Below are 57,671 nucleotides of genomic sequence, written 5' to 3' on the forward strand. Positions count from 1 at the left end.
CATGACCTCTGCAGATCTTTCCACGGTGCAGGATTACTTCCAGATGGAAGGTCGGGATCCCCAGCTGGCGGAGATCCGTGTTCTCGATACCTACTGGTCGGATCACTGCCGCCATACCACCTTTAACACCCACCTCACCTCCATCACCTCCATCACCTGGGATGGGGCATCGCCTTTGGCCAAGGAAACCTTTGAACAGTATCTAGAGCTCCGGAAGGAACTTAATCGTGAACACAAGCCCGTGACCCTCATGGATCTAGGCACCATCGGAGCCCGGTATCTCAAGAGTCAGGGACTGGCCAGGGATGTGGATGAGTCGGAGGAAATCAATGCCTGCAGCATCATCCGCACCGTACGGACCGAAGATGGGGAGAAGGAAGTCCTCGTTCAGTTTAAAAACGAAACCCATAACCATCCCACGGAGATCGAACCCTATGGCGGTGCCGCCACCTGTCTGGGTGGCGCCATCCGCGATCCCTTAAGCGGACGGGCTTACGTCTACCAGGGGATGCGCATCACCGGGTCCGGAGATCCCCGGGCAACATTAGAGGAAACCCTCCCGGGAAAACTGCCCCAGCGGGTCATCACCACAGGCGCAGCCAAGGGATTTTCCTCCTATGGCAATCAGATTGGACTGAACACCGGATTTGTGGAAGAGATCTACCATGACGGCTATCGGGCCAAGCGCATGGAAACTGGCGCGGTCATCGGCGCTGTGCTTCGCGAGGAAGTCCGCCGGGAAGTTCCCGCCCCAGGAGACATTGTCGTCCTTTTGGGCGGCCGCACCGGTCGGGATGGCATCGGCGGGGCCACCGGATCCTCCAAGGAACATCATGAGGAGTCTATTAAAGAAGCGGGAGCTGAAGTACAGAAAGGAAATGCCGTGGAAGAACGAAAGCTGCAGCGTTTCTTCCGAAACGCCCAGGCTCTTTCCATGATCAAGCGCTGCAACGACTTTGGCGCTGGCGGCGTATCCGTGGCCATTGGCGAACTGGCGGACTCCCTGGATATTCAGCTCCATCGGGTGCCCAAAAAGTACCAGGGGCTTACCCCCATGGAGATTGCCCTTTCGGAATCCCAGGAACGCATGGCCGTGGTCATTGAAGCCAAAGATCTGGAAGCCTTCCAGACCATGGCTGCGGAAGAGAACCTGGAGGCCACCCAGGTGGCCCAGGTGACAGACACCGGAAGACTTCGGATGTTCCATGGAGAAGAACAGGTCGTGGATCTGTCCCGCGAATTCCTGAACACCCATGGCGCCATGGCCCAAGCCGCCGTGACAGTTCCTGCCTCAGCAGAGGCCCTAGAAGAACGTCAGCATGAAGTTTCCCGGGACAGCCTGGCAGATGCATTGATGACGCTGGATTTTGCCGATCAGAAGGGCCTTGTGGAAAACTTCGATGCCTCAATCGGCCGAAACAACCTCATCCTGCCCTATGGCGGAACCTATCAGGACACGAAGAGTCCTGGCATGGCTTCCCTGATCCCCGTGAAGGGCACCCGTTCCCTGGATGCCTCCCTCATGACTTATGGCTTCGACCCCGAAGCCCTGGAGGAAGATCTCTTCACCGGAGCCTATAATGCCGTGGTGGAAAGCCTGGCGAAGATTGCAGCTTTGGGAGGCGATCCCCAGACCGTGCGCCTCAGTTTCCAGGAATACTTCCGAAAACTCGGCGCAGACCCCATGAACTGGGGAAGACCCTTCCTGGCTCTTTTGGGTGCCTTACGGGCCCAGCTGGATTATCAGGTTCCCGCCATCGGCGGAAAGGACTCCATGTCCGGAACCTTCCAGGAACTCCAGGTGCCCGACACCCTCATCTCCTTCGCCGTAACCACTGCACCCAAAGAACGGATCCTGACCAATGTTCTTCAAGGGACAGATTCAGTCCTCCTGATCCTCAAGACCGGGAAGACGAAGGGGCTGTATGCTGCCGAAGAATTCCAGCGCAATGCAAAGTTCCTGGGAGCCCTCCAGGAGGAAGGTCTCCTTCGTGCCGTGGATACGCTGAAGCGAGGACTCTGGAAAACCGCCGTGAACATGGCCCAGGGAAACCGCATCGGCGTGGAGATAACAGCTTCCGCAGATAACCTTCTCTCCAAGGACCCGGGAAGTTTCCTCGTGGAAGTCCCCCAGGAAAAGCTGGATCAGGTTCTTTCCCAGGCGAAGACCCAGGGATGCGTCCTCACCGCCGTGGGCCATACGGGCACAGATTCCATCCGCTTCGGTTCCCACACCTTTAGCTTTGACGAAATCAGCGCCCGACGCAGCGAACCGCTGATGCCGGTGTTCCGAAAATACAGTCAGGAAGGGGAGAAGGTCCCCACCGTCCTGGCCTCTCAGGAACCCGCCCCCCGGGCACCCCTTGGCCGAAAGCCCAGGGTGCTGATCCCCGTGTTCTGCGGCACCAATTGCGAGTTTGATCTGGAATTTGCCTTCCAGGAAGCCGGTGCCGAGGTGAAAACCTTCGTCTTCCGCAATGATGAAGCTTCCCTCAGTCAGGCCATTACGGATTTAGCCCGTCATATTGGGGAATCCGACATCCTCATGCTGGCTGGAGGATTCAGTGCGGCGGATGAACCGGACGGTTCCGGAAAATATATCGCCAATGTGCTTCGCAACCCCCAAGTCAAAGCTGCCGTCCATGGACTGATCAAAGAAAGGGACGGCCTGATCCTGGGCATCTGCAACGGCTTCCAGGGTCTGGTGAAATCGGGACTGCTCCCCTATGGCGAGATCATCGATGTCCGGGAGGATATGCCCAACCTTACCTTTAATACGGGCGGTAAGCATATTTCTTCCATGGTCCGAACGAAGATCGTTTCCCGCAACACCCCATGGATGGCGAAAAATGTCCTGGGAGAAATCTACGATGTTCCCGTATCCCACGGCGAGGGAAGGTTCGTGGCTTCTCCGGAAGTCCTGAAGACCCTCCTGGAAAACGGTCAGATCATTACCCAGTATGTGGACGCCCAAGGGGATCCCACCCTGGAAGGTCCCTTCAATCCCAACGGCTCCATGCTGGCCATTGAGGGGATCTCCTCCCCGGACGGACGGGTCTTCGGAAAAATGGGTCACACAGAGCGTTACCAGCCGGGACTTTACCAGAACTACACAGGCCGCTACGACCAAAATATGTTCCGCGCCGGCGTCGAATACTTTCTGCAAAATACAACGAACACAGAAAACGGAGGAAACTAAATGAAGGTTCTCATTCTCTTTGGAAGTCCCTCGGACAAAAGTGTCATGCACGGTGCAAAGAAAGCCCTGGATGAGTTTGGTGTCCATAATGAATCCTATGCCCTTTCCGCCCACCGTCTTCCGGAACTCCTGGAGGAAGTGCTCACAAAGAAAGAGGAGGAGGGGTTTGAGGTGATCATCGCCGGTGCCGGCCTTGCCGCTCACCTTCCCGGGGTAGTGGCCTCAAAAACTGTCCTTCCCGTCATCGGTGTCCCGCTAAAAGGGGCTCTGGAAGGTCTGGATGCCCTCTTCTCCATCGTCCAGATGCCCAAGCAGGTCCCCGTGGCCACCGTGGGCATCGGCAATGCCTACAATGCGGGCATGCTCGCCGTCCAGATCCTGGCCGTGAAGTATCCCGAACTGAAAACCGCTTTGCTCAACTACCGGAAAAATCTAAAAGAACAGCTCAGTGCTGAATATGCTCAGGAGGTAATTTACGAATGAAGGAAATGCTCTACGAAGGAAAGGCCAAGAAGATCTTCCTCACCGACAACGAAAACGAGGTCATTGTCTACTACAAGGATGACGCCACGGCATTTAACGGCGAAAAGAAGGGAACCATCGACGAAAAGGGAATCATGAACAACCAGATCACCACGATTCTGTTCGAGTACCTGGCAGCTCACGGGGTGAAAACCCACTACATCAAAACCCTTTCCGATCGGGAACAGCTGGTAAAGAAAGTCGAGATCATTCCCCTGGAAGTCATCGTCCGCAACGTGGCTGCCGGATCCTTCTCCAAGCGTCTGGGCGTTCCAGAAGGCACCGAACTGAACACCACCATTTTCGAAATCTGCTACAAGAATGATGCCCTGGGCGATCCCCTTATCAATGACAGCCATGCCGTAGCCATTGGCCTTGCCACCTTCGAGGAGCTGAAGGAGATCTATGGAATCACCGCCACCATCAATGACCTCCTGAAGGAGTTCTTCCAGAAAATCGGCCTGATTCTGGTGGACTTCAAGATTGAGTTTGGCAAGGATGCCCAGGGGAATATCCTCCTGGCGGACGAAATCAGCCCGGACACCTGCCGGCTTTGGGATGCCGTAACCCGGGAAAAGATGGACAAGGACCGATTCCGGCGCAATCTGGACAACGTCAAGGGAGCCTATGAAGAAGTCATCAATCGGATGAAGAAGGGGTAATTATGATTTTTCTCAACGATAAATTCAAAGAGGAGTGCGGGGTATTCGGTCTTTACACCAAGAGCCGCCACGCTTCCTATGACGTATTCGACGGTCTTTACTCCCTGCAGCACCGGGGACAGGAAAGCGCAGGCATTGCCTCCCTGGACAAGGGGGAAATGATCCTTCGCAAGCGCATGGGGCTGGTGTCCCAGGCGCTGGACCGCAATGATCTGAAGGAGCTTCGGGGAAACATCGCCATCGGACATGTGCGATATTCCACGAAAGGGGACTCCAGTGTGCTCAATGCGCAGCCCCTCACGGCAAAGACCAAGCTGGGCTCCATCGGCGTTGCCCATAACGGGACCCTCATTAATACGGAAGTGATCCGCAGCCTCCTGGAAGACAGCGGTGCAGTATTCCAGACGGACACGGACTCCGAGGTCATTGTGAACCTCATCGCCCGGGGCATCCACAAGGGACTGGAAAACGCTGTCCTGGATGCGGTGCGTACCGTGAAAGGCAGCTTCGCCCTGGTCATCGCCTTCGGCAATAAGCTCATCGGCATCCGGGACACCTACGGCATTCGTCCGCTGGTCCTGGGAAGAAGGGGAGAGGACCTGATTCTGGCCTCGGAAAGCTGCGCCATCGATACCATCGGCGGTACCCTGGAACGGGACATTAAGCCCGGCGAAATGGTGGTCATCGAAAATGGGGAAGTGAAGTCCTACATCTATTCGGAAAAGACGAAAGGATCCACCTGTTCCTTTGAATATATCTATTTCGCCCGACCTGATTCCATCATGGATGGCATCAGCGTCCATCAGCTTCGGGTGAAAACCGGAGAAAAGCTCTATGAGGAAGCCCCCGTGGAAGCCGATGTGGTCATCGGGGTTCCCGATTCCGGTCTGGCTGCAGCCATCGGCTACTCCCGGGCATCCGGGATTCCCTTCGACATCGGTTTTTCCAAGAACAAGTACATTGGCCGCTCCTTCATCACTCCCTCCCAGGAAGCCCGAGAGAAGGTGGTCTCGCTGAAGCTCAATGCCCAGAAAGATGTGGTGGAGGGCAAGCGTGTGGTCCTCATCGATGACTCCATCGTTCGGGGAACCACCTCCAAGTATCTGGTGGATCTTCTGTATCGGGCGGGCGCCAAGGAAGTCCATTTCCGGGTCTCCTCGCCTAAGGTCATGTTTCCCTGCTATTTCGGCATCGATACTCCGTACCGTAAGCATCTCATTGCCGCCGTCATGAGCAAGGATGAAATCAACAGCTATATCGGCAGCACCAGTTTGGAATACCTCAGCCGGGAGGGCCTGGTGGCATCCCTGGGGAAGGACTCCTTCTGCACGGGCTGCTTCAGCGGAATTTATCCCCTGGGTGCCCCCCACGAATTCATGGAGGTCGTAAAGAATGATGGACTATAAATCAGCAGGTGTGGATATCGAAGAGGGATACCGCTCCGTGGAGAAAATCAAGGCCTATGCCCAGCGTACCATGAACCCGCTGGTGCTCAACGGTCTGGGCTCCTTCGCCGGCATGATGGAGATTCCCGAGGGCTATAAGAAGCCTGTACTCATCTCCGGCACCGACGGCGTGGGAACCAAACTCAAGATTGCCTTTGAGCTGGGCATCTACGATACTGTAGGCATCGACTGTGTCGCCATGTGCGTCAACGACATCCTCTGCCATGGCGCGAAACCTTTGTTCTTCTTGGATTATCTGGCCTGCGGAAAGCTGGATGCCGACGTGTCCTCGGAACTGGTCAAAGGCGTGGCCGAAGGCTGCGTCCAGGGGAAAATGGCCCTCATTGGGGGAGAAACCGCGGAGATGCCCGGATTTTATCAGGAAGGGGAGTATGACATCGCCGGATTTGCCGTGGGTGTGGCGGAGAAAGAGGCCATCGTCACCGGCAAAACCATTAAGCCCTCTGATGTCCTCATCGGCCTTCGTTCCTCGGGTTTCCACAGCAACGGCTACAGTCTCCTGCGCAAAGTATTTTCCGACCTTTCGGAGATGTTCCAGGGTGTGTCTCTCGGCGAGTATCTGTTAACTCCCACGAGAATCTATACGGACATCGTGGAAAAGGTCATGGCGAAGTTTCCTGTGGCCGGCATGGCCCATATCACCGGCGGCGGCTTTGTGGAAAATCTTCCCCGAATCCTGACCAATCCGGCCCTTCGGATCCATGTCCGCAAGGACAGCTACCGTCTTCCGCCCATCTACGAACTGCTGGAGGAGCGGGGCGTGCCCCGGGAATCCTTCTACAAGACCTTTAACACCGGCATCGGCTTCGTCTTCTGTGTGGATCAAAACCACCAGGAGGAGCTTTTGGACTTCCTCCGGTCCCAGGGAGAAGATCCCGTGCTCCTGGGCTTCATCGACGAAGGGGAGGAAGCCATTTGTTTAGAATAGCTGTCCTCATTTCCGGGACCGGAAGCACCCTGCGGGCGATTTTGGAGGATTCCCGCAAAGATCGCGTCTATGAGGTGGGCCTGGTCATTGCCGACCGGGAAGCACCGGGTCTTCAACATGCCAAAGAATTTGGCGTTCCCTACAAGGTTTTCCCCCGGGGAAAAGACCTGTCCGGAAAAATTCTTCCGGAAGTGGAGGGATTTGACTTAGTGGTGCTGGCCGGTTTCCTGTCCATTCTGGAAGGGGAACTTCTCACCCGTCTCCAGGGGAAGATGATCAATCTGCACCCATCGCTGCTCCCTCGCTTTGGGGGAAAAGGCATGTATGGCCACAAAGTCCATGAAGCGGTGCTGGCCAGCGGTATGCCCTATTCAGGCTGCACGGTGCATTATGTCACCGAAACCGTCGATGGCGGTTCGCTGATTCTGCAGCGGATCATCGGGATTCAGGATGCCACCACGGCAGAGGACATCGCAAAGCGGGTCATGGCCGAAGAAAAAGGGGCGCTCATTGACGCCATTCGAATGATCGCAAGGGAGGAAAGTGAAACATGAGAGCACTGATCAGTGTATATGAGAAAAAAGGACTGGCGGAACTGGCCCAGTTTTTAACGGAGCAAGGGGTGGAGATCATCTCCACCGGCGGCACCTACCGGGCTTTAAAGGCCCTGGGCTTTTCGCCTTTGTCAGTAGAAGATATCACTTCTTCTCCGGAAATCCTGGATGGAAGGGTGAAGACCCTGCATCCCCTCATCCACGGCGGGATTCTTTACCGCCGACATCTGGAGGAGGACCGAGCCCAGGTGGAAGCCCTGGGCATTGAGGGCATCGACATTGTCTGTGTGAACCTCTATCCCTTCTTTGAAAAACTCAAGGAAAACCTCAGTGAAGAGGAACAGGTGGAGTTCATCGACATCGGCGGTCCCACCATGCTTCGCGCGGCGGCGAAAAACTTCCAGGATGTGTTTGTCCTCTCCGATCCCGAGGACTATCCCTCCTTCATGGTCCATTTCCCCCTGGCGGAATCGCCGGAGAAGCGGGCCTACCGCAAAAAACTGGCGGGAAAAGTCTTCAACCTCATGGGGGCCTATGACAGCGCTGTGGCCAACTATCTCCTGGCCGAAGAAGACAAGACTTATCTCAGTCTTTCCTATAAGAAGGTGGCCAATCTGCGCTATGGCGAGAACCCCCATCAGAAAGCGGCTTACTATGAAGCCCTGGATACGGAAGGCGCCCTGAAGCACATGCAGATTTTAAACGGCAAAGAGCTTTCCTACAATAATCTCAAGGATCTGGACATCGCCTGGAAGGTCGTCGGCGAGTTCGAAGAACCCGCCTGCTGCGCCCTGAAGCACAACACCCCCTGCGGTGTAGCCCTGGGCGACAATGATCTGGAAGCTTACGTGAAAGCCTATGAAGCGGATCCCGTATCCATCTTCGGCGGCATTGTGGCCCTAAACCGCACCATCACGGCCGACACGGCAAAAAAAATGACGGAGATTTTCCTGGAAGTGGTCATGGCCCCGGACTTCACGGCGGAAGCCCTGGAAATTTTGCGAAGCAAGAAGAATCTTCGGGTGATTCAGTGTACCCATAAGCCCTCCCAGTCCTTGGCCTACGTCTCCCTGGACGGCCTCCTGCTGGCCCAGGAAGAAGATCAGGCTCTTCTTGCTCAGCTCAAGACCGTAACCCAGGCGGAGCCCACAGAAAGCGATCTGGCGGAACTGGAATTTGCCTTTAAAGTCGTGAAGTACGTGAAGTCCAACGCCATCGTGGTCACGGGAAATCGTCAGACCTTCGGCATCGGCGGCGGACAGGTCAACCGCATCGACGCGGCGAAAATCGCCCTGAACCAAGCCGACGGAAAAGCCCGGATCATGGCTTCCGATGCCTTCTTCCCCTTCGGTGATGTGGCCGAAGAAGCGGCAAAACATGGCATCACGGCGATCATCCAGCCTGGCGGATCCATTCGGGACCAGGAATCCGTGGACGTTTGCGACAGCCACGGCATCGCCATGGTCTTCACTGGCATGCGTCATTTCAAGCATTAGGAGGACAAAAACATGCGTATACTGCTGATCGGAAATGGTGCCCGAGAACACGCCTTGGCCAAAAAACTCGCAGAGTCTGCCCGGGTAGAGAAGATCTATGTGGCCCCCGGCAACGGGGGTACCGCCCGGGAACCCAAGTGCGAGAACCTGGCCGTAGAAAGCCAGAAAGACCTCCTGACCTTTGCCCGGGAACAGGGGATCAGCTTCACCGTCGTGGGCCCGGAAGCTCCCCTCATGGAGGGCATCGTGGATGCATTTCAAGAGGAAGGGCTCTTTATTCTCGGCCCCCATCGGGCAGCGGCGGCCCTGGAAGGTTCCAAATCCTTCGCCAAGGACTTCATGATCCGCCACGGGATTAAAACCGCGGCCTACCAGGTGTTTCACGACGCCGCCCAAGCCAAGGCACATCTTCAGCATGTGACTTTCCCCGTGGTCATCAAAGCCGATGGTCTGGCCCAGGGAAAGGGCGTGGAAATCGTGGACAGCCGGGAAACCGGTGAAGCAGTCCTGGACAGCTTCATGGTGGAAGGACGTTTCCAGGACGCTTCCCGCACCGTGGTCATCGAAGAATACCTCACGGGCAAGGAGGCTTCCATCATCACCCTCTATGATGGGGAAGGGATTGTCGTCCTCAACTCCTCCATGGACCATAAAAAGGTCTTTGAAGGGGAGACAGGCCCCAATACCGGAGGTATGGGCAGTCTCACGCCCAATCCCTATTTCCATGGTTCTTTGGCTGAGGATTTCCAGAAGAACATCCTGGAGAAAACCCTCGCAGGACTCCAGGCCGAAGGCCTTCAGTTCAAAGGGGTCATTTTCTTCGGTCTCATGATGAATGAAAAGGGTGCTTATCTTCTGGAATACAATCTCCGCTTTGGAGACCCTGAAACCCAGGGCATTCTGGAGCTTCTGGAGGGCGATCTCTGCACCATTTTCGAGAAAACCCTAAAGGGAGAGCTGAAAGCTACGGATATTCGGGTGAAGCCCGGCAAAGCCCTGGCGGTGGTGCTGGCAGCCAAGGGTTATCCGGGAAGCTACAAAAAAGACATTGACATTACGGCTTACTTTACCCGGAAGTTCTCTCAGGTTTCCGTTCTCGCCTATGCTTCCCATGGTCAGGATGAGCGAATTCTCTCCTCCTCGGGACGGGTTCTCACCCTGGTGACCCATGGAGAAGGGGAGGCGCCCTTCACCCAGATCGAAAAAGTTCTTCATGAAGTTGTCAACCCGGATCTCTTTTCCCGCCGGGACATCGGACGGATTTAGAATGGCAATCCTTTACAAATGCCAAGTTCACAAACCGTGGGGTTCCATCATTGACAACTCTCTTAAACGTGGTACACTATAAAACAAGCAAATATTAATATTTCTTATCTAGAGAGGTGGAGGGACAGGCCCTGTGAAACCCGGCAACCAATACGGCAGTATATGGTGCCAATTCCTACAGCGCAAGCTGAGAGATGAGAATAAACTTTTAGATTTCATTCGTCTAAGTTTATTCTTAGGCGATTTTTTTATTCTGTTCGATGGAGGATCCGCCATCGGACGACGTGAGGAGAGCGAAGACGTTGATTCAAATTAATCATCTTGAAAAAACCTATGCCCAGCAGGAGGTCATCCGGGATGTCTCCTTTGAAATTCATCGCGGAGAAATCTTTGGGATTGTGGGCCGAAGCGGTGTGGGAAAATCCACCCTGCTGCGCTGCATCAATGCCCTGGAGCCCATCACCGCCGGAGACATCAACATCGACGGCATTTCCCTGGTTTCGCTGAACGAAGAGGGGATCCGACAGCTGCGCAAAAAAATCAGCATGATTTTTCAAAACTTCAATCTTCTGACCCAAAAAACCGCCTTAGAAAATGTAACCCTGCCCATGGAAATCTGGGGAGTCGATCCGGAAACCCGGCAGCGCCGGGCCAAGGAACTCCTGGATCTTGTGGGTCTATCCCAAAAATACGACAGCAAACCCAAAGCGCTGTCCGGCGGGGAAAAACAGCGTGTGGCCATTGCCCGGGCCCTGGCCCTGGATCCGGAGATTCTTCTCTGTGACGAAGCCACCTCTGCTCTGGACCCCAATACCACGAAGGAGATTCTTTCCCTGCTGAAAAAGATCAACACCGAGCTGGGCCTGACCATCGTGGTGGTCACCCACCAGATGGAAGTCATCAAGGACATCTGCCAGCGGGTGGCGGTTATGGAAAAGGGGAAAGTCAGTGCCCTGGGCGATGTGGAAGATCTCTTCCTCAACCCCGGAAAGAGCCTGAAAAAACTCATCGGTGAGGACGAAATGGAAGTGCTTCCCAAGGGGACCAATATCCGAATCTTCTTTACCAAAGAGTTCAGCAATCAGAGTATCATCACCGCCATGGCTCGGGACCTCAATGTGGATTTCTCCATCGTCTGGGGCAAGCTGGAAAACTTCAGCGGCGATGTACTGGGATCTTTGGTCATCAGCATTGATGATGGGGATCGTGACCGGATTCTCGGTTATCTCACGACAAAAGGCCTGAACACGGAGGTGATTGTCAATGAACTTTAATGGATACCTGAAAGCGCTGATGCAATCCCTTCTGATGATCAGTGTCTCCGGCGTGCTGGCCATCCTTTTGGGATTCCTGGTGGCCATCGTCCTCATCTACACCAAGGAAAACGGATTGAAGCCAAAACCGGTGATTTACAATGTCCTGGACTTCATCATTAATTTATTCCGCAGCTTTCCGTTCATTATCCTCATGATCATGCTCTTTCCCCTTGCCCGCTTTGTGGTGGGCACAGCTATTGGAACCACCGCCGCCATCGTGCCGCTGACCATCGCAGCGATTCCCTTTGCTGCACGCATCATCGAAGGTTCCCTGAACACGGTGGATGCAGGAATCATTGAAGCGGCCAAGTCCTTCGGGGCAAAAAACTCCCAGATCATATTCCGGGTCATGCTGGTGGAGGCTCTGCCGAATCTGGTTCAGGGCATTACGAATATCTTCATTAATATCGTCGGGTATTCCGCCATGGCGGGAACCATCGGCGGAGAAGGGCTGGGGCAGGTGGCCATCAACTACGGCTACTACCGCTGGAATGATGAAATCCTCGCCGTGACCGTAGTCATTATCTTCCTGGTGGTCCAGGTGATTCAGACTTTGGGCAACCGAATCTACCGCCAGCTCATCCGATAAATTTAATTGTTCAATTTTAGTACAGATTAAGCACACAATGCACTTACAGAAAGGATTGATTTTATTATGAAAAAGACAGTTTCACTCTTCCTTGGAGCACTTCTCAGCCTGGGTCTTCTGGCCGGATGCGGACAGAAAGACGACAAGACCATCGTGGTGGGCGCTTCGGCTGTCCCCCATGCAGAAATCCTGGAAAATGCCCGGGAGGATCTGAAGGCCCTGGGATACAACCTGGAAATCAAGGTTTTCAACGACTATGTTCTGCCCAACAAGGCCCTTTCCGAAGGCGAACTGGATGCCAACTTCTTCCAGCACATTCCTTATCTGGAAGAAATGAATAAGGCCGAGAACCTGGGTCTCACCTGGACCGTAAAGGTGCATATCGAGCCCATGGGACTCTATTCCGAAAAGATCACCGACGTGGCAGATCTCAAGGATGGAGCCACCATCGCCATCCCCAATGACGCCACCAATGGATCCCGTGCCCTGAAGCTTCTGGCAGCCAATGACCTCATCGAGCTGAAGGACACCGAGATTGCCTCCGTCCTGGACATCACGGCCAACCCCAAGAACCTGAAGTTCACCGAACTGGATGCTCCTGCACTTCCCCGTACCCTGGTGGATGTGGATGCTGCCGTGATCAACATGAACTATGCTCTGGAAGGCGGACTCAATCCGTTGGCTGACGCACTGCTCATCGAAGGATCCGAATCCCCCTATGCCAATGTCCTGGCCGTTCGCGAAGCAGACAAGGATTCCGACAAGATCAAGGCGCTGAACAAGGTTCTGAACAATGAGAACACCAAGAAGTTCATCGAAGAAAAGTATGAAGGATCCATTTTCCCTGCATTCTAAACAAGGGGAAAAACAGTATCGAGTCCATATTTAACTGTACCAAATCTTATGATATCGTTCTCGATGAAAAAATAAAGATTTGATCGAAAGAAAACCGTTGATTTCCAACGGTTTTCTTTTATTCACCATTTGTTAATATATTGTCATTTATTGTGGTGTCCAGTCAACAATGCTATACTATATCTTGTATTTGTTATACTTCATACAAATTTAGGGGGATGGATATGAAACTGTTTTCTGTATCAAAAGCAGTGCATGTGCCCAAGTTCAAACCCGCCGAACATTTCAGCAATATTGTTGAAGTCGATGCGCCAAAGAACATGGTTTACTCACTGTCGCAACAACATAATCTGAAGTGTGTTCCCACCGTGAAGCGGGGTGACCGCGTACTGGTGAACCAGATCCTGGGAGAAGGGGAGAACAACAGTGTGGTTCCCGTTTATTCCAGTGTTTCCGGTACCGTAAAGCAGATCACCACCAAAGTGGATCTTCTGGGCAACAAAGTGGACGTGGTGCTGGTGGAGAATGACGAGCTCTATGAGAAGATGCCTAGAGACACCTTCAACTATGAGACCATGGATTTCAAAGCGCTGCAGGACGCCATCAAGCAGCTGGGACTTATCGAAACCCAGAACTTGTCCAACCGCAAGCGGGGCATGCAGCTCTCTTTTAAAGAAAAAGCCAAGAACGTCCTGCTCAATGCGCAGGAAAGCGGACTCTACGGCCAGGTGGACGGCTACCTCTACGAGACCGAGAAAGAAGACTTCCTCCGGGGAATCGATCTTCTCAAGCATCTCTATCCCGAGGCCAACATCACCTTGCTTTCCACTGCCGATGCGGATTCCGTCATCGGATTTACTGATCTTCTGAAGAACACCGGTGTGCGTCTCATTTCAAAACTGCCCACCCAGTTCTATCATGACATGAATCTGGCTTCCCGCGATGTCTTTGGGGACTTCGCCATGAAGGACACCGTCGTCATCGACGCCTTCCTTCTGCCGGCTGTAGCCCGGGGACTCATGGACAACCGCCTGACTCATTATCAGCTCATGCTGGTCAACGGCGAGGCTGTGGCCACGCCGGGAATCTACAAAGTCCTTTCCGGCACCACCCTGGATGTGGTCATGGAAAAAGCAGGCGTCACGGATCCCTTCAGAATCGTCGCCGGCAACATCCTCTCCGGAGATGCCGTTTTCTCCACGGATGCCCCCATTAACCGGGGAATCCGCGAAATCCTCTTCCTCAAGGAGAACGAAGTATCCAAGGAAGAAGAAGTCAACTGCATCAAGTGCGGACGCTGCGCCGATGTCTGCCCCATGGGACTTCATCCCTATGAGCTCAATGCCCTGGTCATCATGAGAGACTTTGAGAGCTTTTATGAAAACCGCGGCGGGATGTGCGTAGAATGCGGACGCTGCTCCTATGTCTGCCCATCCAAGCGACATCTGCTGCAGTCCTTTAAAACCGCCAAAAAGGTTAAACGATAGGAGGTTATGAAAATGGAGAATAAAAAAATTACCGTTGCTTCATCACCTCATATTAAGTCCAATTTGAGAGTGAACAGGATCATGCTCGATGTGCTCATCGGACTGGTGCCTGTGGCAGCTGCCGGCATCTACTTCAACGGACTAAACGGACTTCTTGTCCTTCTCACCACCGTGGCCGCCTCCATGGCTGCGGAAGTCATCTTCAAGAAGCTTCTGCACAAGAACCATACCTTGAATGATCTTTCCGCCGTGGTCACCGGTTCCATACTGGCGCTGATTCTTCCCGTGGACGTGCCCCTGTGGATTGCCGCCGTATCTTCCTTCTTCGCCATTATCCTAGTGAAGGAAGTCTATGGCGGACTGGGACAGAACTTCATGAATCCCGCCGGAGCCGCCAAAGTATTTGCCGTGGTCTCCTACGGAGCACTGCTGAAGTACAAACCCTTTGGGGATTTAAGCCTGGCGGAACGCCTCATCGGCGAAGCCGGAGGAAACCTGGGTGAAGCTTCCATCATCGCCATTGTGGTCGGTGGGCTTTATCTGATCTTCCGCGGCATCATCCGCGCTCGCGTGCCGTTCACCATTCTTCTGGTGAGCATCCTCTTCTCCCAGTTCGTTCTGGGCGATGTGGCCATCCTGGGCATGAACAGCAGTATCTATCTGGTGGCGTTCTTCCTGGCCAATGATTATGCCAGCTCGTCCATCACCAATGGCGGAAAATGGGTTTATGCAGCACTTCTGGGCGTTTTCGCCGCTCTGTTCATCGGCGTGGGCAAGAATGTGGAAGGGGCTTACTATGCACTTCTCATCGCCAATGTCTTCGCCCCATTCATTGACACTTTCTTTAAAGGAAAGGTCAGCACCAAGAAGGAGGCGACGGCATAATGAAAAAAAAGACCGATAACCTGCTTCTCGAACTGGTGAAGCTGGGTGCAATATTGACCATTATCTGTGTGGTGGTGGCGGGTATAGTCGCCTATGTCTATGAATCCACCAAGGAACAGATTGCCCTCAATAATGCCATTAATAAAGATGATCTAGCCGTGGTTATGCCCGAAGCAGACTCCATCGAAGACGTCACCGCTGATTTCGAAGCCGACGAAACCATTGTGGAAATCTACAAGGCCCTGAAGGGTACCGATGTGGTCGGCTATGTCTACAAGACCAAGGTTTCTGGATATAAGCCAGACCTTACCACTGTCGTGGGTATGGATATGGACGGCCAGGTTATTGCTGCCCGTGTTACCCAGCTTTCTGAAACACCGGGTCTTGGTGCTCGTGTTCAGGAAGAGGAGTTCATCAGCCAGTTCAGCAGCAAGACTCCCGAAGGAGAATTCAAAGTGGTGAAGACGGCTCCCGCTGCGGACAATGAAATTGCCGCCGTTTCCGGCGCTACCATTTCTTCCACTGCGGTGACCGGTGCGGTGAATACCGTGGTGAAATTCCACAAAGCCAACATTCTGGGCGAAGAAGTGACGGAAGAACCCAAGGCAGAGCCTACCATCGAAAACATGCTCCTCACGGGCGATGAAATGGTGGAAATCGAAGGGGAGTACAAGACCTTCGAAGTGAAGACTGCCGGTACCGTTACCGGATACATCGTCTACGCCGCTAGCCCCGGTTATTATGAAGACAAGCCCATCACCGTGGCCGTGGCCTTTGACAACGCCACCAAGAAGATCACCAATATCATGGTGGTGGAACAGAATGAAACCCAGGGTGTCGGCAACGTCATCCAGGAAGAGGGAATGGCCAAACTGTTCCAGGGCAAGGATGCCGTGGAGCAGGAGAGAGTCGTTTACTCCGGAGCTTCCGAAAGCTCCAAGGGTGTCTTCAAAGCCGTCAATAAAGCCATCCTGTATTACAATGATGTCCTGATGCAAGGGGGGAACTAACGATGAAGCTACTTTTAGAAAGACTGAAAAACGGCTTGTTCAGTGAAAATCCGATTTTCGTTCAGGTTCTGGCCATGTGTCCCACCCTGGCCACATCCACGTCCATGTCCAATGCTCTTGGCATGGGACTTTCCACCACGGCCGTTCTCATCTGCTCCAACGCCCTGATCTCCATGCTGCGTAAGTTCATTCCCAATAAGATTCGAATTCCCGGCTACATCGTCATCATCGCCGGCTTCGTATCCGCCGTGGATATGTTCCTCAACGCCTATGCCATGGACCTCTATAAATCCTTGGGCCTCTTCATTCCCCTCATCGTCGTTAACTGCGTCATCCTGGGAAGAGCAGAAGCCTACGCCAACAAGAACGGAATCCTCGCTTCCATTTGGGATGCCGTCGGCATGGGCCTGGGCTTTACCCTGGCACTGACCGTCCTGGGATTCTTCCGTGAACTTCTCGGTGCCGGAACCCTCTTCGGAACCCGCATCATGCCGGCAGCGTATACTCCAGCCAACATCATGATCCTGGCTCCCGGCGCATTCCTGACTCTGGGACTGATCATGGCCTTCCTCAATAACCGCAACCTGAAGCAGGGCAAATCTTCCCTGAAGATTCATGACTGTGAAAGTTGCGGCATGGGCTGCGATATTCCCAAGGAAAACAAAATGGAAATCATCCTGAATCCTGATCTGAAGAAAGTGGAGGAGGCGAAATAATGAATATCCTGTTGATTTTTATCAATGCCATGCTGGTCAATAACTTCGTCTTGTCCCGCTTCCTCGGAATCTGCTCCTTCCTGGGCGTGTCCAAAAAGCGCGATGCTTCCATCGGTATGGGCTTTGCCGTGCTCTTTGTCATGGCCATCGCTTCCTTTGGTTCCTGGGCAGTCTACACGTTCCTTCTGGAGCCTTTTGGTCTTGACTACCTGAAGACCGTGGCCTTTATCCTGGTTATCGCGGCTCTCGTTCAGTTCGTGGAAATGTTCATCAAGAAGGCCAGCCCTGCGCTCTATGACGCTCTGGGCATTTACCTTCCCCTGATCACCACCAACTGTGCTGTGCTCGGTGTGGCCATCCTCAACGTGCAGGAAAAGCTTAGCCTCATGGGAAGCCTGACCAATGCCGTGGGTGCTGCTTTAGGTTACTTCCTGGCCATCGTCCTCATGGCGAGCATCCGGGAAAAGCTGGATAAAGTGACGAGCATTCCGAAGTCCTTCCAGGGTCTTCCCATTGCCCTCATCACCGCCAGCCTCATGGCGATTTCGTTCCTTGGCTTCCAAGGACTCATTTAGGGAGGGGGAGAGAATATGACACAAATCTTGATACCCGTTGGCATTCTCGCCGGCATCGGCCTTCTCTTGGCCGTCATGTTGGGCGTAGCTGCTGACCTCTTCAAAGTTGAACAAAATCCAAAGGTGGAAGAACTGATCCTGGTGCTACCCGGGGTCAACTGCGGCGGATGCGGATTCGCCGGTTGTGAAGCCTATGCCCGCGGCATCGCCGAAGGCGGCGCAGAGCTCAATCTCTGCAGCGTGGGCGGCGAAGCTGTGGCCAACAAAATCGGCGATGTCATGGGCGTAAAAGTCAATGCTGCCGAGGTCATGGTGGCCTATGTCAAGTGTAACGGAGACTGCAACAAGTCCAAGGACAAGTACGAGTACCATGGCATCATGGACTGCGTCAGCGCTTCCGCCCTCCCGGGCGGCGGAGCCAAATCCTGTTCCTACGGCTGTCTTGGCCTGGGCACCTGCGTTAAAGTCTGCGACTTTGATGCCATCATCATCAAGGACGGCATCGCCATCATCGACGAGAACAAGTGCACCAACTGCGGCGCCTGTGTGAAGGCCTGTCCAAAGAACCTCATTGAATCGGTGCCGATCAATTCCCGCATCCGTGTGGCCTGCAACTCCTACGACGCAGCGCGGGATGCCATGCAGAACTGCGAAGTGGGCTGTATCGCCTGCAAGAAGTGCGAGAAGACCTGCCCCTATGATGCCATCCATGTGAACAACAACCTGGCCAAGATCGACTACAGCAAGTGCACCCAGTGCAACGCCTGTGTGGAGGTCTGCCCCAAGGTGACCATCGAAAACATCCTCATGATCAACAAGGCGACCAAGAGCGCTTAATGAAAAGAAGCTCCCGCAGGATTTTGCGGGAGCTTTTCTATGGATCAATTTCGCAAAAAAGAAAGGCGCTGCCCCAAAGGAGCAGCACCAAACAAGGAGAAGGAAACTAACGCTTGACGACAACGGATGTGCCCATGCCTCCGCCGATGCAGAGGGTGGCCAGTCCATAGACGGAATCGCGCTTCGCCATTTCATGGAGAAGGGTCACCAGGATTCGGGCACCAGAGGCGCCGATGGGGTGGCCCAGGGAGATGGCTCCGCCGTTGACGTTGACCTTCTCAGCATTCCACTGAAGTTCCTTGCCCACGGCCAGGGCCTGGGCCGCAAAGGCTTCATTGGCTTCAATGAGGTCCATGTCATCGATGGTGAGGCCAGCTTTCTGGAGGGCATTCTTGGTGGCCGGCACGGGGCCTACGCCCATGATGCTGGGATCCACACCGCCATTGCCGTAGGAAACCACCGTCGCCAGGGGTTTTAATCCTAACGCATCGGCCTTTTCCCGGCTCATGATGACTAAAGCTGCAGCGCCGTCATTGATTCCTGAGGCATTGGCTGCGGTGACGGTGCCGTCTTTCTTAAAGGCCGGTCGCAGTTTGGCCAGTCCAGCTGCGGTGACGCCGGCTTTGGGATATTCATCCGTATCCACAATGATGGGATCGCCTTTTCGCTGAGGAATGGATACCGGAACGATTTCGTCCTTGAATCGGCCAGCAGCCATGGCAGCCTCCGTCTTGTTCTGACTGAGGGCCGCAAAGGCGTCCTGTTCTTCCCGGGTGATTCCGTATTTCTCGGCAACATTCTCGGCGGTGATGCCCATATGGTAATGATTGAAAGCATCGGTGAGCCCATCATGGATCATGGTGTCCACGACGGATGTGTTGCCCATGCGAGCGCCAAAACGGGCGGTGCTCATGGTGTAGGGAGCCTGGGTCATGCTTTCCGTTCCGCCAACCACAACCACATCATTGTCTCCAGCGATAATGGTTTGAGCGGCCAGGGATACGGTGCGCAGACCGGATCCGCAGAGCATATTCAGGGTGGTGGCAGGGACAGAGCTGGGGATTCCTGCGCCTATGGATACCTGACGGGCAACATTCTGGCCAAGACCCGCCTGCAGAACGCAACCCAGATAAACCTCATTAACGTCCTCCGGAGCAATTCCTGCCCGTCGAAGGGCCTCTTTTACGGCAGTGACGCCCAGATCCACGGCGGAAACATCTTTGAACACCCCGCCAAAACTTCCAATGGGTGTGCGGACCGCGCTGACAATAACAACTTCTCTCATGCTATAACCTCCAAATTCAATCTGCTCTTTTGGGAGTTGAAGGGACCAGTCGCAGCTGTCCAAGGTGGCCAGTAGGGGTGCTGGGGCTGTCTTTTCGCTTCCCGGCATGGTTATCATAGCATAGATTCCGCAGTTTTTGTAATCCGTTTCACCTTTGCAATCACGAGGATTGCGGTCTTTTCCGCAGGGGTAAGGGACGGGAATCCTTGAAACATGAGGGTTGTATCATGTTTAGCAGCGAAATGCAGAATTTTGCCCTTTTTAAAATTAACATTTTATTCACATTTGAGTTTTTTCTTCTTTTTCAACAATTTTTAGAAATTTTTCAAGAATATATACTTTGCATTGTGTTATCATGACTAAGAAGGGGTGCTTGTTCCTGATTTAGCAAATCCGCAGAATTTGATAAAAGCAGTAATAATTACTGTATTACACTTTATTTAATACCACTTATGTGCTATACTCAGAGTCAAAGGGAGGAGGAAATATATGAACTGGATTTGGTTATTACTCATCATTATCGTTGTGGTTCTGGACATCGCGACCAGCAATGTTCTGTTCTCCTGGCTGGGCATCGGATTCTTAGTGGCCTGGATCGTCAGTCCCTTCGTGGTCTTTGGCGACCAAGTCATCATCGCCTTTACGCTGGGGATCATCCTGCTGCTTGTGGGGAATCGGATCTCTCGGAAGTATATCCGAAAAAATATCCAAACCACCCCGATTCTCGTGGACAAGATTGTCGGAAAAGTATTCGAAGCTGAGTATGAAATCACCAAGGAAACAAAGCACAAGATCAACGGGATCTACTGGACACTGGTCAACGACGGGCCGCCCATTGCGGCTGGAGAACACTTTAAAGTCCTGGAAATCGCCAACAACAAGCTGATAGTAAAAAAGGAGGAAAACTAACATGGAATGGATCATTGTCTTCGCCGTACTCGCAATTCTGATTCTGATCATTATCTTAACCTCAATCAAGGTGGTCAACACCGGTATGGTGTACATCCTGGAGCGTTTCGGTCAGTTCTACAAAGTACTGGAGCCAGGCTGGCACGTGATGCTTCCCTTTGTGGACTACGTCCGGGCCAGAATTTCCATGAAACAGCAGATTCTCGATATTCAGCCCCAAACGGTCATCACCAAGGATAACGTCAACATCAGCGTGGACAACGTTATTTTCTATCAGGTGCTGAATCCTAAGGATGCCGTGTACAACATTGAGAACTATGTTTCCGGTATTATGTATTCCACCATTACCAACATGCGTAACATCATTGGTGACATGACCCTGGACGAAGTCCTGGCCGGCCGTGACAAAATCAACATGAAGCTGCTCAATATCGTCGATGCCATCACCGACGCCTACGGGATCAAGATCCTCTCCGTGGAAATCAAAAACATTCTGCCCCCGGCAGAAATCCAGAACGCCATGGAAAAGCAGATGAAAGCCGAGCGTGAAAAGCGCGCCGCCATCCTCATTGCTGAAGGTGACCGTGAATCGAGCATTGCCCGTGCAGAAGGTGAAAAGCGCAGCAATATTCTTCGGGCAGAAGCGGAAAAGGAATCCAACATCCGCATCGCCGAAGGTCTGAAGGAATCCCAGCTCCTGGAAGCTGAAGGTAAGGCCAAGGCCATTGAAGCCATTTCCAACGCGGAAGCGGAAGCCATCCGCAAGGTCAATGCCTCCATCATCGAGTCCGGTACTGACGCCCGCGTCATTGCCCTGAAGCAGGTGGAAGCCATGAAGGAAATGGCCAACAACCCCGCCAACAAGCTGATTCTTCCCATGGAAACCCTGAACTCCCTGGGCAGCATCGCCGCCGTAGCCGACATCCTGGGCGAGAAGCGCAAATAACGAAAAGGGGAGGAAAAGTCATGGCTGTATTCTTTCTCTTGGCCTACGGACTGTTCTTGATCCCCACGCTGGAAATCCTGAAGGAAATTCTTGCTCATCCCAAATCCCGGCTCCTCTATGCTGAAACGACCAGTGAAGTCTCCCAAAGTCCCTGGAACAACAGGAGATTTTCCCCTGAACCGATCGTCTTTATCTTGGTTCTGGGCGGATTGAGCGCCACTTATTTCTATATGGTCTGGAACATCTGGTGAAGAAAACCCTGGAATCGTCATGGATTCCAGGGTTTTTCCATGGGACAGGGAAAGTCCGGTCTGTTATAATGAGGGAAAGAATGAACGAGGGGAGATTATGATGAAAAACGCCTTGATCACCGGAGCCACAGGAGGCATCGGAGAAGCCATCGCCCGGAAACTGGGAGAAATGGGTTACTCCCTGGCTTTGTTTTACGGAAGAAACCATGAGAAAGCCCAGGCCCTGGCCGCAGAGCTTTCGGAAATCACGGAAGTGAAAACCTACGCCATGGACTTTCGTCATCCGGATAAGGCCCACGTGGCCATGGGACAGGCGCTGGACGATTTTGGAAGCTTCCAGCTTCTCGTCCATGGAGCTGGGATCTCCGTCCGGGGATTTTTCCATGAGCTGGAGGATCCGGATTTTGAGGAGCTTCTGGATATCAACCTAAGGCCCCTCTACTACCTCACCCGAAAGGTCATTCCGGATATGATTGACCGCCAGGAAGGACAGATCATCAGCATCTCCTCCATCTGGGGTTCCCGAGCTGCCGCCATGGAGGTGGGGTATGCCATGACCAAGGGCGCTCTGGAGCAGTTTACCCGGGGTCTGGCCGCAGAGCTCTCCCACATGGGCATCCGCGTCAATGCCATCGCACCGGGGGGCGTGGATACGGATATTCTCGCCAATCTGTCGGAGGAAGAAAAGCAACAATTTCTGGAGGACATTCCTTTCCGAAGACTCTGCCGACCTGAGGAAATTGCGGATCTGGTGGAGTTTCTCCTGACCAAAGGCACCTATATCACCGGGCAGATCATCACCATCGATGGAGGGTACACGCTATAGCTCAACACAAGGCCATGGCCTGAACGATGGTTTTCATGATGAGAAAAATCACGGCAAAGGAACCGCCTGGGGAGAGATCAACTCTCCCCAGGCGGTTCCTCCTATCCTCTGCGATAATTTTGAAAGACGATGGTGAAGGCGACGCCGTCCCCGTCGTTTTCCAGGGTATACGCCCAGTGGTGCTTTTCCAGGACATTTCGAATGATGGAAAGCCCTAGACCGGTGCTTCCTTCCTGGCGGTGCCGACTTTTATCCTTCTTGTAGAAGGGGATCCAGATGTTCTGCAGATCCTCTTCCTCGATATGGGCTGGGGCGTTGCGAAGGATGAGCTTTAGGCCTTCTGCCTCCTCAAAGAGGCGTATGGCCACGGCCTTCTTCTGCCCCTGAAGGGGATCACAGTAGGAGATCCCGTTCTTGATGATGTTTCGGAGAGCCGTCCCAACTTTCAGGACATCCCCCTGGATGAGGACTCCCGGAAGAATGTCCAGGGTGAAATCCACATCCTTGCCCTGATACTCCTGGAAAGGCGCCAGAGCTTCCTTCAGTACCTGGTCGAGAGAAAACTCCGTGATCTTTAAGCTGAAAGCTTCGGATTCCGCATAGGACACCTCAATCATGTCCTTCACCAGCTTTTCCATATTTTTGGCTTCGTCCAGAATGATCTCCAGATATTCCTGCTGGCTGTTTTCGCCAATCCCGTCCAAAAGTCCTTCCGCATACCCTTCGATGAGGGTAATGGGGGTTTTCAGTTCGTGGGAGATGTCTCGGATAAACTCCTTTCGCAGGGTTTCCAGTTTCTGACTCTTCTCGATGTCCTGCTCCAGCAGCACATTTTTCTCCTGGAGTTCCTGCAGAGCACTCTTGAGGTTCTGGGCCAGGGTGGAGAGACTGGTGGACAGCTCTCCGATCTCATCCTGGGTCCATGCCTCAATTCCCACATCGAAGTTCAGCTGCGCCAGTTCCTTGGAGGATGCCGTGAGCTTACGCAGGGGACGGGTGATCGTCCGGGAGATGAAGAAGGCCAGGGTGAGGACCACGGCAAATCCGCCGAAGAAGACATAGACGAAGAAGTTCCGAATGGTTCTCGCCGCTTCATTGATGGGATAGAGAGAGCTGATGGAGAGGGCGATGGACGTCTCGCTGCCCATGGGCATGGCACCAACGGTGAGGAAATACCGGATGCTGCCGTCCTGACGGGAATACTCCCGGGAGATCACCTTCCCTTGGTCCAGCATACTCTGGGCCAGATCCTGATCGCTGACCAGATCTGAAAAGAACCGGTTGATGATTTCGATGTAATCGCCGTCGATGCGGGTCCCGCCATAGGCCATATACTGCAGCACGCCATTTTGGCCGAAGATGAAGAGGCGGGTGCCGTTGGCCGTTTCAAAGGTATTGATGGCCTCGATGAACCCCTCCGCTGAAGAGGGGGTTTGCTTTTTGAAGGTTTCCAGATTTTCCGCTAAAGCTGCCTTCTTCGTTCGGGTATAGTAAGTTTCAAAGGAATACGCCATGAAGAGCATGGATGCCAGGAGAAGCAGAGACATGAGGAGCACCATGATAAAGGTCAGTTTGTTGGTAATGGATCGCTTAATCATGATCTTTCACCTTGAACCGGTATCCGAACCCCCGAACGGTTTCAATGTACTCCGCCGCTGGACCCAGTTTTTCCCGGAGGCGCTTAATGCTGGTGTCGATGGTGCGCAGATCGCCCTCATAGTCATAACCCCAGACCTTTTCAATAATCGTCTCCCGGGAAAGGACGATATCCTCGTGGGTGGCCAAAAGCTCCAGAAGTTCAAACTCCTTCTTCGATAGCGAGAGCTCCTCCTCCCCGAGAAAAACCCGCTGGGAAAGGGAACTGAGGGAAATCTGCCCAAAGGTTTGGACCTGAGGATCCCTGGCGTGTTGCTCCAGGCGCTGAAAGAGAGCTCTCAGTTTCAGCACGAGGATCTTGGGCGAGAAGGGTTTGGTGATGTAGTCATCAGCGCCAATAGCATAGGCCGTGAGGAAATCCTCATCCATGGTTTTGGCTGTAAGAAAGAATACCCGGGTATCCTTTTCCTTCCTTAGCCGCTTCAGCACTTCAAAGCCATCCATGAAGGGCATCATGACATCCAAAAGAATGAGGTCGTACTCCTTGGCCAGGGCCATGGCGAGACCTTCTTCCCCGTGGGCGGCAAGATCGACGGTATACTCCTCCTTCACCAGGTAATCCCGAAGGAGTTTTCGGAGCCGTTCTTCATCTTCGACAATCAGGATCTGTTTTTTCATGCTTTGTCGCTCCTTGATCTATTCCTAAAGATAGATTTTATTTTTGTCGTCTTTTTCTCCCCGCATGAGATGGACTTCCCGAACCAGTTCCCGGATGGAGGCGTTGACCTTATCCGGTTCCACCCGGGTGAGACTCACCCGCAGAACCTTGTCTTCAGACCGGGTGAACCCGGTGAAGTCGCGGAACCGATGTCCCTTAGCCTGAAGATTTTCCAGCAGCGCCTCCAGCTTGAAATCAGCGGGGAAATGGAGGCTGGCAAAGAACCCCAGCTCCGGTACATGGAGGTCAAAGGGGAAATCCGCCACTGCATTGCGGAAGATCATGATATTCTGCTTCACCTTTTCCTTCAGCCGGGCCATATCCCGGGGATACATTTCCGATTTCAGGTATTTCAGGAGCACCGCCTGATGAAGGAGGGAAGCGCTGAGATTGAGATAGGTGACTCGGTAACCGATGGACTTGATCCAGGCCGGAGGCATGATGACATGGGCCAGCTTCAGCGCCGGGCTGATGGTCTTGCTGTAGCTGCGGACATAAATCGTCCGGTCCGGAGCCATACTGAAGAACGTTGGGCCCTTGGAAAGCTCAGCCAGGTAATCATCTTCCAGGATATAGAAACCGTACGTCCGGGAAAGGTCCACCACCCGAGCCATGGTCTCCGGGGAAAGATCCGTCCCCAGGGGATTGTGATTTCGACTCATGGTGTAGAAGAGCCGGTACTTTTCGGTTTTCAGCTTCTCTTCCATGGCCTCCAGATCCAGGCCTTCCCGGGTTCTGCGCACCATATCATAGGGAATTTCCTGCAGCTCCAGCATGGAAAGGGCAATGTTGTAGGTGGGATCCTCCACCAGAACCTTTCCCCAGCTTTTCTCCGTCTCAAAGAAGAGGGACAACGCGCTTTGGGCGCCGCTGGTGATGAGCACCGAATCCAGCGCCAAATCCGGCTGATGGAGCTCCAGGAGCAGATGTTCCCGGAGAAGATTGTATCCCATGGGATAGCTGTAATTGAGAAGGGAAGAATTCTTCTCCTCCATGGTCAGGGTCGTTGCCCGGGCTAGAGAATCCAGCGGCAGATTCCGGCTGCTGGGAACACCCGAATAAAAGTCTGCGGTTTCTGTATGTTCCCGGGGATTCCGGTGGATGTAGTATCCGCTTTTGGGGGCGGAGAAGACCAGTCCCAGGGACTCCAGCTCACTGTACGCTTTGATCACTGTGGAATTGGAACAGCCAAATTTGATGGCCAGTCCGCGGATGGAGGGCAGTTTTCCTGAGCCTGAGTCTTTTTCGATTTCCCCCCGCAGATAGTCGACAATTTCTGTATATTTATAATTCATGCAATCACCCCTTTTGTACCAGTCCAGTTTCCTCCATTATAGCATCGAAACCCCGTTCCGTGCCAAGGGTGTGTGCAAATGGATACCCAAGGCGGGTTCATTTATGGTATATTAGGGTATAATCTAGGTTACATCCCCATTGTGTCACCTCGGTGACAGGGAGCAGAGATCAGGACTTCTAAAAAGGGAAAAGGAGCGGCGATGCCATGAAATTTTATGAAATGCTGGTCAAGTCTTATGATACGATCTTTCCGTTTCAGCCGGACACTTTTCGGTTTATCCGTGAAGGTCTTCACGCCGGCGATAAAGTGTTGGATGCCGCCTGCGGTACAGGCACCTACACGCTTCCCCTGCAGGAGGAAGGAATCCTCGCCTGTGGCGTGGACCTGGAAGAGGCCATGATCGAGGAAGCGGAAAAGAAGAGACAGCGCCTGGGCATCGATGGCGACTTTGTGGTCTCCAACATGCTGGACATCGATCTCGTCAGCGAAGGGGACCTTCGCCGGATTTTCATCATCGGCAACTCCCTGGTGCATCTGCACTCCCTGGATGAAGTCCGCAACTTTCTCGCCAGTGCCTATGATCTTCTGGCCAAGGAAGGCGATCTTCTTCTCCAGATTATTAACTATGACCGGATCCTGGATCAGAAGATCACAAAGCTTCCCGATATCCGGGTGCCGGAGGCAGAGCTCCTGTTCCTTCGCCGCTACCAGTATGATCCGGCAATCCACAAGGTGGAATTTTCCACCACCCTGACCCTGGGCACGGAATCCCGAACCTCGACGGTGGACCTGCTTCCCCTTCGCCGGGCGGAGCTGGAAGAAGCCCTAAACGAGTGCGGCTTCACAGAAATCAACGTTTATGGCGACTTCAAGAAGTCCCCTTGGACCCCCAATTCCATGATGCTGGTCATGGCGGCACGAAAACTCAAATGAAGCAAGAAATGGAGTAAAAACTATGCATTATCACCAAGTCACCCTGAAAAACGGGTTGACCTTGATCACTGTACAGAAACCGGGAAAGCTGTTTTCCCTGAACCTGGGCCTCCAGGTGGGCTCCCTCATGGAAGGGGATCAGGAGAAGGGGATCTGTCATTTCATCGAGCACATGCTCTTTAAAGGCACGGTGTACGAGGACAATGAAACCCTCAACCGGCGCATTGAAATGATGGGCGGGGATTTTAACGCCTATACGGACTACATCTCCACGGTGTATTCCGTTTCCGCCCTTCGGGAGGAACTGCTGGAATCCCTGAACATTCTCCACGAGATGATTGCCCATCCGGCCTTTTCGGCGGAGGAGATGGAAAAAGAGCGGGGAGTCATCCTCTCCGAGATGCGTTCTGCCCTGGACGATCCCGAGGACATCACCCACCGGAATCTCTATGAGAAAGCCTATGCCACGAGCCCCCTGCGCTATGATGTCATCGGTACGGAAGAAAGTATCGGAAGACTCACCGCCGAGGATCTTCAGCGTTTCCACCACACCCACTACGTCCCTGGCCGCGCCATCTTGATCCTGGTCAGCAGCTACAGTCATGAAGAAGCGGGTATCCTGGTGGAGAAGACGCTGGGACAGTGGCAGGGGAGCAAGACCCCGCCGATTCCCTGGGTCTTCGAAAAAAACCAGCCGGGGATCCATACCGATTATAAGGACATGGAGCAGTCCACCCTGGCCATCCTGTATTCCTTCCCCCTTAAGGAGGAGGAAAAGCTTCCCCTGAGAGTGCTCAACTATAAACTGGGCCAAAGCGGAAACTCCATACTCTTCCGGGAGCTTCGGGAGAAACGGGGATTGGCCTACGATGTCTATTCCGATCTGGATCTCACGGAGAATATTCAGAACCTGGTGATCTACACCCAGGTCTCCGATGAAAGCCTGGAAAACACCCTAGAGGTGATCCAGGAAATCCTGGAAGACATCAAGACCGGTGCCTATTTCCACCAGGATGACTTGAATATGATGAAAAAAGTCATGAAAACCAGCATCTATGGCACCTTGGACAGCATCCACGACCTGTCGGCCTTCCTCCTGGATGAGGTGCTGAACCACCAGGATCCCCGGGAGTTTGAGAAGGATATGGCGAAGCTGGAGAAAGTAACCCTGAAGGATCTGGTGGCCGTGAGCCAAAAGGTGTTCAGCGAGCCCACAATATTCATGTTGAGGGGGAATCCCGATGACGAAGATCACACAGATTACGGAGAATAAAAAAAACAAGGAACGGGTAAGCCTCTTTTCCGACGGGGAGTTTCTCCTGTCCTGCCACAAGGAACTGGTGGTGAAAAAACGCCTGGTCCCTGGCATGGAGGTGGATGTGGAGCTTCTCCGGGAAATGGCCCGGGAGGATGAATACCTGAAAGCCAAGGATACGGCCCTTCGGGCTCTCGAACTCAGCTACAAGACGGAAAAGGAGATCGAGGACAAACTCCGCGTCAAGGAATACGATGAACGGGTCATCCAGCGGGTTATGACCTTCCTGGCGGAATACCGCCTGGTGGATGATCAGCGTTATGTGGAGCTCTTTGCCAAGGAAAAGCTCCGAAGCCGGGGCATCCGAAAGGTCCAGTACGAACTCCAGGCCAAGGGCATCGACAAGGAGACCTTCCATGAAGTGCTGGAAAATCTCGACACCCAGTCCCTGGAGGAGGAGACCTGCAAAAAACTGGCGGAGAAAAAATACGCCCAGCTGCAGAAACGAGAACCCGATGCCTACAAACTGAAAACCAAGCTCTTTGCCTTTCTCAGTGGCAAGGGGTATGAATACGACATGATCCAGCGCATCGTCCGGCAAGTGACGGGGGCGGATCTGGAAACCTAAAGACGGACAGGGGTTACCTGTCCTTTTTTTGTCTGTTTTTCCTTCGTAGAGCAACAGATATTTGTAGAATTCAGACAAAAATTGTGAATCCCTACACGAATCTTGAAGATTCCCACGAAATTATTAACATTTATCGTCTTTCAGAATTTTTTGCCGGTGTTATAATAAAGGGTATATTCCCACACTACTTGAACGGACAACCCGGAACAGGAGAAATATTATGCGCGATAAAATCTATTTGGGACTCGATGTGGGTTCCACCACTGTGAAAGCTGTGGTTCTGGACAAGAACCGTCATACGCTCCACCATACCTATGAGCGGCATTATTCCGATATTCGCAGCACCGTGGTCAAGGTCATGACCGACATCCATGAGACCTTTGGCGACCGGGAAGTGCATGTAGCTGTCACCGGTTCCGGAGGACTGTCTGTGGCGTCCTGGCTGGGCATTGATTTTATCCAGGAGGTCATTGCCTCCACAAAGGCTGTGGAATCCCTGATCCCCGAGACAGAAGTTGTCATCGAGCTGGGGGGCGAAGACGCCAAGATCACCTACTTTGACGGATCCATCGAACAGCGGATGAACGGCACCTGCGCCGGCGGTACCGGCGCCTTCATCGACCAGATGGCCGCGCTCTTAAAAACCGATGCCCAGGGCCTCAACACCTTAGCCCAGGGCGCCAGTTACATTTATCCCATTGCCGCCCGCTGCGGTGTTTTTGCCAAGACCGATGTGCAGCCTCTTCTCAACGAAGGGGCCCGCAAAGAAGACATTGCCGCTTCGATTTTCCAGGCCGTGGTGAACCAGACCATTGCAGGCCTGGCTTGCGGTAGGCCCATCAAGGGAAAGATCGCCTTCCTAGGGGGCCCCTTGCATTTTCTTCCGGAACTGCGAAAGCGCTTCATCGAAACGCTGGAACTGAAAGAAGGCGAGGCGCTCGTGCCCAAGGAGGCGCAGCTCTACGTGGCCCTGGGGGCAGCCATCTCCTCCTTTGAGGGGTATGCCCATGAACTGGAAACCCTGATGAACCGAGCCAATCGCTTAAAGGACGTCTTTAAAAAAGAGGTCAACCGCCTGGATCCGCTCTTTCCGGAAACTGCGGACCGGGAGGCTTTTCAGGCAAGGCACGCCCTGGCTGTGGCCAAGCGGAAAGAGCTCTCCACCCATGGGGGTCCGGTGTTTCTCGGTATCGATTCCGGTTCCACCACCTCCAAGGTAGTCCTGGTGGATGAGGAGCTGAACCTTCTCTATTCCTATTATGGCAGCAATAAAGGGGAGCCCCTGAAGCTCATCGCCAAGGTGGTGGAGGAGATCTACGAAAAACTTCCTCCGGGAGTCACCATCGCCCAAAGTGCCGCCACAGGCTATGGCGAGGGGCTGATTCAGGCTGCCCTGGGAGTGGATATCGGCGAAATCGAAACCATCGCCCACTATGAAGCCGCCAACCATTTCCTTCCCGGGGTGGACTTCATCCTGGACATCGGCGGGCAGGATATGAAGTGCCTCCGAATCAAGGATGGTGCCATCGATTCCATTATGCTCAACGAAGCCTGCTCCTCCGGATGCGGCTCCTTCATCGAGAGCTTTGCGGAGTCCCTGGGCTATCCGGTCCAGGCGTTTGCCAAGGAAGCCGTAGAGGCCAAAGATCCCGTGGATCTGGGTTCCCGCTGCACAGTCTTCATGAACTCCCGGGTAAAGCAGGCCCAAAAGGAAGGGGCTTCCCTGGGCGACATCAGTTCGGGACTGTCCTATTCCGTCATCAAGAATGCCCTCTTCAAGGTCATTAAGATCCGTGATCCCAAGGCCATGGGGGAGAAGATCATCGTCCAGGGCGGCACCTTTTATAACGACAGCGTCCTCCGGGCCTTTGAACTCATCTCCGGCCGGGAAGCGGTACGTCCGGACATCGCCGGGCTCATGGGCGCCTTCGGCGCCGCCAAGATCGCCCGAGACCGCTGGACGAAGGGCCAGGTGTCTACCTTGCTGCCGCTGGAAGAAATCCAGGCCCTTCATCCGGAAACCACCATGCGCCGCTGCGATCTGTGTCTGAACAAATGCCCCCTCACCATCAATATTTTCAAAGACGGCGGGGGAGAATACATCACAGGCAATCGCTGCGAACGGCCCCTGAAGCTGGAGAAGAAGGAAACTCTTCCCAATCTCTTTGAGTACAAGGAGCAGCGCACCTTTGCCTACAAGAGCACCGTGGCTCCGGAAAAATCCCGGGGTACCGTGGGGATTCCCCGGGTGCTGAACCTCTATGAGAACTATCCCTTCTGGTTCACCCTGTTTGATACCTTGGGCTTTAAGGTGCTGCTGTCGCCCAAATCCTCCAAGAAGCTCTATGAGCGGGGAATGGACAGCATTCCATCGGAGTCTGTCTGCTATCCGGGCAAACTGGTCCATGGGCATATCGACTATCTGGCGAAAAAAGGGGTGGACCTCATCTTCTATCCCTGCCTTCCCTATGAGAACAAGGAAGATCCCCAGGCCAACAACCACTACAACTGTCCTGTGGTCACCTCCTATCCCGAGGTCATCCGCAACAACATGGACATTCTCGCCCTGCAGAAGGTGCGTTTCGTCAGTCCGTTCCTGAACTTCTATGACCGGGCCCACCTGTACCAGAAAATGCACGAAGTGCTTTCCAAGTACTATGACATCTCCTTGAGCGAGGTAAAAAATGCCGTGGCCAAAGCCTATGGAGAAGTGGACCGGTACAAGGCCGATATCCGGGAAAAAGGGGAGGAGACCTTAGCTTATCTGGAAAAGACCGGCAAGAAGGGCATCGTCCTGGCGGGAAGGCCCTACCATGTGGATCCGGAGATTCACCATGGCATCCCCAATCTCATCACCGAATACGGCATGGCGGTTCTCACGGAAGATTCTGTGGCCCATCTGGGCACCGCACCCCGACCCCTCCGGGTGGTGGACCAGTGGACCTACCATAACCGGCTTTACCGGGCTGCGGCCTTTGTCGGCACCCAGGAAAACCTGGAGCTCATCCAGCTCAACAGCTTCGGCTGCGGACTGGATGCGGTGACCTCGGATCAGGTGGAGGATATCCTCCGCTCCAAGAACAAAGTCTTCACCCTGCTGAAAATCGATGAAGGCAACAACCTGGGGGCGGCGCGAATCCGCGTGCGATCCCTGAAAGCCACCATGGAGGCCCGCAGAAGAAATGCCATCGGCATCAAGGACACCCCGGTGATCTATGAGCGGCCCATATTTACAGCAGAAATGAAGAAGAATCACACCATCCTGAGTCCCCAGATGTCGCCCATCCACTTCCGCTTTGTGGAAGCGGCGCTGCGCTATTCCGGATTCAACGTGGTAGTGCTCCCGGACACGGATTTCAAAGCCGTGGATGAGGGGCTGAAATATGTCAACAACGACGCCTGTTACCCCTCCATACTTGTGGTGGGACAGATCATCGAGGCATTGAAAAGCGGCCAGTATGATCCCCAGAATACCTCCTGCCTCATCACCCAGACCGGCGGCGGCTGCCGAGCCACCAACTATGTGGGCTTCCTAAGGAAAGCCCTGAAGGACGCCGGATTTGCACAGGTTCCCGTGATTCCGCTCTCCGTGCAGCAGTTTGAAAAGCATCCGGGCATGCGCCTGGACCTCAAAACCTTAAGCAGCGCCATGCAGGCCCTGGTTTACGGCGATCTCCTCATGCGGGTTCTCTATCGGGTACGCCCCTATGAAGCCATCAAAGGCTCCGCCAATGCCCTCTATGAGAGCCTTACCCAGAAGATCCTGAAGGACATGGCCGATCCCACCATCAAATCCTTCCAGGAAAATATTCGGCTCATCGTGAAGCAGTTTGACGAGCTGGAAATCCGGGATGTGGTGAAGCCTAAGGTGGGCCTTGTGGGAGAAATTCTGGTGAAGTTCCATCCCACGGCCAACAATTCCGTGGTTCAGGTCATCGAGGACAATGGCTGCGAAGCCGTCATGCCCGACCTGGTGGACTTCTTTCTCTACTGCTCCTACAACAACGTGGCAAAGCGCAAGTACTTAAACGGGAGCCTCTCCAAGTATCTGGGAAGCAAAGCGGCCATCGCCGTCATGGAAACCTACCGAAAAACCATGCGGGAGGAACTGGAAAAATCCCAGCGCTTCACCGCTCCCTCACGCATCGAGCATCTGGCGAAGCTCACGGAAGGCATTGTCCACATCGGAAACCAGACGGGAGAAGGGTGGTTCCTCACGGGAGAAATGATGGAGCTCATTGAAGAAGGGGTGGAGAACATCATCTGCATGCAGCCCTTTGCCTGCCTGCCCAACCATATCACGGGGAAAGGCGTCATCAAGAAGCTTCGGGAAGAGAACAAGAACATCAACATCACGGCCATTGACTACGATCCCGGCGCCAGTGAGGTGAATCAGCTGAACCGAATCAAACTGATGATTTCCATTGCCTTCAAGAACCTGGAGAAAAACCAGGATCTGGATGCCAAGGAAAACCCCTTGACAATCCTAAACAGGCAGATATAATGAAACTATATTTGAATAAAGGCGATGAAAAAGAGGAGTACGCATGAAGAAGCGTCAGAGAGGAAAATCCCAGGCTGGAAGATTTTCCCGGGGAGGCATGCGGAAGGTAGCTTTTGAGCTTCCAGTCTGAACTTACAGTAAGACTGGACGGTATATCCGTACCGTTATTGATTGAGAGCCCATGCATGTGGGAATAAAGGTGGTACCGCGAGTCTTCGTCCTTTGGATGAAGACTCTTTTTTCATTTTCCGATATTCTATCCCTCGGGCGCATCTGCCCCGACAAATCAAGGAGGATTCCATGGAAAACAAAACGCTGACGACAACATACAGCCCCAAGGATTTTGAACGCCGCATCTACAGCAGCTGGCAGGAAAAAGGCTATTTCACCGCCCGGGTCAATCCGGACAAAAAGCCCTACACCATCGTCATGCCGCCCCCGAACATCACGGGAAAGCTCCATATGGGCCACGCCCTGGATCTGACGCTCCAGGATATGCTCATTCGCTTTAAGCGCATGCAGGGTTATGAAGTACTGTGGCTCCCCGGGGAAGACCATGCCTCCATCGCCACCGAGGTTCGCGTGGAGAATGAACTGCTGAAGGAAGGTCTGGTCAAAAAAGATATGGGCCGGGAAGCCTTCCTGGAGAAAGTCTACGAATGGTCCGAGGAATATCGGGAGAAGATCCGCCAGCAGATCATGAAGCTGGGATCCTCCTGCGATTTCACCCGGGAAGCCTTCACCATGGATGAGAATCTCAGCCGCGCCGTGCGGGAAGTCTTTGTTCGTCTCTACCAGGACGGACTGATCTACCGGGGAAACCGCATCACCAACTGGTGTCCCAAGTGTGAAACCGCCCTGTCCGATGCGGAAATCGAATATGTGGAGCAAAATGGATTCTTCTGGCATTTCCGTTATCCGCTCACGGACGGTTCCGGCTATCTCACCATCGCCACCACCCGACCGGAAACCATGCTGGGCGACACTGCCCTGGCCGTGAATCCCAAGGATGAGCGGTTCACCCACCTGGTGGGAAAAACCGTCACCCTGCCCCTCATGAACCGGGAAATCCCCATTGTGGCCGATGACTACGTGGATCAGGAGTTCGGCACCGGCGTGGTGAAGATCACCCCCGCCCACGACCCCAACGATTTCCATGTGGGCGAACGCCATCATCTGGAAGCCATTCGGGTCATGGATGACCGGGGAACCATCAACGCCTTGGGCGGAAAGTTCGAAGGCATGGACCGCTATGAGGCCCGCAAGGCCATCATCGCCGAAATGGATGCCCTGGGCCTTCTGGAGAAGATTGAGCCCCACACCCACAATGTCAATACCCATGACCGCTGCGGCACCGTCATCGAACCCATCATCTCCCGGCAGTGGTATGTTTCCATGAAGCCTTTAGCCGGTCCCGCCATTGAAGCGGTGAGGGATGGCCGAACAAAGTTTGTCCCGGAACGTTTTGACAAGATCTACTTCCACTGGCTGGAGAACATCCAGGACTGGTGTATTTCCCGTCAGCTCTGGTGGGGACACCGCATTCCCGTGTGGTACTGCCAGGACTGTGGCGAGATCACCGTGACCGTGGATACGCCCACCGCCTGTGCCCACTGCGGCTGCACTACCCTCAAGGAAGAAGAGGACGTCCTGGACACCTGGTTCAGCTCTGCCCTTTGGCCTTTCTCCACCTTGGGCTGGCCCAATGAGACGGAGGACCTGAAGTACTTCTATCCCACCTCCACTTTAGTCACCGGCTATGACATCATCCCCTTCTGGGTCATGCGCATGATGTTCTCCGGACTCTACAACATGAATGAAGTGCCCTTTGACACCGTGTTTATCCACGGCATCGTTCGCGATTCTGAAGGCCGCAAGATGAGCAAATCCCTGGGCAACGGCGTCGATCCCCTGGAGACCATCGACCTCTACGGCGCAGATGCCCTCAGGTTCATGCTGATCACCGGCAATGCCCCGGGAAGCGATATCCGATTCTATCCGGAGCGGGTGGAAGCGGCCCGAAACTTTGCCAACAAGCTCTGGAACGCCTCCCGATTTGCCCTGATGAACATCGATGAGACCCTCATGGAGACCTACAAGGACAGCACCAACTACTCCCTGGCTGACCGCTGGATCCTGTCCAAGGTGAACAACCTCATCGCCGAGGTCACCCAGAACTTTGAAAAGTTTGAACTGGGTGTGGCCCTGTCCAAGGTGTATGACTTCCTCTGGAACGAGTTCTGCGACTGGTACATCGAGCTTCTGAAGCCCGTGTTCCAGAACGGTACCGATGAAGAGAAGGGCGTTAGCTTTAGAGTAATCCGCCAGGTGCTGATCAAGGCCCTGAAGCTCCTGCATCCCACCATGCCCTTCATCACCGAAGAAATCTACAGCCAGCTGAAGGATGAGGAAACCATCATGACGGCGACCTGGCCCGTATGCGAACCGGAGTTCATCGATCTCAAGATCGAAGAGAGCTTAAATGGCGTCATCGAAGCCATCAAGAGCATCCGAAATCTTCGTCAGGAGATGGGGGTGCCCAGCAAGCGTAAATCCACCCTCTATATTCTCCCCAATGCCGGCATGGAAGACGCCTTCCTGTCCTCCCGGGAGTACCTGCTGAAGCTGGCTTACGCCGAAGATGTGGTCCTCCTCACCGAAGACCTGAAGGATGACAACAATGTGGCCCTGGTGACCTCCACGGCAAGACTCTATATTCCGCTTCTGGATCTGGTGGACCGCGAGAAGGAACTGGCCCGCCTTAGCAAGGAAAAGGAAAAGCTGGAAGACGAAATCGACCGCGTGGCGAAAAAGCTCAACAATGAACGATTCCTGGCCAAGGCCAAGGAGGAAGTCATTGCCGAAGAGCGAGCCAAGGGCGAGAAGTACCAGGCGATGCTGAACGCTGTCCTTGAACGCATGGACACCTTGAAGTAAGCGAACATCAAAAAGGCGGGAGGTTCCTCGTGGAGGAGCCTCCCGCTGATTTTGAAAAAATGTTCACCTTGCCGGCCAAGACTCGTATAATGAAGTTATGCATTGCGGCAAAAAGGAGAGAGACCATTGAATTACGAGGAAACCCTGGAAGAACTGCACCACATCCCCCGTGTGCCCAAGGAAGAAAACCTGGAGACCATGGAGGCCCTCATGGCCAGCCTCAGCCATCCGGAGAAAAACCTACGCCTTATCCATGTGACGGGCACCAATGGCAAAGGATCCACCTGCAAAATGCTGTCCCAGGTGCTCGTTGGCGCTGGGTACCGCACCGGGCTCTTCACGTCGCCCTATATCTATGATTTTCGGGAACGGATCCAGGTGAACCATGAACTGATCAGCCAGGAGGATGTGGTGCGCCTTTATGCCCGGGTGGTCGAAGCGTCCCGAAGTTTGGAAGAACGGGGCTATCGAAGACCTTCGGAGTTTGAAACGGTCACCGCCATGAGCCTTCTTTATTTCCAGGAAAAGAGGGTGGAGGTGGCCATCATGGAGGTGGGGATCGGGGGGCGCTATGATGCCACCAATGTCATCGATCCGATCCTCTCCATCCTCACGTCCATTACCTTTGATCATATGAAGATCCTGGGGGATACTTTGGAAAAGATTGCGTGGCATAAGGCAGGCATCATGAAGGGAAAACCCGCCGTATCCGCTTCTCAGCATCCCGAGGTTCGCCGGGTACTCCAGGAGGAGGCGAGGGTGACCGGAACGCCTCTCGTCTTTGCCAAAAGCCAGCAGGTAGAGTACCAGGGCGGTGACAGCTTCACCCCCCGGGTAAAGTATACCTTTGACCAAAGAGGCCCTCTGGAGATGGAGCTGGGCCTTTTAGGGGTACACCAGATGCTCAATGCCGGCGTGGTCCTCCTGGCTCTGGAGGAGCTGAAAATCCAAGGCTTTATGGCCATCACCGACACGGTGGTGAAAGAAGCCCTTCGCACGGTCACTTGGCCCGGCCGCATGGAAGTAGTCTCCCGGGATCCCCTGGTCATCATTGACGGCGCCCACAATCTCGATGGGGCGGTGAATCTTCGGGAGAGCCTGGATTTTCATTTCCCCCAACGTCCCATCCTCCTCATTCTCGGGATGCTGAAGGACAAAGATGTGGCCTCCACGGCTAAAATTCTCGCTCGAAATACGAAAATGGTGCTCCTCATCACCCCCCAGGATATACGGGGAATGGATGCGGCCATGCTGAAGGGCTACCTGGAACCCTCCGGGGAAACCCTGATCTGCAGCTCGGCAGAGCACGCGGTGAAAGAAGCCCTGAACCGAGTGGAGGAAGGGGATCTGATCCTCTGCGCAGGCTCCCTCTACACCATCCAGGAGCTCCACCCCCGATTCCTTTCCGCCTTAACTGCCCATACCCCGTCCTAACAGAAAAGCACGCAGTGCCCGACATCAAGGGCACAACGTGCTTTCTAAATTTTCTTGATCAGTTCTTTATAAAGCAGTTCATAGATTCGGGTGGAATGATCTTTCCAGTTGCTGATGGCCTGATCGGCTGTTTCCTTTGTGGGAAAGTTCATTTCCAGCTTCAGGATCTCATCCTTGTTCTCCATGGCCCGCAGGGTCACCTGGAAGGTGCTGTGGGGGCCTTCGCTGAGTTCGTGGGTGATGGTGGTTTCTTTGATCAGATGATTGATGTTTTCTTTCAGGTAACGATCAATATCCTTCCGTTTCCGCTCTTTGATCCGGTCCCCGAACATCTCCAGTACGGCGATCCCTTGCTCGGTGATGCCCAGCTGTTCCTTGCCATTCACCTGCTCCAGGGTGATCAGGGCGGTCTTGGCCAGCTCTTCGATATACTGCTGGAGTTCAAAGTAGTTGAGGTAAACACTCTCCAGAATCAGATTGGAGAACTGGTCCTTGGTCAGGTTGAGTTTCGTATGATAAAGCGTATAGAGTATCAACAGTTTATTTTCCGCCAGTGCATTGCTCAAGCTCATCCCTCCTCATGCCTTTCTAATCATACAAAACTTCATCCCGTTTGACAACCGGTTTCCTTCGTCATGGAGACAAGCTTTCTAAATATATCTCTATACTATATTGACTCTTCAGGGTTGTAATCGACTTCAAGTCTGTTATAATATTAATGGACTGAAGAAAAGTTTACATGATAGGTCAAAATGGGGGGTACAACCTTGGAAGCAACAAATGATAACACCGTCATCCTGGAAGGATTTTTTCTGGAACATCCTTCGTTCAGCCATGAAGTATTCGGAGAATCCTTCTATACGGCGAGATTCAGTGTGGATCGGCTCAGCAGCCAGAAAGATATTTTAAACATCACCATTTCCTCCCGCATTCTCGGCAGTGGGGAACTGGATATCGCTGCCTATGCCCGGATCACCGGACAGCTGCGAAGCTACAATAAAATGGAAAACGGAAAGAACAAGCTCATGCTCACCGTGTTCGCCAGAAGTCTGGAGTTCCCCGAAGAGCGGGCCCTGGAGCCCAACCTCATCGAGCTCACCGGCTTTATCTGCAAGGAGCCCATTTACCGGACCACACCCTTTGGGCGGGAAATCACGGATCTGCTTTTAGCCGTGAACCGGCATTTTAATAAAACCGATTATATCCCGGTCCTCACCTGGGGTAAGAACGCGAAGTTTGCCCAGACCATGGAGATCGGCGATAAAGTCCGGGTGGAGGGTCGGCTGCAGTCGCGCACCTACACCAAGGTCCTGGCTGATGGCACCACCGATGAGCGGGTGGCCTTTGAAGTGTCCTCCTCCTTGGTGGTTCTTCTCGACTCCCCGGAGGAAGAAAGCGAACCGGAGGACTATCCTAGCTGCAGCAGCGCTCATCTGGCTTAAACAGGGGCTTGACAAGGATTTTTGGCGCGCTATAATATGTCTATCTTCAAAGAGGCAGGGATAGATATGAACAAGGGATTAGTGGTTTACCAGGTCCTGGTGATTCTGATCGCCGTTGTCGCCGCCGGATTTTTCTTCATCAATCACGGCTACGTTCAGACGATCGTTTATCTGGTTTTGGTGGCGTTGCTCCTCAGCTATGTGCTGAACGAACGCAGCAAGAAGGCTTAATACATTGAAGGTTGCCCGGAAAGGGCAGCCTTTTTTGTTCTGTGACACGGTTACTGAAAGTATGATAAAATGAGTCTATTAAGAAAATGAGGTGTTCACTGATGGAAAGTTACCGCGGTTTTTCCAGCCTGTATGATGAGCTCATCCATGAGGATATTGATTACGAAAAGATGGCTTCCTATATTCTTCAGCATTCGGCAGGACGAAAATCCTATTTGGATTTAGGCTGTGGCACGGGCAACCTTTCACTGCTCCTGGGCAGACACTTTCAGGAAACCCACCTGGTGGACCTGTCTCCCGAAATGCTGACCCTGGCAGAGGACAAGTTCACGGAGGCCAAGGTGCCTCACCAGGCCTTTGCGTTATCCATGACGGAGATTGCCTTTGGTCAAACCTATGACCTCATCACATCCTCCCTGGATGCCCTGAACTATGTCCTGGACTTGGACGAGGTGGGGGAGATCTTCCGACGGGTTTATGACCATTTGAAGGACAACGGCGTCTTTATCTTTGATCTCAACTCTCCCTACAAGCTGCGGGAAATCCTGGGCTTTCAGGACTATGTCTACACCCGGGAGGACCTGGTGTACACCTGGGAAAACTATCTCGAAGGGGACATCGTGGAAATGACCCTGAACTTCTTCATCCCCCGGGGGAAGCTCTATGAGCGGGTGGAGGAGTTTCATGAAGAGCGAATTTATGAACCCCACATCATCGAAACCCTGCTCCGGCAGGCGGGCTTTACTCAGGTTCGCATGACGGAGGACTATACCGAGGCTCCTTTGACGGAGACCTCCGAGCGCATCACATTCATCGTAAGAAAGAGGTAAAATAATGGATAATTTAATTCACGCCACAGCCCATGACGGATTTGTGCGGATCATCGCCGCAGAAACCACGGATCTCGTCAATGAGGCCGTTCAGCAGCACAACACCATGCCCACGGCATCGGCGGCCTTTGGCCGCATGCTCACCGCCGGTTCCCTCATGGGTTCCATGATGAAGAACCCCCAGGACACCATCACGGTGCAGATCAATGGGGGAGGAATCAGCGGCGGCGTCCTCGTCACAGGAAAATCCGACGGACGGGTGAAGGGCTATATTGAGAACCCCGATGCGGATCTTCCGCAAAATGACGCCGGCAAGCTCAATGTCTCGGGAATCATCGGTCTCGACGGCAAACTCACCGTCATCATGGACCTGGGGATGAAAGAGCCCTATGTGAGCTCCGTGCCCATCTACACCGGGGAAATCGCGGAAGATCTGGCTTATTACTACACGGTTTCAGAACAGACCCCCTCTGCCGTAGCCCTGGGCGTTCTCATCGAAACCGACGGTTCCGTGAAAAAGTCCGGAGGCTTCATCATCCAGATGCTTCCCGGCGCCCATGAAATGATCGCCGATATCCTCATGTTCCGTCTCCAGGAAATCCCAAACCTCACCACCATGCTCTGTGATGGCAACACCATCAAGGAAGTGCTGGAGTTCATCTTTGAGGATATGGGCCTGAAGATCCTGGAGGAAAAGGTCCCCAAGCTTTACTGCGACTGTTCCCAGGAAAGGGTGGCAAAGGCCCTCTTAACCATCGGAGAAAAGGACCTGCAGGAACTCTACGACGACAACAAGACCGAAGAACTGGTCTGTCATTTCTGCAATACGAAATACCATTTTGAACACGAGGATCTGGGGGCACTGTTGGACGAAATCCGAAAGAACGCCTAGGAAAGGGAGGCCGGCAGGTCTCTTTTTTCTTGAACTGGAGGATTTCTCGGGTCCTCCGCTCCAGATTTCCCAGGAAACGATTCGCCCTGTTTCGTTTACAAGACTGCCGACGGTGAAAAATCATCGTCAAGACTTGATTTATAAGGCGAATTCTGTTTTAATAATCTTTGTGTTCAGAAATAAGGAGGACTAATTATGAATAAAGCACAGTTAGTGTCAAAGATTGCAGAAAAGACCAATTTTACAAAGAAAGATTCTGAAAAGGTATTGAAGGCCACCATCGAGAGCATCGTGGAAGCCCTGACCACCGGTGACAAGGTTCAGCTTTCCGGCTTCGGAACCTTCGAAGTCAAGAACAGAAAGGCCCGCGTTGGACGTAACCCCAAGACCAACGAGGAGATCCACATTCCTGAGTTCAGACAGCCCGCATTCCGTGCAGGAAAAGACCTCAAGGAAATCATCAACGAGTAATCCCATCAGGAACCCTGATGGTTCGGATAAAAAGAGAACAGCCTTGCGGCTGTTCTCTTTTTTCTATTTCTTCCGTTCAAAGTAGCTGGTGTGCAGGAGTTTGTGGGAGAGTTCTCCTCCGGGTTCTCCGAGGAACTTGGCATAGAGCTCCTGAATGGCCGGGTTCTCATGGGACTTGCGGATGGTGAAGTTCTCGTCAATGGCGTAGATGCCGGCGGCCCGCTGACGGAGAATTTCCAGGTTACCATGATGGTAGGGCTGTCCGCCACCGCCGATGCAGCCTCCAGGACAGGCCATGATTTCGATGGCATGGTATTTGCTTTCCCCGCGACGGATGCTCTCCAGAAGGGTCCGGGCATTGCCCAGGCCATGGGCTACCGCGATGTTCAAGGTGAGATCGCCCACCTGAACCTGAGCTTCCCTCAGTCCGGCAAGACCGCGGACGGCATGGAAGTCAACACTTTCCAGTTCATTTCCCGTGATCATTTCAGCAGCGGTGCGAAGGGCGGCTTCGATGACGCCACCAGTGGTGCCGAAGATAACCGCGGCTCCCGTGGATTCGCCTAAGGGATTGTCGTACTCTTCATCATCCAGCATGTTGAAGTTGATGCCGGCTTCTTTGATCATTCGGCCCAGTTCACGGGTGGTGATGACGATATCCACGTCCTTAACGCCGCCGAACTCCAGCTCCGGCCGTTCAGCTTCATACTTCTTGGCTACGCAGGGCATGACGGAAACCACGATCATGTCTTTTTCCGGAATCCCCATCTTCTGGGCGAAGTAGTGCTTGGTCACGGCCCCGAACATTTCGTGGGGGGACTTACAGGTGGAGGGGATATCCAGAAGATCCGGGAACTGGTGCTCAAAGAACTTGACCCAGGCCGGACAGCAGCTGGTGAGAATCGGAAGGTTCTTGTTTTCCTTAATGCGCTCAATCATCTCGTGGGCCTCTTCCATAATGGTGAGGTCCGCCGCGAAATCCGTGTCGAAGACATAGTCAAAGCCCAGGTTCTTCAGGGCGGATACCAGTTTTCCCGTTACCACGGTGCCCGGCTCCATACCAAAGAGCTCACCGATGGCTACGCGGACGGCGGGGGCCACCTGGACCACCACGGTCTTTCCTTTTTCTTCCAGGGCACGCCAGACCTTGGGCACATTGTCCACTTCCACCAGTGCTCCCGTGGGGCAAACGGCCACGCACTGACCGCAGAAGGTGCAGACGGTCTCATTGAGGGGGGCGTGGAACGCCGGACCCACCACCGTGCCAAATCCTCGGTCAAGGCCGGAAAGGGCATGGACGGTTTGGACATCATTGCACATGGTTTCGCAGCGTCGGCAGAGGATGCATTTGCTGGAATCCCGGTAGATGGCCTTGGAGGTCATATCCACGGGATACGTGGACATTTCGCCTTCGAAACGGATCTGCTTGACGCCCAGGTCATGGGAGATGGACTGCAGTTCGCATTCGCCGTTCTTTAGGCACACCAGACAGTCCTTGGGATGATCCGAGATCAGAAGCTCCACCATGGTGCGGCGAGCCCGGATGGCTCGGAGGGAGTCCGTCTTGATCTTCATGCCTTCAAAGACGGGGGTGGAGCAGGAGGGAGCCAGATTGCGCCGGCCTTCCACTTCCACTACGCAGGCGCGGCAGGAAGCCACTTTATTCACCATTTTGATGTTATGCAGATCCAGATGGCATAGGGTGGGGATCTTGATGTTCAGCGTTTCCGCTGCTTGGAGGATCGTATAGTCCTCAGGCACCTGGATGGTTTTATTGTTGATTGTGACGTTTACCATTTCACTCTTCCTCCTATACAATCTGTACAGCCTTCACGGGCTTCACAGGACAAGCAGTGTAGCAGGAACCGCACTTGATGCACTTTTCCTGGTCGATGACATGCTTCTCCCGGACCTTGCCGGAAATGGCATCCACAGGACAGGCACGGGCACACTTGGTGCATCCGATGCAGGCGTCAGAGATGACATAGGACAGGAGGTCTTTGCAGACGCCTGACGGGCAGCGTTTGTCCAGGATATGGGCTTTGTATTCCTCTTCGAAGAACTTCATGGTGCTGAGCACCGGATTGGGGGCTGTCTGGCCCAGACCGCAGAGGGAAGTGTCCTTGATGGTTTCGGACAGGGTCTTCAGTTTGTCCAGATCCTCTGGTTCGCCTTTTCCCTGGGTGATGCGGGTGATGATCTCCAGAAGACGCTTGTTGCCTACACGGCAGGCGGTACACTTTCCGCAGGATTCTTCCACGGTGAAGTCCAGATAGAACTTGGCGATATCCACCATACAGTTCTGCTCATCCATGACGATCATACCGCCGGAGCCCATCATGGACCCGATGCGGCTAAGGGACTCATAGTCGATGGGGGTGTCCAGATCCTGCTCCGTGATGCATCCACCGGAAGGTCCGCCGGTCTGCACGGCTTTGAAGGCATGGCCGCCTTTAATTCCGCCGCCGATTTCATAGATGATTTCCCGAAGGGTGATGCCCATGGGCACTTCCACGAGGCCTACATTGTTGATTTTTCCGGCCAGGGCAAAGACCTTGGTTCCCTTGGAATGTTCGGTGCCGATGGAGGCGTACCACTGGGGTCCTTTCTGGAAGATCACCGGTACATTGGCCAGGGTCTCCACGTTGTTCACGCAGGTGGGTTTGCCGAAAAGACCGGATTCTGACGGATAGGGGGGCTTGGAAACCGGCTCGCCGCGGGAACCTTCAATACTCTGAATGAGTGCGGTTTCTTCGCCGCAGACAAAGGCGCCGGCACCGTATTTGATCTCCAGATCAAAGTCAAATCCGGAGTTCAGGATGTTCTTGCCCAGGAGGTTGTACTTCTTCGCCTGTTCCATGGCGGTGCGCAGTCTGCGGATGGCCAAGGGATACTCTGCCCGGATGTACACCACGCCGTGGCGGGCTCCGATGGCGTAACCGCCGATGGCCATGGCTTCAATGACGCTGTGGGGATCGCCTTCCAAAATGGAGCGGTCCATGAATGCACCTGGGTCTCCTTCGTCGGCGTTGCAGATCATGTACTTTTTATCGCTGACGCTGCGAAGGGCCATACCCCACTTGGAACCCGTGGGGAAGCCGCCGCCTCCGCGTCCGCGGAGCCCGGATTCCTTCATCACGTTGACCACATCAATGGGTTTCATGGTGGTGATGATGTTGGCCAGGGCCAGATACCCGTCGTTGGCGATGTATTCCTCGATCTTTTCGGGATCGATGAGTCCGCAGTTTCGAAGGGCAATTCGGTTCTGCTTGCGGTAGAAATCCATGTCGTGCTGGGTTTCCACCCGGGTATTGGTCTTCGGATCCTCAAAGAGGAGTCGCTCGACTTTTTCTCCGCCGATGATGTGCTTGGCGATGATCTCATCCACATCACTGACTTTGACTTCCGTATAAAACACATCATCGGGATAAACCTTCACAATGGGACCTTTCTCACAGAAGCCGAAGCATCCGGTGATATGGCAGGAGGCCATGCCCGCGAGATTCTGCTTGCGCAGCTCCTCATTGAAGGTGGCGACGATTTCTCGGCTCATGGCACTTTGACAGCCCGTTCCGCCGCAGACGAGGATTTCTTTTCGGGCGCTGCCTGCGCTCTGGTTCTTGCGGAGGAAGAGGAGGCTCTGGCCTTTAGCCTGGATTTTCTTGAGATCTTCAATATTATTTAGCATGTCACACCTCACACTCATTGATAATCTTGGCCACATCCTGGGTCTCCACCCGGCCGTAGACCTTGTCGTTGACCATGACCACTGGGGCCAGGCCGCAGGCGCCTACACAGCGAAGGGAATCGATGGTGTAGATTCCGTCGATGGTGGTTTCACCGGCTTTGATCCGCAGCTGCGATTCAAACTCTCGGAGGATCTTTTCGGACCCTCGGACGAAACAGGCAGTGCCCATGCAGACATTGATCACGTTCTTTCCGCGGGGTTCGGTGGTGAAATAAGAGTAGAAGCTCACCACACCGTATACTTTCGATTTTGGAACACCAAGCCGCTCACTGATGTGGGAGAGAACTTCTTCGGAGATATAGCCGAAAAGGTTCTGCGCGCGATGAAGCACGGCGATGAGGTCCGTTTCCTTGGCTTGAATCTCATCGATGAAAAGATCCAATTCCATGAAGACTGGATTTTGTGACAGATTACACATGATTTGTCCCCCTTGTTAAATAATTGCCAAACAATTCTATTATAATGTGCCGCGATGGGGAAGACAAGTAATCTTTTACACCTGTCAAAACCCTTGCGCAGCGCGCAAATCAGCTATGGACAAAGAGAAATGAGGCTCCCGCGGTCTTTCAAGGGACCCGTACCAACACAAGCGGCTTCGATGCGGTGAAGGGCGAAAAACTCCAGCAGTTCGCGACCGTAGGCATACTGGTGAACATCGCCGGTGATCAGGATGAGATCCCGGTCAGCCGTAGGGATTCGGGAAAGGGCACCCCCAAGAAAACCGTGCTCGAAACCCTCGAGAACCACGTTGGATGGAGGCCGGTAAAACACGGTGTAATGGAGCTTCGTCAGAACTTTGGCAATCCCGGCATCCTCCGTGACAAAGGCGCGGTCGCTGACCTGGGCACAGGAACAGCGGGTATAGCCCTGCTTCACCGGGATGACTTCTCTTCGGCGAGCTTTTACTGCCTCCAAAAGCCGGGGATCCGTAGCAACTAAACGGTGCAGAAAATGGGCTCCCGTATCCAGGGCATTAAACGCCACATGCCGAGGATAGGGAAGGCTCAGGGAACGCTCACCCTTTCTCACGGGCAGCCACAGGGAGAGCTCCTTCTCCAGGGAAGGGGAGATCTTCGGATGAACGAACAGGTCGTCCTCCAGCCGAAACACCTGCAAATCCGGATGGCCGTCCACCGCCGGGTAGAGGGTCGTCACTTTGTCCGTGGGAAATACCCGAAATCCCAGCGCTTCCAGATCCCGAAGCTCCCGGTCGGAAGTCCGGTAATCCGCCAGAAGGGCCAGCTTTGCCGAACTCATTCGAAATAGGACTCGCAGTCGGCATTAACGATAAAGATGGAGACCTCGTCGACTTTCGTCCCGGAAAAGACGTTCACTTCATCCTTGAGGATCTCGGCCAGGGCTTTTTTCTCCTCCAGCTCCAGGGGCGGACAGCAGGTGGCTTCAATATGCACAAAATCTCCCAGATTCGAAGCCAGGTCCGACCGGAATTCCGATTCGTAAAAAATCACCCGCACTGCAGGGTCCGGAAGCTTGAACTTTCCGCCCACCCGGTACACGATACTGGAAATCAGGCGGTTTTTTCGTTCATGGCCGCTGCATCGGGGAAAATGAAGCTGAATGGTGATCATGTGACATCCCTCCGTCGTAATCTTAAGAATATTATATCTTATTGTCCGGGCTCCTCCTAGTCTTTGGAGGAATTCACCAAATGTTCAAATCCGAAGGGAGATTTTGCACAGAATCGCAACATTACAAGAGAAAATTCAAGGGTTCGGAGCCGTTGACTCCACTGCGGGAATTCGCTATAATGAATTAAATTCATACATCGAGACACGACGAACAGGACGAGTAGCGGCAGGCATCTCCAAAGAGAGGGTGGGGCAGGTGAAACCACTCGGGATAATGGCCGTGAAGACCCCCTGGGAGTGCAATACGAAGACGAAAGTATAAGTATCTACGTTTACCGCGTTAAGGTGTTGAGAGAAGATGGAGATGATTCATCTTTAATTAGGGTGGAACCACGACGACTCGTCCCTTTCCGGGACGGGTCTATTTTTATTTTGGAGGAGATCAGCATGATTAATGTTCAACTGAAAGACGGAAGCATTCTGCAGGTGGAAAATGGTTCAACGGTGTCCGATGTGGCTTTTGCTATTTCTGGCGGACTGGGCCGCGCAGCCCTCGCAGGGACGGTCAACGGCAAAATGGTCGATATCCGCTATCCCTTGACGGAAGACTGCCAGCTGGAGATCAAAACCTTTGACGATGAAGAAGGAAAGCATGCTTTCCGTCATACGTCATCCCACATTCTGGCCCTGGCGGTGAAACGGCGTTTTCCTGGAGTGAAGCTGGCCATTGGCCCAGCCATTGAAGACGGCTACTACTATGACTTTGACAAGGACGGAAGCTTCTCCGCCGAGGATCTTCTTCTTCTGGAAGACGAGATGAAAAACATCGTCAAGGAAGACCTCAAGCTGGAGCGATTCACCCTTTCCCGGGAAGAGGCCCTGAAACTCATGGAGGAGATGAACGAGCCCTATAAGGTGGAGCTCATTCACGACCTTCCCGAGGATGCTGTGCTCTCTTTCTACAAAATGGGCGAATTTGTCGACCTCTGCGCCGGCCCCCATGTGGCGTCTACGAAACTGGTGAAAGCCTTCAAGCTCACCCAGGTGGCCGGAGCCTACTGGAGAGGTTCCGAGAAGAACAAGATGCTCACCCGTATTTACGGCACCTCCTTCCCCAAGAAGAACGAGCTGGATGAGTATCTGGCTGCCGTGGAGGAAGCCAAGAAACGTGACCACAACAAATTGGGAAGAGAGCTGGATCTCTTCACTTCTTCCGAAGTCATCGGGCAGGGACTGCCGCTCTTCAAACCCAAGGGAACGAAGATCCTGCAGCTCATGAAGCGCTTTGTGGAAGATGAGGAAGAAAGCCGGGGCTATGAGTTCACCCAGACCCCCCTCATGTCCAAGTCGGATCTTTTCAAAATTTCCGGCCACTGGGACCACTATAAGGACGGCATGTTCATCATGTGCCAGGATCCCCACGGCCACGGCGATCTCTTTGATGTGAATGAAGACGGCGAAGTCATGGCCCTGCGTCCCATGACCTGTCCTTTCCAGTTCGCCATCTACAACTCCGATCAGCACAGCTACCGGGATCTGCCCGTACGCATGGGCGAGACCTCCACGCTGTTTAGAAATGAGTCATCCGGAGAAATGCACGGACTGACCCGCGTGCGCCAGTTCACCATTTCCGAAGGCCACCTCATCGTCCGTCCCGATCAGCTGGAAGACGAGTTCCGCGGTGTCCTGGATCTGACCAACTACATCATGGAAACCCTGGGCATCAAAGAGGATATTACCTACCGCTTCTCCAAGTGGGATCCCAAGGATACCCATAAATACATCAATAAGCCCGAAGCCTGGGAAGAAACCCAGAACATCATGCGCGGCATTCTCGATCATGTGGGCCTGAACTATGTGGAAGCCGAGGGCGAAGCCGCCTTCTACGGCCCCAAGCTGGATCTCCAGATGAAGAATGTCCACGGCAAGGAAGACACCATTATCACCGTGCAGATCGACTTTGCCCTGCCGGAGCGATTTAACATGACCTATGTGGACCGGGACGGCCAGAAGAAGCTTCCCTATGTCATCCACAGAACCTCCATCGGCTGCTACGAACGTACCTTGGCTTCCCTCATTGAGAAGTATGCCGGTGCATTCCCCCTGTGGCTGGCCCCTGTACAGGTCAAACTGCTGCCCATTTCCGAAAAGTACCATGACTATGTGGAAACCGTCCTCCAGAAGATGAAGAACAAGGGGATCCGCGCAGAAATGGACGACCGCAACGAGAAGATCGGCTACAAGATCCGGGAAGCCCGTAATGAGCGCATTCCATACTTTGTGGTCATCGGCGAGCAGGAGCAGGAAAGCGGAGAGCTCTCCGTCACCAGCCGGGAAAAGGGTGATGAGGGAAAGATCAGCCTGGATGCCTTCATCGAGCGTATCCTGGACGAAAATGCCCGCAAGTACAACTACCATACGGCATTGAAGAAAGACGAGAACAAGTAACAGGAGGGATCCTTTGAGCAGCTGTGTCCTGTGCGGAAGGCCGGGAGAAACCCACCACATTATCCACCGGGATGAGGGGGGGCTGGACTTTCCCTTAAACCTGATCACCCTTTGTCACGTTCATCACCGGGGTGCCCGGGGTCCCCATCGGAATGCCGAGCGCGACCTGGCCTTTAAACGAGATCTGCAGCATACCCTGAAAGAGCTCCTCCCCAAGGAGTATTACCGAGCAGAAGAGCTGGGTAAGCTCCTGCAGCTGCAAAGCAGTCTTCTCCGGTCCTTGAAAAAGGCCCTCAAACCGCATAAAGAAGGGTATCGAAGCGTGGATGTGCTGGATTTTCTTCTCGGTGGCAATCACATTCCCGAAGAAGGGGATGTGGCGGAAATCGAAGAGTAATCCCCACGAGAAAGTGAAGCTTGGAATCTGCTCCTCCCAACGATCTCAATAGAGGATCCCTGGGAGGAGCTTTCTTCTTGATTTCTTCTCGGAGAATTCAGCCTAGCCCGTGGGATCTCCTTGTACAGCCTCCTCAAAAGACAGTATACTGAAGGTAACTCAATCGTTGTAACGAAGACAGTACCCCAGGGAAAAGACCTCACCGACGATGAAAAGGGAATGCTGGCGGTCTTTGACCATGCCGTGGACTTCACCCGGCAGTCTCCGCTCCGTCCGCTGATCCTGGAACTCGATCCCCAAAATCCGCATTTCACGGAGTCCACCCCATCCTAAAATAAACCGCAAAGGGGAAACCCGCGAGGAGGAACATGAAAGACTACATCATCATCGCCATCATTGGTTATTTATTTGGTAATTTTCAAACATCCTATATCATGGGCAAGTGGCTGAAAAAAGTCGATATCCGCAGCCTGGGCCACGGCAACGCCGGAGCCTCCAATGCCGTGGAATCTCTGGGGTGGAAGTTTGGTGCCCTCGTGGCCATACTGGACGTTCTGAAAGGAATCCTGGCCGTGGTCCTGGTCAAGAGGCTATACCACGTGTCCTTTGATCCCCAGGGGGCCTTTGCCATCTATCTGGTGGGCTATTTTGCCATGCTGGGTCACATCTATCCCTTCATCATGAATTTCAAGGGAGGAAAGGGAACAGCCACCATGATCGGTCTTCTCCTCGGCGCATCTCCGCTTTATGGCATCATGGGAATTCTGCTCCTCATTCTGGTGACGGTCCTCACCGACTACATCGCCATTGGCACCCTCGCCCTGACGCTTTATATGCTCTTTCTCACCATTTTCAAGGATCTGGGCACAGGGGCCATTGTCCTGGCCTTCCTGGGCGGAGCCCTGAGTCTCAAGCTCCACCTGCCCAACTACAAGCGTATGCAGGCGGGAACGGAAGGAAGACTGTCCAAAGTGCTGAAAAAAAAGGATAAAAAATAGGAAGCGCCATGCGCTTCCTTCTTTTATCCCCGAGGGAACCAGAGATCCATTTCCCTCTGTGCATTTTCGGGGGAATCCGAGGCATGCACGGAGTTATGGGAGGTGTCCAAAGCAAAACGGGCCCGGATGGTTCCCGGAGCAGCTTCCTTGGGGTTGGTTTTTCCATTGAGGGTCCGTACGGTGCCGATGGCGTTTCCGCCCTCCAGGATGAGGGCCACCAGGGGTCCCCGGGTGATTTCTGCCAGGAGCCCGTCGAAGTAGGGACGTCCCTCATGCTCGGCATAATGTTTTCGGGCCAGGTCTAGATCCGCCTGGAGCATCCGAAGGGCCGTGATCTGCAGCCCAGCTTCCTCATACACCGTGAGGATTTTTCCGATGAGGTTCCGTTCCACGGCATCGGGTTTGATAAGGACCAATGTCTTTTCCATAGGTTGCACCTGCCTGTAAGCGTTTTAATCCATTATAATCAGGTTCTCGCCATTTTTCAATGAATACAACAAGGAGGAGCCGCTATGGCCGAGATCATAAAGCATCCCTTCTTCCCCGTGGCAGACTCGGACTCCCGGGTGCTCATCCTGGGAACCTTTCCCTCCGTCACCTCCCGGGAGGTCCAGTTCTATTACGGACATCCCCAAAATCGGTTCTGGCGTCTTCTGGCTGCGATTTTTGAGGAACCGGTGCCCGCCACCCTGGAGGAAAAAATCGCCTTTTTGCATCGCCACCATGTGGCCCTTTGGGATGTGGTGGCTTCCTGTAAAATTCAGCAGTCCCAGGATGCCTCCATCCGTCACGCAGAGCCCCAGGACATTCCCTCCCTGGTGGAAAAAACAAAGATCCGCTGCATTCTCTGCAACGGATCTGCGGCATTTCGCCTCTATCAGACGCATTTCGGAAACACCCTGGATCTTCCAGTCCTGGGCCTGCCCTCCACCAGTCCTGCCAATGCCGCCTGGTCCCTGGAAAGGCTCCTTCCCCTGTGGCGTGAGGCCCTGCTGAATGCAAATGATGGGGGGAGCAAAAAGGATCCAACCAGCCCCGGAGAATTTTAATGCCCTAACCCGCCTGACGGGTGAGCAGCTTCGGATAGAGATAGTCCATCCCCATGGCTCCTCCGGGCGCGGTGATGAGGATGGCCAGCACCGCCACCGTGAGGATCGTACTTCCCGCAGCCACTCCTGCAGCCAGGGGAAGGGAGCCGATGGCCGCCTGAACCGTGGCCTTGGGGAGATAGGCTACAGCGCAGAAGAGCCTTTCTTTGGCCGTCAGCGGCGTTTTAAGCAGGGACACATAGACGCCCAAGGTGCGGAAGAGAAGAGCGCCTAGAATGAGAAGGAGCGGAGCAATGCCCACCTCCGCCAGAGCGGAAATTTCCACCGCCGCCCCCACCAGAACAAAGAGAAAGACCTCGGCACCCACCCAGATTTTCGAGAATTTCCCCACCAGGCGTTTCGCGAGGATTTCATAGCGCTTCAGCACCGTGGCCCCCATGGCCATGACCGCCAGAAGACCGGAGAGAGGAACCTGCGGAGCCAGGGCATCTTCCAGGGAAAGGAAGAGAAACGCGGTGCTGAGGAGGATCAGGACTTTCACTGTATCCCGGATATGGAGACGCTGGAAAATACGAACCATGATTACCCCGACGACAATTCCCAGGACAACTCCTAAGATGACCGAAACCGGAACCGACAAAAGGCGAGAGGCCTGGAAGCCTCCTCCGCCGTACATGCTGAGAAATGCAGTGAAGAGGACAATAACATAGATATCATCCACGGAGGCTCCCGCCATGATGAGCTGGGGGATCCGTTTTTTGCGTCCATACCCAGACTCCATGAGGGATAGCATCCGGGGCACCACCACGGCGGGGGAGACAGCGCTGAGCACTGCCCCCAGGATGGCGGCTTCTCCCCGGGTGATGTGGAGAAGTGCAGGGGCCAAGAGGATGACCGCAGCCATTTCAAAGGTGGCGGGAACAAAACTCATGAGAAGGGCGGGACGGCCCACTTTTTTCAGATCCCGAAGATCCAGGGACAGGCCCGCCCGGATGAGGATCACCACCAAGGCGATTTCCCGAAGATCGGTGGAAATTGCCAGGATCTTCGGCGAGATCAGGTTCAGCATCTGGGGCCCCAGAAGAATTCCGGTGAAGATGAGGCCCACCAGCCCCGGGATTTTCAGCTTTCCCAAAATCCCGTTGAGAGCAAATCCCACCATTAAAATCAGCGATATACTTAGCAGCATTTGATTTCCTCCATTTCATAAAAAAAGCCGACAACTCTGCAGATTTTTCTGCAGAAGTCATCAGCCATTACGCGGTTTAGGCCAGAGGCCAGGGGAGACATTCATTCCCAACTTTGCCAGTCTACCACAGATTTCTCCTCGGGTAAATCCAAAACGCAAAAAATTTAGGCGGCATTTTTCCATGCCGCCTCGGGAGGTTGTTCTAGAGGGAAAGTTATCTTCTTCCGGAACCGAATCCGTTCATCATGCCGCGTCCACGGCCATTCATCATGCCCTGGCCAAATCCGCCGCCGTTACCTTGTCCAAATCCGCTGCCATTTCCCTGGCCGAATCCGAATCCGCCCATGCCCAGACCAGTTCCGTCACAAAGCGCCTGGTTCTCGGTGATGCGTACCAAAATGGCATCGGCATCCGCCTGCGTCAGGGAACCCTCGGCTACGCGCTCAGCCAGGATCTCTTTCTTCTGTTCCAGAATCTCGGCCTGGAACTCGTCCAGCTTTCCGGCTTCGTCCAAAATCTGGCCCAGGGTCTTTCCGGACTCCTGTCGCTGCTCCAAAAGTTCGTCCGTGGTTTTTCCCGTGAGTCCTGCAGCAGCTTCCAGCGGGGAGTCATACTGTGCAGCGGCAAAGACGGTGAAGGTGGTGGCACCAAGGGCCAGGGTCAGGGCGAGGGCAGCAATGAGATTACGTTTGGTTTTCATGTTCTTTTCCTCCTAGGGGTATTTTGTTTGCACCCTTAATGTACCAAGACCCTGTGGCGAAAATGTGTTTTTCGTCGGCAACTTTTGTGACGAAGGAAAAAGCTGAACCCTGCAGCCTTCACCTTGGGTTTTTCCGCCAAAAGCACAAAAAAAACATGAATTCTTGGTATACTTAAGGAAGAATCCCAAGAAAGGAGCTCGCGCCATGACAAAACTCTTGATCGCCGACGATAATCTGCAAATCACGGAAATCCTGTCCGAATATGCCCGCAGCCAGGGGTATGAGGTGACGCTGGCCCACGATGGGGAAGAAGCCCTGGAGACTTTCCATCAAACGGCCTTCGATGCCATTCTTCTGGATGTCATGATGCCAAAGAAAGATGGTTTCGAGGTCTGCCGGGAAATTCGAAAAACCTCCAACGTGCCCATTATCATGGTTACCGCTCGAGGGGAGGATTTCGAACGGATCATGGGGCTGGATATCGGGGCGGATGACTATATTGTCAAACCCTTTTCGCCGGGGGAGGTCATGGCTCGGGTGCGGGCGGTGCTTCGACGCATGGAGAAGTCTGCTGATGCCAAGGCTAACCTTCTCCAGCTGGGCAATCTTTCCATCAACCTGGATGACTTTCAGGTTACCCTGGAGGGAAAGCTGCTGAACCTGACCAAGAAAGAAACGGAACTGCTCTGGACCATGGCCAAAAGCAAAAATAAGCTTTTTACCCGGGAAAACCTCCTGAACAGCCTTTGGGGCTATGATTACTTTGGCGATGCCCGTACGGTGGATTCCCACATCAAGCGGCTGCGGGCCAAGCTCGATGCTTTTCCCCATCCGGAGTGGGAGCTGAAGACCGTTTGGGGCATGGGCTACAAATTAGAGGTGCATGATGATGTATAAAATCACCCGTAAACTGATCTTCTTCATCACCAGCCTTCTTCTGGTGTTTTCCCTGATCATGGCCTTCCTCTTCAGCCTTCTCTTCACTCGACACACCATGGACTTCCATAAAAACGACATGGAGCGAAGAGTGGTCGCCATCGCGGAAAACTTTTCCCAGTTTATGGAGTCCGGCACCGTGACTCCCAGTATGGGCATGGGTATGGGGATGAAGGGAAGAATGGGGGGCTTTATGCCTTACCTCAATGTCATTGATGACATCGCCATGAGCGATGTCTGGATTGTCGATGAAAATGAGCAGCTGGTAATCCGAGGCCAGGGCATGAGCTTCAACTATAAAGATCTGCCGGATACCGCGGAAGAAGTGCTGCAAAAGGTCTTTCAGGGAGAGATCGCCTTCAGCGAGAGCTTCAGTGGTGTCCTGGGTGCCAGCACCCTCACTGTAGGGGCGCCGGTAAAGGACAGCACCGGAAAAATCATCGCTGCAGTGCTCCTCCATGCCCCCATCGAAGGGATGGAATCGGTCACCGCCAACGGACTGAACATTCTGGCCCTCAGTACGATCATTGCCCTGATCCTGGCCTTTGGTCTGGCGATCCTCTTCTCCCTGAAGTTTGTAAAGCCCCTCCAGAAAATGAACCAGACCGCCTCGGAGCTCATTGAAGGAAACTATCTGGCGAAAACCGGAGTGCAGCAAAAGGATGAGATCGGGGACCTGGCCACCACCTTGGATGTGCTGTCCCAGCGGCTTCAGGAAGCCTCCCTGGAGAGCGAAAAACTGGAGCAGTCCCGCCGGGACTTCATCTCCAACATCTCCCATGAACTTCGAACGCCGGTGACCGTTCTTCGCGGCTCCCTGGAAGCCCTAAACGACAAGGTCGTGTCCGATCCTGAGAAAGTAGCGGTATATCATCAGCAGATGCTGGCGGAAAGCATTTTCCTGCAGCGTTTGGTGGATGATCTTCTTAGCCTCACAAAGCTGCAAAACCCGGATTTTAAGATGGATATGCAGAAACTCAACTTTACGGAAGTCCTGCAGGACGTCACCCGAAGCATGCGAACTGTGGCGGAGAAAAAGCAGGTCCGGATTCAGCTGGAGAATCCTTTCGACACCTTGCCCATGACAGGCGACTATGGAAGACTTCGTCAAATGGTCATGATCGTGGTGGACAATGCGGTGAAGTTCTCGCCGGAGTCCGGAGAGGTCAAGCTTTTGGTGAACTGCACAAAAGGAACTTGTCAGCTGGATGTGACCGATGAAGGGAAGGGGATTGCGCCTGAACAAATGGCTCATCTCTTCGAGCGCTTCAACCGAAACTCCGATGAGTCCAACCGCTCCGGTACGGGACTTGGTTTGGCCATTGCCAATGAAATCGCGCATCGCCACGGGCTGTCTCTTTCGGCAAATAGTGAGCCTGGAAAAGCCACCACTTTCACTTTCCGGTTCAAGCTGGAGAAGTCCGGAATCTCCTTCTAGGGACTCCTCGTTTGGAAGGGACTTACCCTCCTGCACCAGGTGCAGGAGGAGCCCTTGTATTATCGCGGCTTTTCAGGTATGATGAACGGGTAGAAGCATACCTCGAAAAAAAGACGTTGACAGGTCTTCCCATTGTGGTATACTAATACAGTGCAAAAGCAGAAACGACCGTTTCTCACCTTACGACTCACGTTGTATGGTCACGATTCATGAGTTAGTGAATTGAGGACGGTTTACACCGTCCTTTTTTAGCGTCATCCGTGAAGCTGGAAAAGGCAACATTTTTACGGAGGTGAAAATTATCAAGCAAAACAATCCGATCAACTATGAAATAAGAGAAAAGGAAATCCGACTTATTTCAAGTGAAGGCGAACAGCTCGGCATTTTTTCGTCAAAGGACGCCCTGAAGATGGCTGAAGATCAGAATCTTGACCTGGTCATGATTTCTCCCACAGCTAAGCCCCCCGTGTGCCGAATTATGGATTACCATAAGTTCACATACGAGCAGTCCAAGAAAGAGAAGGAAGCCAAGAAGAACCAGAAAGTGATCACCCTGAAGGAGATCCGGTTCAGCCCGAACACAGAGGATCACGACATTTCCATCAAGGCCAACAAGGGAAGAGAATTCCTGGGCGATGGGGACAAGGTCAAAGTCACTGTGCGTTTCAGAGGCCGTGAGGCCGCCTATGCGCAGAACGGCTACAAGATTCTGGAAAAATTCGCAGCATTATTAGAGGATGTCGGCGTAATCGAGAAGCCCGCTAAAATGGAAGGCCGAAACATGATTATGATCCTGACTCCAAAGAAGTAACAACTTTAGGAGGAATTAACGATGCCAAAAATGAAGACCCACAAAGGCGCAGCAAAGAGATTCAGAAAGACCGGAAGCGGCAAGCTCAAGAGAGGCAAGGCCTACAGAAGCCATATCCTTACAAAGAAGTCTTCCAAGAGAAAGAGAAATCTGAGGAAGAATGGGTATGTTCATACAACTCAGGAAAAGGCAATGAGAAAACTGCTACCATACCTATAATATAAGGATACAGGAGGATATATAATGGCAAGAGTAAAAAGAGCCTTAAACGCTCGTAAGAATCATAAAAAAGTACTGAAGCTGGCAAAAGGATACTATGGTGGAAAGAGCAAGCTGTTCAAGACCGCTAATGAAACCGTCATCCGCGCTCAGAGAAATTCCTACATCGGAAGAAAGCTGAAGAAGAGAGACTTCAGAAGACTCTGGATCGCCAGAATCAACGCTGCTGCAAGACTGAATGGTCTCAGCTACTCCAAGTTCATGAACGGCCTGAAGCTGGCTGGTGTGGACATCAACCGCAAGATGCTTTCCGAGATCGCCATCCACGATCCCAAGGCTTTCACCGTTCTGGTGGAAACTGCCAAGGCAAAGCTCGCCTAATAAGCACAGATCCACCCCA

Annotated in this window: 55 protein-coding genes, 2 riboswitches and 2 other annotated features (1 of these 59 only partly in view); of the genes, 42 read left to right on the top strand and 13 right to left on the bottom strand. The window is 53.5% G+C overall.

From position 1 onward, the window contains the following. The 17 genes from KCG48_RS00525 to KCG48_RS00605 all read left to right on the top strand — a co-directional run. Nucleotides 1–3,199, top strand: the 3' portion of a protein-coding gene (locus tag KCG48_RS00525; protein WP_211799332.1) for a phosphoribosylformylglycinamidine synthase. 551 nt of this gene lie to the left of the window's left edge; 3,199 of the gene's 3,750 nt are visible here — the last part of the coding sequence; its start codon lies off the left edge, out of view; the stop codon is at nt 3,197–3,199. Next, the gene (gene purE / locus KCG48_RS00530; protein ID WP_211799333.1) at nt 3,200–3,682 is read left to right on the top strand and encodes a 5-(carboxyamino)imidazole ribonucleotide mutase; all 483 of its coding nucleotides are present in this window, start codon (nt 3,200–3,202) and stop codon (nt 3,680–3,682) included. Next, the gene (gene purC, locus KCG48_RS00535; protein ID WP_211799334.1) at nt 3,679–4,383 is read left to right on the top strand and encodes a phosphoribosylaminoimidazolesuccinocarboxamide synthase; all 705 of its coding nucleotides are present in this window, start codon (nt 3,679–3,681) and stop codon (nt 4,381–4,383) included. The genes purE and purC overlap by 4 nt, the downstream gene beginning before the upstream one ends. A 2-nt stretch (nt 4,384–4,385) precedes the next feature. Then, entirely contained in the window at nt 4,386–5,789 is a 1,404-nt protein-coding gene (gene purF / locus KCG48_RS00540) for an amidophosphoribosyltransferase (protein WP_211799335.1), read from the top strand. Beyond that, nucleotides 5,776–6,777 (top strand): phosphoribosylformylglycinamidine cyclo-ligase, encoded by a 1,002-nt coding sequence (gene purM / locus KCG48_RS00545; protein WP_211799336.1) that lies wholly within the window; start codon nt 5,776–5,778, stop codon nt 6,775–6,777. The genes purF and purM overlap by 14 nt, the downstream gene beginning before the upstream one ends. Continuing rightward, on the top strand, nt 6,765–7,331 hold the full coding sequence (gene purN, locus KCG48_RS00550) for a phosphoribosylglycinamide formyltransferase (RefSeq protein ID WP_211799337.1): 567 nt from the start codon (nt 6,765–6,767) through the stop codon (nt 7,329–7,331). Before purM ends, purN begins: the two co-directional genes overlap by 13 nt. Further along, complete coding sequence (purH, locus tag KCG48_RS00555) at nt 7,328–8,827, top strand: bifunctional phosphoribosylaminoimidazolecarboxamide formyltransferase/IMP cyclohydrolase (RefSeq protein ID WP_211799338.1); 1,500 nt, start codon at nt 7,328–7,330, stop codon at nt 8,825–8,827. Before purN ends, purH begins: the two co-directional genes overlap by 4 nt. A 12-nt stretch (nt 8,828–8,839) precedes the next feature. Beyond that, the gene (purD, locus tag KCG48_RS00560) at nt 8,840–10,093 is read left to right on the top strand and encodes a phosphoribosylamine--glycine ligase (RefSeq protein WP_211799339.1); all 1,254 of its coding nucleotides are present in this window, start codon (nt 8,840–8,842) and stop codon (nt 10,091–10,093) included. A gap of 101 nt (nt 10,094–10,194) precedes the next feature. Further along, nucleotides 10,195–10,294, top strand: a riboswitch (SAM riboswitch). Between the two features lie 101 nt (nt 10,295–10,395). Then, nucleotides 10,396–11,367, top strand: a complete 972-nt coding sequence (locus tag KCG48_RS00565) for a methionine ABC transporter ATP-binding protein (protein ID WP_211799340.1) — start codon at nt 10,396–10,398, stop codon at nt 11,365–11,367. After that, a complete protein-coding gene (locus KCG48_RS00570; RefSeq protein ID WP_211799341.1) occupies nt 11,357–11,998 on the top strand; it encodes a methionine ABC transporter permease in 642 nt (213 codons plus the stop codon). Before KCG48_RS00565 ends, KCG48_RS00570 begins: the two co-directional genes overlap by 11 nt. Nucleotides 11,999–12,061: 63 nt before the next feature. Further along, a complete protein-coding gene (locus KCG48_RS00575) occupies nt 12,062–12,853 on the top strand; it encodes a MetQ/NlpA family ABC transporter substrate-binding protein (RefSeq protein ID WP_211799543.1) in 792 nt (263 codons plus the stop codon). Between the two features lie 224 nt (nt 12,854–13,077). Continuing rightward, complete coding sequence (locus KCG48_RS00580; protein ID WP_211799342.1) at nt 13,078–14,340, top strand: 4Fe-4S dicluster domain-containing protein; 1,263 nt, start codon at nt 13,078–13,080, stop codon at nt 14,338–14,340. 12 nt (nt 14,341–14,352) lie between these two features. After that, nucleotides 14,353–15,225 carry an RnfABCDGE type electron transport complex subunit D gene (locus KCG48_RS00585; RefSeq protein ID WP_211799343.1) on the top strand — a complete coding sequence of 291 codons (873 nt, stop codon included), beginning with the start codon at nt 14,353–14,355 and terminating at the stop codon, nt 15,223–15,225. After that, nucleotides 15,225–16,235: an FMN-binding protein gene (locus tag KCG48_RS00590; protein WP_211799344.1), complete on the top strand. Its 1,011-nt coding sequence runs from the start codon at nt 15,225–15,227 to the stop codon at nt 16,233–16,235. Before KCG48_RS00585 ends, KCG48_RS00590 begins: the two co-directional genes overlap by 1 nt. 2 nt (nt 16,236–16,237) lie before the next feature. Next, complete coding sequence (gene rsxE, locus KCG48_RS00595; protein ID WP_211799345.1) at nt 16,238–16,951, top strand: electron transport complex subunit RsxE; 714 nt, start codon at nt 16,238–16,240, stop codon at nt 16,949–16,951. After that, nucleotides 16,951–17,526: an electron transport complex protein RnfA gene (locus KCG48_RS00600; protein ID WP_211799346.1), complete on the top strand. Its 576-nt coding sequence runs from the start codon at nt 16,951–16,953 to the stop codon at nt 17,524–17,526. The genes rsxE and KCG48_RS00600 overlap by 1 nt, the downstream gene beginning before the upstream one ends. Nucleotides 17,527–17,541: 15 nt before the next feature. Next, nucleotides 17,542–18,363, top strand: a complete 822-nt coding sequence (locus KCG48_RS00605; protein WP_211799347.1) for an RnfABCDGE type electron transport complex subunit B — start codon at nt 17,542–17,544, stop codon at nt 18,361–18,363. 106 nt (nt 18,364–18,469) lie between these two features. On the opposite strand, the gene KCG48_RS00610 is transcribed toward KCG48_RS00605, so the two are convergent. After that, nucleotides 18,470–19,648, bottom strand: coding sequence for an acetyl-CoA C-acetyltransferase (locus KCG48_RS00610; protein ID WP_211799348.1), 1,179 nt, complete (start codon nt 19,646–19,648; stop codon nt 18,470–18,472). A gap of 489 nt (nt 19,649–20,137) precedes the next feature. On the opposite strand from KCG48_RS00610, the gene KCG48_RS00615 reads away from it, so the two are divergent. From KCG48_RS00615 to ymfI, 4 genes are all read left to right on the top strand, one after another. Continuing rightward, nucleotides 20,138–20,557 carry an NfeD family protein gene (locus tag KCG48_RS00615; RefSeq protein WP_211799349.1) on the top strand — a complete coding sequence of 140 codons (420 nt, stop codon included), beginning with the start codon at nt 20,138–20,140 and terminating at the stop codon, nt 20,555–20,557. A 1-nt stretch (nt 20,558) separates the two neighbouring features. After that, nucleotides 20,559–21,503, top strand: coding sequence for an SPFH domain-containing protein (locus KCG48_RS00620; RefSeq protein ID WP_211799350.1), 945 nt, complete (start codon nt 20,559–20,561; stop codon nt 21,501–21,503). A gap of 20 nt (nt 21,504–21,523) precedes the next feature. Then, complete coding sequence (locus KCG48_RS00625; protein WP_211799351.1) at nt 21,524–21,754, top strand: hypothetical protein; 231 nt, start codon at nt 21,524–21,526, stop codon at nt 21,752–21,754. 97 nt (nt 21,755–21,851) lie between these two features. Continuing rightward, nucleotides 21,852–22,580: an elongation factor P 5-aminopentanone reductase gene (gene ymfI / locus KCG48_RS00630; RefSeq protein WP_211799352.1), complete on the top strand. Its 729-nt coding sequence runs from the start codon at nt 21,852–21,854 to the stop codon at nt 22,578–22,580. Between the two features lie 101 nt (nt 22,581–22,681). Here the strand turns inward: ymfI and KCG48_RS00635 are convergent, their stop codons facing one another. The 3 genes from KCG48_RS00635 to KCG48_RS00645 are packed head-to-tail and all read right to left on the bottom strand — an operon-like array spanning nt 22,682 to nt 26,189. Then, nucleotides 22,682–24,178, bottom strand: coding sequence for a sensor histidine kinase (locus tag KCG48_RS00635; RefSeq protein ID WP_211799353.1), 1,497 nt, complete (start codon nt 24,176–24,178; stop codon nt 22,682–22,684). Next, nucleotides 24,171–24,854, bottom strand: a complete 684-nt coding sequence (locus KCG48_RS00640) for a response regulator transcription factor (protein ID WP_211799354.1) — start codon at nt 24,852–24,854, stop codon at nt 24,171–24,173. Before KCG48_RS00640 ends, KCG48_RS00635 begins: the two co-directional genes overlap by 8 nt. A gap of 24 nt (nt 24,855–24,878) precedes the next feature. Continuing rightward, a complete protein-coding gene (locus KCG48_RS00645) occupies nt 24,879–26,189 on the bottom strand; it encodes an aminotransferase-like domain-containing protein (RefSeq protein ID WP_211799355.1) in 1,311 nt (436 codons plus the stop codon). 206 nt (nt 26,190–26,395) lie between these two features. On the opposite strand from KCG48_RS00645, the gene KCG48_RS00650 reads away from it, so the two are divergent. The 6 genes from KCG48_RS00650 (at nt 26,396) to KCG48_RS00675 (ending at nt 37,882) form a co-directional block, all read left to right on the top strand. Further along, nucleotides 26,396–27,124, top strand: a complete 729-nt coding sequence (locus tag KCG48_RS00650; protein ID WP_211799356.1) for a class I SAM-dependent methyltransferase — start codon at nt 26,396–26,398, stop codon at nt 27,122–27,124. A 22-nt stretch (nt 27,125–27,146) separates the two neighbouring features. Beyond that, on the top strand, nt 27,147–28,397 hold the full coding sequence (locus KCG48_RS00655; protein WP_211799357.1) for a M16 family metallopeptidase: 1,251 nt from the start codon (nt 27,147–27,149) through the stop codon (nt 28,395–28,397). Next, on the top strand, nt 28,366–29,007 hold the full coding sequence (gene recX, locus KCG48_RS00660; protein ID WP_211799358.1) for a recombination regulator RecX: 642 nt from the start codon (nt 28,366–28,368) through the stop codon (nt 29,005–29,007). Before KCG48_RS00655 ends, recX begins: the two co-directional genes overlap by 32 nt. Before the next feature lie 220 nt (nt 29,008–29,227). Beyond that, nucleotides 29,228–33,511, top strand: a complete 4,284-nt coding sequence (locus KCG48_RS00665) for a 2-hydroxyacyl-CoA dehydratase (RefSeq protein ID WP_211799359.1) — start codon at nt 29,228–29,230, stop codon at nt 33,509–33,511. Nucleotides 33,512–33,526: 15 nt separating this feature from the next. Further along, nucleotides 33,527–33,737: a binding site (T-box leader), on the top strand. Between the two features lie 74 nt (nt 33,738–33,811). Then, a complete protein-coding gene (locus KCG48_RS00670) occupies nt 33,812–36,448 on the top strand; it encodes a valine--tRNA ligase (RefSeq protein ID WP_211799360.1) in 2,637 nt (878 codons plus the stop codon). Between the two features lie 126 nt (nt 36,449–36,574). Next, nucleotides 36,575–37,882, top strand: a complete 1,308-nt coding sequence (locus tag KCG48_RS00675; RefSeq protein ID WP_211799361.1) for a bifunctional folylpolyglutamate synthase/dihydrofolate synthase — start codon at nt 36,575–36,577, stop codon at nt 37,880–37,882. A gap of 44 nt (nt 37,883–37,926) precedes the next feature. Here the strand turns inward: KCG48_RS00675 and KCG48_RS00680 are convergent, their stop codons facing one another. Further along, nucleotides 37,927–38,448: a DUF4364 family protein gene (locus KCG48_RS00680; protein ID WP_211799362.1), complete on the bottom strand. Its 522-nt coding sequence runs from the start codon at nt 38,446–38,448 to the stop codon at nt 37,927–37,929. Between the two features lie 201 nt (nt 38,449–38,649). On the opposite strand from KCG48_RS00680, the gene KCG48_RS00685 reads away from it, so the two are divergent. From KCG48_RS00685 to KCG48_RS00705, 5 genes are all read left to right on the top strand, one after another. After that, nucleotides 38,650–39,324 (top strand): single-stranded DNA-binding protein, encoded by a 675-nt coding sequence (locus KCG48_RS00685; RefSeq protein WP_230976927.1) that lies wholly within the window; start codon nt 38,650–38,652, stop codon nt 39,322–39,324. 66 nt (nt 39,325–39,390) lie between these two features. Next, nucleotides 39,391–39,555: a hypothetical protein gene (locus tag KCG48_RS00690; RefSeq protein WP_211799364.1), complete on the top strand. Its 165-nt coding sequence runs from the start codon at nt 39,391–39,393 to the stop codon at nt 39,553–39,555. A gap of 101 nt (nt 39,556–39,656) precedes the next feature. Continuing rightward, the gene (locus KCG48_RS00695) at nt 39,657–40,385 is read left to right on the top strand and encodes a class I SAM-dependent DNA methyltransferase (protein WP_211799365.1); all 729 of its coding nucleotides are present in this window, start codon (nt 39,657–39,659) and stop codon (nt 40,383–40,385) included. 4 nt (nt 40,386–40,389) lie between these two features. Next, nucleotides 40,390–41,277: an Hsp33 family molecular chaperone HslO gene (hslO, locus tag KCG48_RS00700; protein WP_230976928.1), complete on the top strand. Its 888-nt coding sequence runs from the start codon at nt 40,390–40,392 to the stop codon at nt 41,275–41,277. A gap of 195 nt (nt 41,278–41,472) precedes the next feature. After that, nucleotides 41,473–41,748 (top strand): HU family DNA-binding protein, encoded by a 276-nt coding sequence (locus KCG48_RS00705; protein ID WP_211799366.1) that lies wholly within the window; start codon nt 41,473–41,475, stop codon nt 41,746–41,748. 63 nt (nt 41,749–41,811) lie between these two features. Here KCG48_RS00705 and KCG48_RS00710 read toward each other — a convergent pair whose 3' ends face one another. From KCG48_RS00710 to KCG48_RS00730, 5 genes are all read right to left on the bottom strand, one after another. Then, nucleotides 41,812–43,545 (bottom strand): NADH-dependent [FeFe] hydrogenase, group A6, encoded by a 1,734-nt coding sequence (locus KCG48_RS00710; protein ID WP_211799367.1) that lies wholly within the window; start codon nt 43,543–43,545, stop codon nt 41,812–41,814. Between the two features lie 13 nt (nt 43,546–43,558). Beyond that, nucleotides 43,559–45,436 carry an NADH-quinone oxidoreductase subunit NuoF gene (locus KCG48_RS00715; protein ID WP_269142382.1) on the bottom strand — a complete coding sequence of 626 codons (1,878 nt, stop codon included), beginning with the start codon at nt 45,434–45,436 and terminating at the stop codon, nt 43,559–43,561. A gap of 1 nt (nt 45,437) precedes the next feature. Continuing rightward, nucleotides 45,438–45,914 (bottom strand): NADH-quinone oxidoreductase subunit NuoE family protein, encoded by a 477-nt coding sequence (locus KCG48_RS00720; protein ID WP_211799369.1) that lies wholly within the window; start codon nt 45,912–45,914, stop codon nt 45,438–45,440. Nucleotides 45,915–46,027: 113 nt separating this feature from the next. Continuing rightward, nucleotides 46,028–46,753 carry a DUF6873 family GME fold protein gene (locus tag KCG48_RS00725; protein ID WP_211799370.1) on the bottom strand — a complete coding sequence of 242 codons (726 nt, stop codon included), beginning with the start codon at nt 46,751–46,753 and terminating at the stop codon, nt 46,028–46,030. Beyond that, the gene (locus tag KCG48_RS00730) at nt 46,750–47,085 is read right to left on the bottom strand and encodes a hypothetical protein (RefSeq protein ID WP_211799371.1); all 336 of its coding nucleotides are present in this window, start codon (nt 47,083–47,085) and stop codon (nt 46,750–46,752) included. Before KCG48_RS00730 ends, KCG48_RS00725 begins: the two co-directional genes overlap by 4 nt. Before the next feature lie 198 nt (nt 47,086–47,283). Beyond that, nucleotides 47,284–47,496 (top strand) — a binding site (T-box leader). A gap of 36 nt (nt 47,497–47,532) precedes the next feature. Here KCG48_RS00730 and thrS point away from each other — a divergent pair. The 4 genes from thrS (at nt 47,533) to KCG48_RS00750 (ending at nt 50,928) form a co-directional block, all read left to right on the top strand. After that, nucleotides 47,533–49,533, top strand: a complete 2,001-nt coding sequence (gene thrS / locus KCG48_RS00735; protein ID WP_211799372.1) for a threonine--tRNA ligase — start codon at nt 47,533–47,535, stop codon at nt 49,531–49,533. Nucleotides 49,534–49,546: 13 nt separating this feature from the next. Beyond that, entirely contained in the window at nt 49,547–49,930 is a 384-nt protein-coding gene (locus tag KCG48_RS00740) for an HNH endonuclease (protein ID WP_211799373.1), read from the top strand. Between the two features lie 120 nt (nt 49,931–50,050). Beyond that, nucleotides 50,051–50,263 (top strand): hypothetical protein, encoded by a 213-nt coding sequence (locus tag KCG48_RS00745; RefSeq protein WP_211799374.1) that lies wholly within the window; start codon nt 50,051–50,053, stop codon nt 50,261–50,263. A 35-nt stretch (nt 50,264–50,298) separates the two neighbouring features. Continuing rightward, a complete protein-coding gene (locus KCG48_RS00750; protein WP_211799375.1) occupies nt 50,299–50,928 on the top strand; it encodes a glycerol-3-phosphate acyltransferase in 630 nt (209 codons plus the stop codon). A gap of 23 nt (nt 50,929–50,951) precedes the next feature. Here the strand turns inward: KCG48_RS00750 and ndk are convergent, their stop codons facing one another. Beyond that, a complete protein-coding gene (gene ndk, locus KCG48_RS00755; RefSeq protein WP_211799376.1) occupies nt 50,952–51,356 on the bottom strand; it encodes a nucleoside-diphosphate kinase in 405 nt (134 codons plus the stop codon). Between the two features lie 84 nt (nt 51,357–51,440). On the opposite strand from ndk, the gene KCG48_RS00760 reads away from it, so the two are divergent. Next, nucleotides 51,441–51,977: a DNA-deoxyinosine glycosylase gene (locus tag KCG48_RS00760; RefSeq protein WP_211799377.1), complete on the top strand. Its 537-nt coding sequence runs from the start codon at nt 51,441–51,443 to the stop codon at nt 51,975–51,977. Nucleotides 51,978–51,981: 4 nt separating this feature from the next. Here KCG48_RS00760 and KCG48_RS00765 read toward each other — a convergent pair whose 3' ends face one another. Continuing rightward, a complete protein-coding gene (locus KCG48_RS00765) occupies nt 51,982–53,166 on the bottom strand; it encodes a cation:proton antiporter (protein ID WP_211799378.1) in 1,185 nt (394 codons plus the stop codon). 44 nt (nt 53,167–53,210) lie between these two features. Next, a riboswitch (Fluoride riboswitch) is annotated at nt 53,211–53,284 on the bottom strand. Nucleotides 53,285–53,380: 96 nt separating this feature from the next. Further along, the gene (locus KCG48_RS00770) at nt 53,381–53,866 is read right to left on the bottom strand and encodes a hypothetical protein (protein WP_211799379.1); all 486 of its coding nucleotides are present in this window, start codon (nt 53,864–53,866) and stop codon (nt 53,381–53,383) included. Between the two features lie 205 nt (nt 53,867–54,071). Here KCG48_RS00770 and KCG48_RS00775 point away from each other — a divergent pair, with 205 nt between their 5' ends. From KCG48_RS00775 to rplT, 5 genes are all read left to right on the top strand, one after another. Continuing rightward, nucleotides 54,072–54,764, top strand: coding sequence for a response regulator transcription factor (locus KCG48_RS00775; protein ID WP_211799380.1), 693 nt, complete (start codon nt 54,072–54,074; stop codon nt 54,762–54,764). Then, nucleotides 54,751–56,241, top strand: a complete 1,491-nt coding sequence (locus KCG48_RS00780; protein ID WP_230976929.1) for a HAMP domain-containing sensor histidine kinase — start codon at nt 54,751–54,753, stop codon at nt 56,239–56,241. The genes KCG48_RS00775 and KCG48_RS00780 overlap by 14 nt, the downstream gene beginning before the upstream one ends. Nucleotides 56,242–56,533: 292 nt before the next feature. After that, nucleotides 56,534–57,052 carry a translation initiation factor IF-3 gene (infC, locus tag KCG48_RS00785; protein ID WP_211799381.1) on the top strand — a complete coding sequence of 173 codons (519 nt, stop codon included), beginning with the start codon at nt 56,534–56,536 and terminating at the stop codon, nt 57,050–57,052. Nucleotides 57,053–57,073: 21 nt separating this feature from the next. Then, a complete protein-coding gene (gene rpmI / locus KCG48_RS00790; RefSeq protein WP_211799382.1) occupies nt 57,074–57,271 on the top strand; it encodes a 50S ribosomal protein L35 in 198 nt (65 codons plus the stop codon). A 24-nt stretch (nt 57,272–57,295) separates the two neighbouring features. After that, complete coding sequence (gene rplT / locus KCG48_RS00795) at nt 57,296–57,652, top strand: 50S ribosomal protein L20 (RefSeq protein ID WP_211799383.1); 357 nt, start codon at nt 57,296–57,298, stop codon at nt 57,650–57,652. The last annotated feature ends 19 nt before the right edge of the window (nt 57,653–57,671 follow it).

The organism is Proteiniclasticum sediminis (assembly GCF_018128025.1).
In the GTDB taxonomy this organism is placed as follows: Bacteria; Bacillota; Clostridia; order Clostridiales; family Clostridiaceae; genus Proteiniclasticum; species Proteiniclasticum sediminis.

Excerpts from the sequence above, each read along its gene's own strand:
- purE (WP_211799333.1), top strand. The coding sequence starts at position 3,200 with ATGAAGGTTCTCATTCTCTTTGGAAGTCCCTCGGACAAAAGTGTCATG.
- purC (WP_211799334.1), top strand. The coding sequence starts at position 3,679 with ATGAAGGAAATGCTCTACGAAGGAAAGGCCAAGAAGATCTTCCTCACC.
- purF (WP_211799335.1), top strand. The coding sequence starts at position 4,386 with ATGATTTTTCTCAACGATAAATTCAAAGAGGAGTGCGGGGTATTCGGT.
- purM (WP_211799336.1), top strand. The coding sequence starts at position 5,776 with ATGATGGACTATAAATCAGCAGGTGTGGATATCGAAGAGGGATACCGC.
- purH (WP_211799338.1), top strand. The coding sequence starts at position 7,328 with ATGAGAGCACTGATCAGTGTATATGAGAAAAAAGGACTGGCGGAACTG.
- purD (WP_211799339.1), top strand. The coding sequence starts at position 8,840 with ATGCGTATACTGCTGATCGGAAATGGTGCCCGAGAACACGCCTTGGCC.
- KCG48_RS00570 (WP_211799341.1), top strand. The coding sequence starts at position 11,357 with ATGAACTTTAATGGATACCTGAAAGCGCTGATGCAATCCCTTCTGATG.
- KCG48_RS00580 (WP_211799342.1), top strand. The coding sequence starts at position 13,078 with ATGAAACTGTTTTCTGTATCAAAAGCAGTGCATGTGCCCAAGTTCAAA.
- KCG48_RS00585 (WP_211799343.1), top strand. The coding sequence starts at position 14,353 with ATGGAGAATAAAAAAATTACCGTTGCTTCATCACCTCATATTAAGTCC.
- KCG48_RS00590 (WP_211799344.1), top strand. The coding sequence starts at position 15,225 with ATGAAAAAAAAGACCGATAACCTGCTTCTCGAACTGGTGAAGCTGGGT.
- rsxE (WP_211799345.1), top strand. The coding sequence starts at position 16,238 with ATGAAGCTACTTTTAGAAAGACTGAAAAACGGCTTGTTCAGTGAAAAT.
- KCG48_RS00600 (WP_211799346.1), top strand. The coding sequence starts at position 16,951 with ATGAATATCCTGTTGATTTTTATCAATGCCATGCTGGTCAATAACTTC.
- KCG48_RS00605 (WP_211799347.1), top strand. The coding sequence starts at position 17,542 with ATGACACAAATCTTGATACCCGTTGGCATTCTCGCCGGCATCGGCCTT.
- KCG48_RS00610 (WP_211799348.1), bottom strand. The coding sequence starts at position 19,648 with ATGAGAGAAGTTGTTATTGTCAGCGCGGTCCGCACACCCATTGGAAGT.
- KCG48_RS00615 (WP_211799349.1), top strand. The coding sequence starts at position 20,138 with ATGAACTGGATTTGGTTATTACTCATCATTATCGTTGTGGTTCTGGAC.
- KCG48_RS00620 (WP_211799350.1), top strand. The coding sequence starts at position 20,559 with ATGGAATGGATCATTGTCTTCGCCGTACTCGCAATTCTGATTCTGATC.
- KCG48_RS00625 (WP_211799351.1), top strand. The coding sequence starts at position 21,524 with ATGGCTGTATTCTTTCTCTTGGCCTACGGACTGTTCTTGATCCCCACG.
- ymfI (WP_211799352.1), top strand. The coding sequence starts at position 21,852 with ATGATGAAAAACGCCTTGATCACCGGAGCCACAGGAGGCATCGGAGAA.
- KCG48_RS00635 (WP_211799353.1), bottom strand. The coding sequence starts at position 24,178 with ATGATTAAGCGATCCATTACCAACAAACTGACCTTTATCATGGTGCTC.
- KCG48_RS00640 (WP_211799354.1), bottom strand. The coding sequence starts at position 24,854 with ATGAAAAAACAGATCCTGATTGTCGAAGATGAAGAACGGCTCCGAAAA.
- KCG48_RS00645 (WP_211799355.1), bottom strand. The coding sequence starts at position 26,189 with ATGAATTATAAATATACAGAAATTGTCGACTATCTGCGGGGGGAAATC.
- KCG48_RS00650 (WP_211799356.1), top strand. The coding sequence starts at position 26,396 with ATGAAATTTTATGAAATGCTGGTCAAGTCTTATGATACGATCTTTCCG.
- KCG48_RS00655 (WP_211799357.1), top strand. The coding sequence starts at position 27,147 with ATGCATTATCACCAAGTCACCCTGAAAAACGGGTTGACCTTGATCACT.
- recX (WP_211799358.1), top strand. The coding sequence starts at position 28,366 with ATGACGAAGATCACACAGATTACGGAGAATAAAAAAAACAAGGAACGG.
- KCG48_RS00665 (WP_211799359.1), top strand. The coding sequence starts at position 29,228 with ATGCGCGATAAAATCTATTTGGGACTCGATGTGGGTTCCACCACTGTG.
- KCG48_RS00670 (WP_211799360.1), top strand. The coding sequence starts at position 33,812 with ATGGAAAACAAAACGCTGACGACAACATACAGCCCCAAGGATTTTGAA.
- KCG48_RS00690 (WP_211799364.1), top strand. The coding sequence starts at position 39,391 with ATGAACAAGGGATTAGTGGTTTACCAGGTCCTGGTGATTCTGATCGCC.
- KCG48_RS00695 (WP_211799365.1), top strand. The coding sequence starts at position 39,657 with ATGGAAAGTTACCGCGGTTTTTCCAGCCTGTATGATGAGCTCATCCAT.
- hslO (WP_230976928.1), top strand. The coding sequence starts at position 40,390 with ATGGATAATTTAATTCACGCCACAGCCCATGACGGATTTGTGCGGATC.
- KCG48_RS00705 (WP_211799366.1), top strand. The coding sequence starts at position 41,473 with ATGAATAAAGCACAGTTAGTGTCAAAGATTGCAGAAAAGACCAATTTT.
- KCG48_RS00710 (WP_211799367.1), bottom strand. The coding sequence starts at position 43,545 with ATGGTAAACGTCACAATCAACAATAAAACCATCCAGGTGCCTGAGGAC.
- KCG48_RS00715 (WP_269142382.1), bottom strand. The coding sequence starts at position 45,436 with ATGCTAAATAATATTGAAGATCTCAAGAAAATCCAGGCTAAAGGCCAG.
- KCG48_RS00720 (WP_211799369.1), bottom strand. The coding sequence starts at position 45,914 with ATGTGTAATCTGTCACAAAATCCAGTCTTCATGGAATTGGATCTTTTC.
- KCG48_RS00725 (WP_211799370.1), bottom strand. The coding sequence starts at position 46,753 with ATGAGTTCGGCAAAGCTGGCCCTTCTGGCGGATTACCGGACTTCCGAC.
- KCG48_RS00730 (WP_211799371.1), bottom strand. The coding sequence starts at position 47,085 with ATGATCACCATTCAGCTTCATTTTCCCCGATGCAGCGGCCATGAACGA.
- thrS (WP_211799372.1), top strand. The coding sequence starts at position 47,533 with ATGATTAATGTTCAACTGAAAGACGGAAGCATTCTGCAGGTGGAAAAT.
- KCG48_RS00750 (WP_211799375.1), top strand. The coding sequence starts at position 50,299 with ATGAAAGACTACATCATCATCGCCATCATTGGTTATTTATTTGGTAAT.
- ndk (WP_211799376.1), bottom strand. The coding sequence starts at position 51,356 with ATGGAAAAGACATTGGTCCTTATCAAACCCGATGCCGTGGAACGGAAC.
- KCG48_RS00760 (WP_211799377.1), top strand. The coding sequence starts at position 51,441 with ATGGCCGAGATCATAAAGCATCCCTTCTTCCCCGTGGCAGACTCGGAC.
- KCG48_RS00765 (WP_211799378.1), bottom strand. The coding sequence starts at position 53,166 with ATGCTGCTAAGTATATCGCTGATTTTAATGGTGGGATTTGCTCTCAAC.
- KCG48_RS00770 (WP_211799379.1), bottom strand. The coding sequence starts at position 53,866 with ATGAAAACCAAACGTAATCTCATTGCTGCCCTCGCCCTGACCCTGGCC.
- KCG48_RS00775 (WP_211799380.1), top strand. The coding sequence starts at position 54,072 with ATGACAAAACTCTTGATCGCCGACGATAATCTGCAAATCACGGAAATC.
- KCG48_RS00780 (WP_230976929.1), top strand. The coding sequence starts at position 54,751 with ATGATGATGTATAAAATCACCCGTAAACTGATCTTCTTCATCACCAGC.
- rpmI (WP_211799382.1), top strand. The coding sequence starts at position 57,074 with ATGCCAAAAATGAAGACCCACAAAGGCGCAGCAAAGAGATTCAGAAAG.
- rplT (WP_211799383.1), top strand. The coding sequence starts at position 57,296 with ATGGCAAGAGTAAAAAGAGCCTTAAACGCTCGTAAGAATCATAAAAAA.